Below are 46306 nucleotides of genomic sequence, written 5' to 3'. Positions count from 1 at the left end.
GGGGGGGGGCCCGGCGGGTTCGGGGTTGGGCACCCGGTGGGGTGTTTAACCGGGGGGGGGCGGGGGGGGGGGGCCCGCCCCCGGGGGGGCGGGGCCCCCCCCCCCCCCCCCCCCCCCCGGCCGGCTCCGTAACGTCCCCCGTTACGGGAGCCTGGGCCACTTACTTCACCCCGGCCGCACTCTGCAGCACCGGCAGGGTCACCGCGCCCGCGAAGACGCGGCCGTCGTCGGTGACCAGCACGTTGAGCACCTTGGTACTGATCAGCGAGCCGCCGGCGACCGGCTTGCCCAGCGACTTGACCAGGGCCAGCGGGTTCCGCGCGACGCCCTCGCCGGAGCCCCGGCCGTGGCCGGCCGGACCGTGCCCGCCCTTGCCGCGCGGGGCACCGCCCTCGGCCGGGACGAGGACGTCACCGGAGGGCAGCTTCGCGGAGAGCACGGCCGTCCAGCCCTCGCCGATCACGTTCAGGCCCTCGGCCGCCGCCCCGGCCCCCTCCGGCGTCACCTCGCCGTGCGGGGCCCCGGACACCTTCTGCTCCGTCACCTTGGCGCCCTTGGGCACGCTGAACTCGAAGGTCTTCGCGGCCGGCCGGGCGAAGGAGACCTGGGTGAAGTGGACGTCCAGCACCGTGTCGCCGTTCGTGCCCCTGACCACCACCGACAGCGGCACCCCGTTGTCGGCGGCCACCGCGATCCGCACCTCGCCGATCGTCGAGCCGGGCCGGGTGGGCTTCACGCTCAGCCGGTAGGCCTTCTGCCCGGCCACCGACGCGGTGCCGTCCACGGTGACCGCGGTGCTGTCCGCCCCGGCGGCCAGGAACTGCCGGGCCGCCTCCTGCGGGGTGGACGGCACCCCGGTCAGCGGCGCCGTGCCCCGGTGGCTGTCCGCCCCCGCGTCCGGCCGTGCCCCGGTCAGGTGCACCGCCTCGTTGGTGCTGCTGTCCCAGGCCCAGAGCTGGTCGCCGTTGCGGACCAGCTCGTACCCGGACAGCTGCTCCAGCAGGCCGATCCGCTGCCGGTCCGGCCCGTCCACCGCGACCCGCAGGGTGTGCTCGCCGCCCAGCAGACCGGTCAGCTTCGCGCTGGGGGCCGCGCCCGACGGCCCGTCGCCGCCGGGCCCCGCACCGCCGCCCGCCAGGCCGCCGGCCGCGGCGCCCAGCAGCTGGCTCGGCACGCCGAGGTCGGCCGAGACCGACACCGTGCCGGAGAGCGTCTGGGCCTGCGAGCCGAGGACCTTGGCCACCAGCTGCTCCGCCGTCAGCGCGGGCAGCTCCGGCGGAGAGGAGTCCGCCAGCGCCGGCACCAGCCCCACCCCGGCGGCGATCGCGGCCGTGATCGCCAGCGGCACGGCCACCCGCACCAGGGTGAGCCGGCGCGGCCGGTAGGGAGCCCCGCCCTGCCACGCGTCCGCCGGGCCCTCGCCCGCCGTCGCCCTGTCGTCCGTCATCCGTCCAACCCCTCCGTCGGTCAACGACTGTCCCTGGGTGTCCATTAGACGGTCCCGGGGCGCTCCCGTCATCGCCCTGCAGGGTGGGTTCCGGGTAGGTCTCCCGGTGCAGCCGACCCTGAGGCCCCCTCAGGGTCGGCTCCTCCGAACGCACGAGGAAGGTACGTGGACTGGCGTAGGGTCGCGGCATGGACGCAACCAACATCCCGACCGCGAACGCGATGCGGCGCGCCCTGCGCCGGGCCCGGGACGGCGTCGCGCTGGACGCGACCGAGGCGGCGGTGCTGCTCCGGGCCAGGGGCGACGACCTGCGCGATCTCTGCGCGAGCGCCGCCCGGGTCCGCGACGCCGGTCTCGACGCGGCCGGGCGGCCCGGCGTCATCACCTACTCCAGGAGCGTGTTCATCCCGCTCACCCGGCTCTGCCGGGACACGTGCCACTACTGCACCTTCGTCACCGTCCCGGGCAAGCTGCGCCGGGAGGGCCACGGGATGTTCATGTCCCCGGACGAGGTGCTGGCGGTCGCCCGCCGGGGCGCGGAGCTGGGCTGCAAGGAAGCGCTCATCACCCTCGGCGACAAGCCCGAGGACCGCTGGCCGGAGGCCCGCGAGTGGCTGGACGCGCACGGCTACGACGACACCATCGCCTATGTGCGCGCCATGTCGATCCGCATCCTGGAGGAGACCGGGCTGCTCCCGCACCTCAACCCCGGGGTGCTGAGCTGGACGGACTTCCAGCGGCTCAAGCCGGTCTCCGCCTCGATGGGCATGATGCTGGAGACCACCGCCACCCGGCTGTGGAGCGAGCCCGGCGGCCCGCACTACGGCTCGCCCGACAAGGAGCCGGCCGTCCGGCTGCGGGTGCTGGAGGACGCCGGCCGCAGCTCGGTGCCGTTCACCAGCGGCCTGCTGATCGGCATCGGCGAGACCTACGAGGAGCGCGCCGAGTCGCTGTTCGCGCTGCGCCGGGTCTCCCGGGCCTACCACGGCATCCAGGAGCTGATCCTGCAGAACTTCCGCGCCAAGCCGGACACCGCGATGCGCGGCATGCCGGACGCGGAGCTGGACGAGCTGGTCGCCACGGTCGCGGTGGCCCGGCACATCATGGGCCCGTCCGCCTGTCTGCAGGCGCCGCCGAACCTGGTGGACGGCGCGTACGAGCGGCTGATCGCGGCCGGCATCGACGACTGGGGCGGCGTCTCCCCGCTGACCCCCGACCACGTCAACCCCGAGCGCCCCTGGCCGCAGATCGAGAAGCTGGCCGAGCGCTCGGCCGCGGCCGGCTTCGAGCTGCGCGAGCGCCTGGCCGTCTACCCCGAGTACGTCCGGCACGGCGAGCCATGGCTGGACCCGCGGGTGCTGCCGCACGTCCGGGCGCTGGCCGACCCGCTGACCGGCCTGGCCCGCCCCGACGCGGTGGTCACCGGGCACCCCTGGCAGGAGCCGGAGGACCTGCCGGACGCGTACGGCCGCACCGACCTGCACCGCACCATTGACACCGAGGGGCGGACCGGCGACCGGCGGGCCGACTTCGAGGACGTCTACGGCGACTGGGAGGTGCTGCGCGAGCAGGCGGCCTCGGCCGTCACCGTCCCGGCCGGGGCGCCGGAGCGCCTGGACGCCGAGGTCCGGGCCGCCCTTGCGGTGGCCGCCGACGACCCCGCCCGGCTGACCGACGCGCAGGCCCTGGCGCTGTTCCAGGCGGACGGCCCGGCGCTGGACGCGCTCTGCCGGATCGCCGACGCGGTGCGCCGGGACGCGGTCGGCGAGGAGGTCACCTACTGCGTCACCCGGAACATCAACTTCACCAACGTCTGCTACACCGGCTGCCGGTTCTGCGCCTTCGCCCAGCGCCGCACCGACGCGGACGCCTACAGCCTCTCGCTGGAGCAGGTCGCCGACCGGGCCGCGCAGGCCTGGGAGGTCGGCGCCACCGAGGTCTGCATGCAGGGCGGCATCCACCCCGACCTGCCCGGCACCGCCTACTTCGACATCGCCCGCGCGGTGAAGGAGCGGGTGCCCGGCATCCATGTGCACGCCTTCTCGCCGATGGAGGTGGTCAACGGCGCCACCCGGACCGGGCTGCCGGTCCGGGAGTGGCTGCTGCGCGCCCGGGAGTCCGGCCTGGACTCCATCCCCGGCACCGCCGCCGAGATCCTCGACGACGAGGTCCGCTGGGTGCTCACCAAGGGCAAGCTGCCGGCCGCGACCTGGGTGGAGGTCGTCACCACCGCGCACGAGCTCGGCATCCGCTCCTCCTCCACGATGATGTACGGGCACGTGGACACCCCGAAGCACTGGGTGGGCCACCTGCGGCTGCTCGCGGAGATCCAGCAGCGCACCGGCGGCTTCACCGAGTTCGTGACGCTGCCGTTCATCCACACCAACGCCCCGGTCTACCTGGCCGGGATCGCCCGGCCCGGCCCGACCGCGCGGGACAACCGGGCGGTGGTCGCGATGGCCCGGCTGCTGCTCCACCCGCACATCCGCAACATCCAGACCAGCTGGGTGAAGCTGGGTGCCGAGGGCGCCGCCGAGATGCTCCGCTCGGGCGCCAACGACCTGGGCGGCACGCTGATGGAGGAGACCATCTCGCGGATGGCCGGATCGGCGTACGGGAGCTACAAGTCGGTCCGGGAGCTGCAGGCGATCGCCGAGGCGGCCGGGCGTCCGCACCGGCAGCGCACCACCACCTACGGCGAGGTGCCGGCCGAGCGGCTGGCCGCCGCACTGGCCTCGGACGGCCACCTGCCGGAGCTGCTGCCGCTGGTGGACTGAGCCCGCGCCCGGTGGACCGGGCCCGCGCCGCCCTCCCCGGGGCGCTCCGGCCCGGGAACCCTGCCGCCCCGTTCGGGCATTCGAATACAGTGCGAGGGCGCGCGACCCGCCGTGCGTCGCGCGACCCCGCCCGAACCCGGACGAAAGGCGCCCGTCGTGATGCCACTGTGGTCACGCGCCCAGCAGCAGGACTTCCGCAGCCGGGTGCGGGGGTGCCTGCTGGGCGGGGCGGTCGGGGACGCCCTCGGCGCGGGCATCGAGTTCGAGTCGCTGGAGAAGATCCGTGCCGTGCACGGCCCGCTCGGCGTCACCGGGTACGTCCCGGCCTACGGGCGGCTCGGCGCCGTCACCGACGACACGCAGATGGTGCTGTTCACCCTGGACGGGCTGATCCGCGCGCACATCCGCCGGGACACCGGCAGCTGGCACCCGCCCACCGACGTCCACCGCGCCTATCTGCGCTGGGCCGCCACCCAGCGGGACTGGGGCCCGGACGAGCGGCGCGCGGACCTCGGCTGGCTGGGCCGCGAGGAGTGGCTGTACGCCCAGCGCGCGCCGGGCCAGGCCTGCCTCTCCGGCCTCTCCGGTCCGGACGCCGAGCGGCTGGGCACCCTGGAGGTGCCGAAGAACCCGCACTCCAAGGGCTGCGGCACGGTGATGCGGGCGGCGCCGTTCGGACTGCTGACCACCTGGGAGCCGGGCCTGGTGTTCCAGCTGGCGGTGGAGTGCTCGGTGCTGACCCACGGCCACCCCAGCGGCTACCTCTCGGCCGGCGCGCTGGCGGTGATCGTCCAGACCGCGGCCCGCGGCGGCACCCTGGAGGAGGGCGTGCACCTGGCGCTGGCGCTGCTCTCCGAGCGGCCGGCGCACGAGGAGACCACGGCGGCGCTGCGGGCGGCGCTGGACGCGGTGCGGGCGGGGGAGCCGTCCGCCGAGCGGGTGGAGGCGCTGGGGGAGGGCTGGGTCGCCGAGGAGGCGCTGGCGATCGGGGTGTACTGCGCGTTGGTCGCGCACGACGTGCGCTCCGGGCTGCTGCTGGCGGTGAACCACTCCGGGGACAGCGACTCCACCGGCGCGGTCTGCGGCAACCTGCTCGGGGTGCTGCACGGCGACACCGCGCTGCCGCCCGGCCTGGTGGCGGGGCTGGAGGGCCGCGCGACGCTGCTGGAACTGGCGGACGACTTCGTCCTGGAGCTGATGCACGGGCCCGAGCTGCACAGCGTCGACACCCCGGAGGGCGCCGCCTGGGCGGCCCGCTACCCGGTGCTGGGCTGAGGCGCCGCCCCGCCGCCCGGGTTCCCTTGACGGGGCCATGCCCCTGGACGCCAAGATGCCCGTAGCGGTGTCCGCCGCCCGGGGAGGGCGGTGAACACCGCTACGGGCACCTGGCCGAGAAGCGGTACGGAGCGGATCAGAACCCGCCGAACACCCCGGCCCCCGCGTCGGCGGTGAACGCGTTCCAGGCCTCGGCGGAGAAGCGCAGTTGCGGACCCTGCGGGTCCTTGGAGTCGCGGACCGCCACCAGGTCGGTGGCCGGCACGCGGATCTCCACACAGGCGCCGTTGCCGCCGCTGTGACTGCTCTTGCGCCAGTTCGTCCCGTTCTCGAAGGTGGTGCTCATCGGTGGTATCCCTCTTCAATGTCGGCTATCAGTGTCCGGGTCTCGGCCACCCCGAGCGCGGCCGCCCGCAGGTGGTCGTAGAGACTGGTATAGCGGCGCACGTCGGCCTCCTTCTCCAGGTAGAGATCGCTCGTCACCCCTTCGAAGTAGACAACTGTGGAATCGGCTGACTCCGGGAACTCCAGCAGGGAGAATGTCCCGGTCATGCCGGGGTGGGCGCCGTGCGAGAACGGGATGACCTGGATGGTGATGTTGGGGCGCTGGCTCAGCTCCAGCATGTGCTTCAGCTGGTGGGCCATCACCTCCTTGCTGCCGACCTCGCGGCGGAGCACCGCCTCGTCTATCACGGTCCACAGGCTGCCCAGCTGATTGTCGCCGTTGACCCGGTCCTGACGCTTCATCCGGACCTGGACGCGGCGCTGGACGGCGAGCGCGTCGGTGTCCGGCTGGGTGCCCTCGACCACGGCCTGCGCGTACTGCTCGGTCTGCAGCAGGCCGGGCACGAAGGAGGACTCGTACGCGCGGATCGAGGAGGCCTCGGCCTCCAGGCCGATGTACACGCTGTAGGGCGTGGGCATGTCGTTGAAGTCGTGCCACCAGCCGCGCTGCCGGGACTCCCGGGCCATCTCCATCAGACTGGCGCGCATCGCTTCGTCGGAGACGTTGTAGACGTCGCAGAGGTCCCGGACGTCCCGCTGGCTGATGCTGCGGCGGCCGTTCTCCAGCCGGCTGATCTTCGACTGGGAGACCATCAGCCGGCCGGCCACCTCCTCGGCGGTCATCCCGGCCTGGTCCCGGAGCTTGCGCAGTTCCGCGCCGAGGCGCCGGCGGCGCACGGTGGGATTGATGTTCGCGGACACGTCGGCCTCCGGTCGGACCTCTGGTGATCGTTGGAACGGAAGTCCTCGGAACACGGTGGAAATCTGGATCAACCCCCTGATGGTGAGCAGCATGTCACCCCGGATCAGGTCGGCGCCGGGAAATCACGGGAGCGCAGTAGAACAGATCATCGGAAAAGCGCTTCGGCGAGACAACGGGCACCCCGGAGTGGTAGGGGTGCCACGGCCCGGTCCGGTGGTGGTGCGGCGGCATGACGGACGTGGTGCGGGTGCGGCCCCGGGGCCGCGCAGGTGCTGGTGGCACGTGCGGGGGCGGTATGCGGCCGGGGTTCCGGGTGGGGGCCGGACCGGCTGGGGGGACGGCGGAGGGGGGGGGGGGGGGGGGGGGGGGGGGGCGGGGGGGGGGGCGCGGGGCGTGGGGGGGGGGGCCCCCCGCCCCTTCTCACTGCCGGGTGGTGCCGGGTGCTCGGCGCCGCCGTAGGGCGCGAGCGGTACGTCGTGCGCTGTTGTGCGCGCCGGTCCGCTCCCGGCGCGCGGGAACGGTTCGTCCGGCGCCGGGCACGGCCCCGGGGGCCTCCGGCCCCGTGGCCGGCCCCGTGGCCGTGGAGGCGTCAGCGGACTCCGACGCGGGACGCCGCGACCCGTCCGCCGCCGCTGCCGCGCCCGGCCGCCGCGCGCTGGCCGGCCCGGCCGCCCGGGGCCGGCGAGGCCGCTCCGGCCTGGGCGGAACGGTTCTGCTGGCCCGGCAGGCCGTTCTGCACGTCCATCACGGCGTGCGCGACCATCCCGCCCAGCGGGTCGTACCGGATCAGATCGCGCAGCCGGGAGCGCGAGGAACGGCCCTCGTTGCCCGGGTAGAGGTGCTTGCCCAGCCCGACCGAGTGCGCCAGCGCGGCGAGCGCCGCCGTCCGCGGGTCCGGCGGCACGCCGGTGCGGATCGCGGTGTCCAGCCGCTGTTTGATCGCGGCGTTGGTGCAGTCGTCGGACGCCTGGTACCGCGTCGTCGGCAGCACCCCGCACACCTGGCCGGGCACGGCGGTGACCATGCCGCACCGCTCCAGGTGCGCCAGGTAGGTCTGCCGCAGCCCCAGCCGGGGCCCGCCGATCCAGTGCGCCGCGCGGACCGGGCTGCCGCGTCGTCGCAGCAGTTCCAGCGCGTGGTCGAGTGTCGGGTCGCCGGTCGGCCGTGGCAGCACCACGGCGATCCGGTCGCCCTCCGGAATGATCCGTCCGGCCAGGGTCAGCTCGACGAGCTGGGCCCCGGCGAGTCCGAGGTCGAGGGTCTGCGGCTGCGCCGTGGTGCCCGTGGCCGGGTCCAAAGCGAGCAGCAAGAGCTCCTCGGGAACAGTTCTGCGGCTCTTGCCCATCCAAGCCTCCCCGCGTGGATGGGAAACAGCGTGACGCCTCTCACACGGGCTTGTCGAGTACGCCTCCGAATCGTGACCTTGCGATCGGGCGGGGGAACCGGCCGTGGCGGGCCGGGCGTCTGACCGTTGAACAGGCCGCGGTGCGGCCGTGCCGCGGGCAATAACCGCCGGTCGGGCGGGGTGTGGGCGACCCGATTCGGTCGCCGGTGGCGGAGACTGTACAGGTACACGGGGCGGGGTGCCGGCTTCCCGAAATACGGGCTTGCCGGCGCCCCGCCGGGCGTTGAGGAGGCTGGGTTACGTGGGCGAGTCCCCCGACAGGGTGCTGCGGGACGGCGAGCGGGCGCGGGAGCGGGACGGCGAACGGGCCGCCGCCGCGCCCGAGGAGACGGCCGCGCCGGGGGCGGACCCGGCGGCGGAGTCCGGGGCCGCCGCCGGTGCCACGGGCGGGGACCCGGCCGGCCGCGCGAGCGCGGACTCCGACGGTGTGGACGCGGAGACGGACGCGGAGACGGACGCGGACGCGGAGACGGACGCCGGTGCCGACGCGGACGCCGGCCCCAGCCCCAGCCCCGACGCGGACGCGGATGCCGACCCCGACCCCGACGCCGGGCCGGCTGCACCGTCGGCCCGGCCCGGGCCGACGGTGCAGCTGCGGGTCCGGGATGCGGACACCCGGACCACCTCGCTGCGGCTGCCCGCCGAGCAGGCGACCACGGCCCTGCGGCTGCCCGCCGACAACGCCACCACCGCCCTGCGCCTGCCCGAAGACCGGGACGACGCCGTCGCCGAGGCTGCGGCCGGCACCCCGGACCGCCCGTCCGGCACCGACCCCCGTCTCGCCATCCGGACCGCTCCGGCGGCCGGCGAGGACGACGGCCCGGCCGGCCCCGAAGCCCCGGCGGAGGAGACCGGGCCGCCCGCGCGGGCCGAGAAGTTCGAGAAGCGGGAGAACGCCGAACGGACCCGCGTCCTGCGGCTCCCCGCCACCGCCACCGCCACCGCCGCCGACACCGCCGACACCGCCGACACGGACACCGACACCGACACCGACACCGTCCCGGAGCCGGTCCCCGAGCCGCACCCGGAGCCGAAGCCGCTGCCCGAACCGGAGCCGGTCCCCGGCCCCGCGCCGCTGCCCGCGCCCGGGCCGTCCCCGAAGCCGGAACCGGAGCCCGCTCCCGCCCCGCGGCCGCTGCCGGCCCCCGAGCCGCTGCCCGCTCCCGGACCGCCTCCGGTACCCGCGCCGGAGCCCGCGCCCTTCCCGGAGTCGACCTCCGAGGCGATGGAGGTGCTGGCCGCGCTCAACGGCCGGCCGGTCTCGCCGCTGCGCCGCGCGCTCAAGCGGATCACCGTCTGGACGCTCTTCCTCGCCGTCGTCCTCGGCGCCGTGGTCACCGCGCAGCTGCTGCGCCCGCTGCCGGACGGCGAGGTGCGGATGACCGCCGCGGGCGGCTTCGGCTTCGCCGGCGACCCGCTCGACCTGGCCTGGCCCGCCAAGGGGCAGTCCGCCGCCGAGGTGGTCGGCATCGGCAGCCTCGGCAGCTCCGGTCCGGAGACGCCGGCCTCGATCGCCAGCGTCACCAAGGTCATGAACGCCCACCTCATCCTGCAGGCGCACCCGCTGAAGAAGGGCGAGGCCGGTCCGAAGATCACCGTCGACAAGCAGGCCGCCCAGGAGTCCGGCAACGTCGACGAGTCCCGGGTCACCCTGACCGAGGGCCAGCAGATCAGCCAGTACCAGGCGCTGGAGCTGCTGATGCTGCCCTCCGCCAACAACGTCGCCCGGCTGCTGGCCCGCTGGGACGCCGGGTCGGAGGAGGCGTTCGTCAAGAAGATGAACGACACCGCCGCCAGGCTCGGCATGGCCAACACCACCTACACCGACCCGGCCGGCTTCAACCCGGAGACCAGGAGCACCGCCAAGGACCAGCTCAAGCTGGCCGAGCAGGTGATGCAGGACGAGGTGTTCCGGCAGATCGTCTCCACCCCGGACACCACCTTCAACAACCAGAAGATCTCCAACACCAACACCCTGATCTCCCCGAAGAACGGCATCATCGGCGTCAAGACCGGCTCCAGCACCCCGGCCGGCGGCTGTCTGATGTGGGCCGCCTACAAGGAGATCGCCGGGGTGCGGCGGCTGATCCTCGGCGTCACCCTGGGCCAGCCGGCGACCACCGCCGAGCCGAGCATCCTCAAGGCGGTGATGAACGCCAGCGCCAAGCAGATCCAGGCCGCGCAGAACGGGGTCACCGGGCAGACCCTGGCCAAGCAGGGCGACGTGGTCGGCCGGATCGACGACGGCCTCGGCGGCTCCGTCCCGGTGGTCGCCGCCCAGGACCTCACGGTGGCCGGCTTCCCCGGCATCACCGGCACCCTCGTCCTGGACCCGCTGAAGATCGGTCACCAGGCGGCGGCCGGCACCAAGGTCGGCGTGCTGCGCACGGGTGAGGGCGACACCCGGGTGGAGGTGCCGGTCGTGCTCCAGTCCGACCTCGCCCCGCCGTCCATCCTCTCCCGGCTGACCCGCGCCCTGTGAGGCGCTCCGGCTGAACCGCCCCGGGCGGCCCGCGTCAGAACCGCGGGCCGCCCCACTGCCCCGGTGCGGTGCGCGAGCCCAGCAGCCGGGAGACCGCCTCCTCCTCGGCCACCACCCGGCCCAGCGCGATCGCCAGGGTCATCCCGGTGAACACCACGATCAGCCAGGACAGGCCGGTGAACACCACGCCGAACGGGCCGAACTGGCCGATGCTGCGGCTCATCGCCCCCGGCAGGTAGATCCGCGAGGCCACCCCGATGCCGACCACGGCCACGCCGCAGAGCACCGCCCCCGGCAGCAGCGGCAGCCAGCGCACCCGGGCGCCCAGCAGCAGGTGCTGGGTCCACCACCACATCGCCGTCGCCAGCAGGAAGGTCAGCGGCACTCCCAGCCAGGCGCCCAGGCCGAAGCCGTCCTTGACCGGGGTCTGGAACGCCAGGCAGAGCAGCCAGACCACCAGCCAGACCAGCCATCGCCAGGCCGCCACCCTGGTCCCCGCCTTGGGCAGCTCCCAGCAGCGTTCGCAGACCCGCTGCATCGCCCGGCTCAGCGCCGTCGCCGACAACAGGGTCACCAGCGCGCCGACCACCCCGAAACCGGTCTCCTGCTCGTGGCCCGTCCCGAGCATCTGCTGCACCGACTGCGCCGCCGGGCCCTCCAGGCCCAGTTCCGTGCGGAGCGAGTGCACCACGCCGTCGCGGATCGCCGCCGGGGTGAAGACCGCCACCACGAACAGCGCGGGCAGGGCGCTCAGGAAGGCCTGCGCGGCCAGCCGGGTCGCGGAGTCCAGCAGGTTCACCCGGAGCAGCTGGCGCAGCGCCCGGCCCACCATCGGGACCTGGTCGGGCAGTCCGCGGGCGGATCCGGCCAGGACCGCCGAACGGTGCCGCCACCGGCCGCTCCGCCGTCCGTCCCGGTCCTCCGTCCCGTCCCGGCCGCCCCAGTCTTCCCGGTCGTCCTGGCCGTTCCGGTCACCGCGGCCGTCGTGGCCGCCCCGGCCGGCCGGCTGCCCGTTCGGCTGCTCGCTCACCCGCCGTCCTCCCGGCCGTGGTCGCTGTGCTCCATGGTCGCGCGGCCCCGGGTGCGGCGCACCCGGGCCGGTCGCGCCGGGGAGGAGGGGGAGCGAGGGGGGAGAAGGGGAGGGGAGGGGTTCAGTGCCCGGCGCGGGTCCCGCCCAGCAGGGCGAGCGTCATCCCGCCCAGCGGCGTCACCTGCTCCGGCGTCCCGAACCGGGTCCGCAGCGCCTCCGCCTGGTCGGCGGGCAGCTCGGTCAGCGGGTCGGGGGTGTTGCCCAGCACGACCAGCCAGACCCGGCTCCCCGGACCGGTGCACTCGGCCGGGCGCGGGCAGGGCACCGGGAAGAGGTCCTCGGCCTGGACCGCCCCGGTCGCCTCGAACAGGGGGTACGGCCGCACGTCGTCCGGCAGGTAGTAGGAGACACCCGGGCCGATCATCGACCAGGCCTGGTTGCCGAGCGGCGTGGCCAGCCCGTCACCCGGCCGGTAGCCGGCCGCGATCAGCCGGGCCACCGCCCGGTAGGGCTCCTTCGACTGCGCGTGCGAGCCCGCGTAGCGCACCAGGGACTGGGTCGGCAGGGCCGTCACCCCGGCCACCGCCACCACGCCGACCGCGAGCAGCAGGCCCGCCGTGCGCACCTCCGGGCGGGTCCGGCCGGGCCGGGCCGCCGCCGTCACCGCCGCGTAGCCCGCCCCGATCCCGCAGCCGGCCAGCGCGGCCCAGGCGGGCACCGTGAACAGCAGGTACCGGTCGAGGAAGTAGGAGGTCGGGCCGAAGGAGAACGCCCAGACCGCCAGCACCGGCAGCACCGCGAGCAGCAGCAGCCGCAGCGCCGGACCGCGCCGCCCGGGCAGCACCAGGGCCAACAGCGCCAGCACCAGGAAGACGTGGAACACCCGGGCCGAGCCGAACAGCGGCTCGCCGAAGTGCCAGAGCTGGTCCAGGGTGGGCCGGCCGAGCCAGCCCAGCTGCCGCGCGGACTGCCGGCGGCCCAGCAGCGCCACCGGCAGCACCACCGCCACCAGGGCGGCGAGCACCAGGGCGAGGCCGGCGAGCAGCCGCCGCCGCGCCGGGCCGGAGGTCCGCCACAGGTAGGGCGCGACCAGCGCCGCCTGGCCGGCCAGGGCGCTCAACGAGACCAGGTGCGCCGCGCCGGCCACCGCCATCGCCAGGCCGTACGGCACCCACCGGCGCAACGTCGGCCGCTCCAGCGCGCGCAGCAGGAACCAGGTCGCGGCCGCGACGGCGCAGGTGACCAGCGCGTAGGAGCGGGCCTCCTGGGCGTACCGGGAGATCAGCGGCACCATCGCGAACAGCAGTCCTGCGCAGACGCCCGCGACCCGGCCGCCGAACAACTGCTCGGCGGCCAGCGCGGTGAACGCGGCCGCGCCCGCCATCGCCAGGACGGAGGGCAGCCGCAACGCGATCTCCGAGTCGCCGAACAGCGCCGTCCAGCCGTGCAGCAGGACGTAGTAGGCGCCGTTGCTGGCGTCCACGTGCTGCAGCATCCGCAGCAGGTCCGCGATCGGCCGGGTGGCCGAGACCCAGCTCGCCACCTCGTCCCGCCAGAGCGTGGGCGTCCCCAGCCGGTACGCGCCCACCACCAGCATGACGAGCGCGGGGGCGAGCCACACCACCGGCCCGGCCGCCTTCCGCGCGAGGCGGCCGGGGCCGCGCTCCCACCGGTCACCCGATGCCATCTGCCGCTCCGTTCCTTCCCCCCGCCGGAGGGCCCCGGTTCCGCGTTCCACGGGTCCGTTCCCCCAGGCTAGCCGCCCCTTTGCCGCCGGGCCGCGCCGCCCGGCGGCCTGACCCGCCGTCGACCGCCCGCCCCCCACGGTCCGTCCCGCCCACCGCTGTGCCACCGATCCGCTAGGCTGTCTGCGGTCGTCCCCGCCTCAGTAGCTCAGGGGATAGAGCACGGCTCTCCTAAAGCCGGTGTCGCAGGTTCGAATCCTGCCTGGGGCACAGCGCCGGTCACGGCGGATGACGTGAGTACGGGCCCCCTCGGTTGCTTCCGAGGGGGCCCGTTTCCTTGTCGCGGCTGGGGCGGGGTGAGGGAGGGTCAGCGCAGGAGGCCGTCGGGGTGGTCGACGGGGGTGTCCCGGGGCGGGCGGGCGGGGGAGACGAGGACGCGTTGGACGCGGGGCCTGGTGCGCCAGTTCATCCGGCGGAAGTCGCGGGCGAGGGCGCCGGGGCGGGAGAGTTCGACGAGGACGGTGACGCTGCCGAGCACGATGCCGGCGGCGAGCCAGCCGCCCACGACGTCACTCGGCCAGTGGACGCCGAGGAAGACGCGGGAGGCACCGATGCCCACGGTGATCAGCGCGGCGACGGAACAGGCGGCGATCCGGCCGGCCCGGCCGACCCGGGGCCAGAGCAGGCCGACCAGGACGGCGCAGGTGATCGCGGAGGCCATCGCGTGGCCGGAGGGGAGCGCGGGGCCGCCGGCGTGGGAGACGGGGTCGGAGAAGGTGGGGCGCTGGCGGCCGAAGGAGAGCTTCAGGAGCCATTGGGCGGCCCAGCCGGCCAGGGTCTGGGCCGCGACCCAGCCGCCGAGCGTCCGGGCGCCGATCAGCCAGAGCCAGAGGGCGGCGGCGCCGAGCACCGAGCGCATGGTGACCGTCCCGCCGATGTCGGAGAACAGTTGCACCGAGGCGGTCCATGCGGTGTGGCCGGCCGCGAAGCGGTGCAGGTCGTCGATCGGTCGGTGGTCGAACCGGGACAGCGGCCGCCAGCCGGTCTGCACCAGGGCTGCGAGGACGGCGAACAGCACGGCGCAGCCGACCGCGAGAGCCGCGTGCCGGAGCAGGTGGCGATCACGCGGGGTGATGGAGGGCGAGCTGTTGGTCAGGTGCATGGCTGACACCTTCCCAGCCGCCCGTGCCGAGCGTGCGCTGCGGCGATAGCGATTTGGCATCTTTTGTGCGGAGGAGCTGCGTGCGCGGGGGTGTGGGCGGGCCCTTCGGGGGAACGCGCCCGGTGCCCGAGGGGTTGCGAGAGGGGAGGGTGCGAGCGCGGCGGGCCGGGGGAGCACACGGGGTGCCGGTCCGGTCACCCTGGGTCCGGATCGCGGGCGGAATCGGGCAGGATACTGCATCTCCGGAAGAATCTGAGCGACTTGGGAATGTTGTCCGGATTCTGTTCGTTGGATCGTTACGTGTGAGCCCCGCGGGGCCCGCACTTCTTGCCCTCTCCGGGCAGGCAGCCAGACCGCGGCAACACCAGCAAAGGGAGCAAGCATGGCCACCCGTGCCGTCGTTCGCGACAGGGCCGACCGGACTCGCGCGGCCCGCCCGACCAACCTTGAGGCCGACCGTGACCTGGTCGGCATGTACCTCGACGAGATCGCCAGGACGCCCCTGCTCGATGCCGCCGAGGAGGTCGAGCTCTCGCTGCGGATCGAGGCCGGCGTCTACGCCCAGCACCTGCTGGACGAGGACGAGCTTCCCAAGGGCGTGCGGCGCGAGGAGCTGGAGGCGATAGCCGAGGACGCCGAGCGCGCCAAGGACGTCTTCATCCGTTCCAACCTCCGCCTCGTGGTCGCCGTCGCCCGCCGTTACCCGCGCAGCGGCCTGCCGCTGCTCGACCTCATCCAGGAGGGCAACGCCGGCCTGGTCCGCGCGGTGGAGAAGTTCGACTACGCCAAGGGCTTCAAGTTCTCCACGTACGCGACGTGGTGGATCCGCCAGGCGATCACCCGCTCGATCGCCGACCAGTCGCGCACCATCCGGCTGCCCGTCCACCTGGTCGAGGAGCTGGGCCGGATCCGCCGGGTGCAGCGGGAGAAGTCGAAGGAGCTGGGCCGGGAGGCCGAGCCCGCCGAGATCGCGGCCGAGCTGGACACCACCGAGGCCCGGATCAAGGACGTGCTGGACTGGGCGCGGGACCCGGTCAGCCTGAACATGTCGGTCGACGACGAGGGCGAGACCCAGTTCGGCGACCTGGTCGAGGACACCGGGGCGACGTCCCCGGAGGACGCCGTGATGGTCATGCTGCGCCGCGAGGAACTGGACGGCCTGATCGGGCGGCTGGACGATCGGACGGCCTCGATCATCCGGTCGCGGTACGGCATGGAGGACGGCCGCGAGCGCACCCTGACCGAGGTGGGCAAGCAGCACGGACTGACCCGTGAGCGGATCCGCCAGATCGAGAAGCACGCGCTGGCGGAGCTGAAGAAGATCGCCGACCATGCGGGCTTCGAAGCGGCCTGACGGGGCTGGACGGGCCGCGGGCGCGAGGGGTGACGGCGGCCGGGGGGGGCGGGGGGGGGGGGGGCGCGGCCCGGGGGGGGGGGGGGGCGGGGCCGCCGGGGGGGGGGGGGGCGGGGGGGGGCCCCCCCCCCCCCGGGCCCCCGCCGGCATGCCGGGAGCCTTCTAGGCTGGTGGCAGCGGGCGGGGACGTCGGCGGGGGAAGGACGAGAGCGGTGGAGGAGAAGGTGGCGGACGAGAAGGCGGACGAGAAGGTGAACGGGGAGACGGCGGCGGACCGGTCGCGGAGGGCGGCGAAGGCCCGGCTGGTCTTCGGCGACCCGCTGGAGCGGCAGTCCCGGGACGACACCGACGCGGGCTGGGGCGACCGCCCCGGCGCCGGGCAGAGCGGTGGCCGGGGCCTGGACTGGTACCTGAGCCAGCGCCCGCCGCACCACGGGGACTGACCGCCGGCCCGCCGGACCGGTCCGGCCCGGCCTCAGCCGGTCCGGGTGACCAGGGCGTCGCGGATCTCGGTGAGCAGCAGCACCTCCTTGGCCTCGGCCTCCGCCTGGACCTCGGCCAGCGTCTTGCGCCGGGCGGTGAACCTGGTCATCGGCAGGATCAGGCAGAAGTAGACGACGGCCGCGGTGATCAGGAACTGGAGCGCCGCGCTCAGCACATTGCCCCAGAGGATGAGGATTCCGGTCGTGACCTCGCCGGTGGCCGACACCTCGCAGGGGCCCTTGATGCAGGAGCTGTAGGACGCGAGGTCCTTGGCTCCGAACGCCCCGACGATCGGGTTGATCACGCCCTTGACGAAGGCGTTGACGATGTTGGTGAAGGCCGCGCCGATGACCACGGCGACCGCCAGTTCGACGACGTTTCCGCGCAGCAGGAATTCCTTGAAGCCTTTCATGCCGCGTGAACGACGGAGTCGTCGGCCGGTCACGGGTGATTTTCTCCCGCCTCCGACGGACAACCCGTTCGGACCACCGGCGGCGCCGTCCCCGGTGCCGGCGGGCCCGTCCGGGCGGGGCCGAGGGTGAGCGCGGCCGCCACCGCGAACAGCAGCACCAGCGGGACCGGGGCGCGGTAGCGCAGCACTCGCCGGAGCCGGCAGCGCGGGCCCGCCCGGCCGCCGATCGGCGGGAACGGCGGCACCGGCTGCCGGGGCGGGACGCTCGGCGCGGGCAGCGGCGGGACCGGCAGCGGACGGGGGGACAGGGCGGGCGAACCGGTGCGCACGGGCACCTCCAGGGTCGGCTTCGGGGTTCCGGTGACCGCCACTCTGGGCGGCCCGCGCCCGGGCCGGTAGCCGCTTTCCCCGGCCTGTGGAAAACCCGGGGCTGTGGATGACGGCTGTCACCCCGACGAGTGAGGAAACGCCCCCGGAGACGACGAACGGCCCGCCGCACCCGCTCGGAAGCGGGAGACGGCGGGCCGTTCGGGACGCTGTGGCCGGTGCCCGGCCGGGGTCAGCCGGCCGCCGGAGCGGCGCTCGCGGCGGGGGCCGAGGAGCTCGACGACGAGCCCGACGACGAGGACGAGGCGGCCGGCGTCGACGAGGACGAGGACGAACCCCCGCCCACCGAGCTGCTGGAGGAGGAGCGGCTGTCGGTCCGGTAGAAGCCGGAGCCCTTGAAGACCACGCCCACCGCCGAGAAGATCTTGCGGAGCCGTCCCTGGCAGTCGGGGCACGTGGTCAGCGGCTCGTCGGTGAACTTCTGCACCGCCTCCAGGCCGTTGCCGCACTCGGTGCACTGGTACTGGTACGTGGGCACTTGTCTTCCTCCTGGCACTCTCGCCTGATGAGTGCTAACGATGGTCAATGATGCGGCATTCCGGTGGATCAGTCCAGCGACTCGAATGTGAGATGAGTCCGGGCGGGTGCCCGCCCCGGCCGCCGCCTCAGCCCTCGGTCGCGCCCACCAGCCGCCCCGGCGCACCGCGCTCCGCGGAGCCCGCGGCCACCGCGCCCCGCCCGCCGCGCGGGACCAGTAGCCCCCGCAGCGTCACCAGCGCGACCAGGCCCAGCCCGGCCCCGGTCACCGGCACCAGGAACCCGGCCGACGGACCGTGCGCGTCGATCAGCTGCCCGGCGGCCGTCGAGCCGGTCGCCAGGCCCAGGCCGATGGCGCCGGTCAGCCAGGTGAAGGCCTCGGTCTTGGCGCCGTCCTCGACCAGCGTCTCGACCAGGGTGTAGCCGCTGATCAGGGTCGGCGCGATGGCCAGGCCGCAGACCAGCCCGGCGACCGAGAGCGCGACCAGGTTCGGCATCGCCCACAGGGTCGAGCAGCCCAGCACCAGCAGGGCGTAGCCGAGGATCATCCGCTGCTGGACGGAGCGCCGCCAGGCGATCACGCCGTACAGCACGCCGGCGACCATCGAGCCGCCGGCGAAGACGCCGTAGACGGTGCCGGCCGCGCCGTGCTGTCCGACCGAGTCGGCGAAGGCGTTCACCGAGACCTGCATGCCGCCGAAGACGGTGCCCACGCCGAGGAAGGTGCCGGCCAGCAGCCGGACGCCGGGCGAGGCGAGCGCGGAGGCCTGCCGGACGCCCGGCTCGCGCACCACCCGGGCGGGCGCGGTGCGCCGCTGGGCGGCGAAGGCCAGGCCGCCGGCCAGGGTCAGCGCGGCCTCGGCGGCGAGCCCGGCCGCGGGGCTGACCGAGGTGGCGACGGCGGCGGCCAGGATCGGGCCGATCACGAAGGTGAACTCGTCCGTCACGGACTCGAAGGCGAAGGCGGTGCTCACCTTGGGGGCGGCGGCCGCGCCCTCGGCGGAGAAGGTGGAGATCCAGCGGGCCCGGACCATGGCGCCGATCTGCGGGACGCTCGCCCCGGCGGGGGCGGCGGCCAGGAAGAGGCTCCAGGCCGGCGCGTGCCCGAGCGCGAGTGCGATCAGCGCGCCGACCGAGAGGGCGTGCACCACGACGGTCGGGACGAGCACCGGGGCCTGGCCGTAGCGGTCGGCGAGCCGTCCGGTCTGCGGGCCGACCAGCGCCTGGGCGACGGCGGCCACCGCCGCGACGGTGCTGGCGGTGCCGTAGGAGCCGTGGGTGTCCTTGACGAGCAGCAGGATGCCCATGCCGAGCATCGCGTAGGGCAGCCGCGCGACGAGCGCGGGGACGAGGAACGTCCAGACGCCGGGCGTGCGCAGCAGCGCCCCGTAGCCGACCCGGGCGGGCACGGCGGCGGCGTGCTCCGGGCTGCTCTCCGTGCTGCTCCGCGGGGGCGCGGTGTCCCGGGCGTCCTCGACGCTCTCGACCGTTCGGCGGGCCGTCACGGTCGGTCCTTCCTGCTGCCTGGTAGCGCGGCAGGGCATGGGGTGGCCCCGACGGCGCCGAGAGTCGTCCTCTCGCGCGTCGACCGGGGTAGATACCGGGCCGGTCCGGCGGTGGGCCGGGGCCGGGCCGCGGCCGCCGAGCGGTCGCGCCAACTCTGCTTCAGGCAGGTGCTGGGGTTCGGTGTCTCCACCGATAGCGAAATTTACGCGCGTAGAAGCGCGCTCACCCCGACTCTACAGGACCGGTCCAAACGTGTCCCGTGACGCCGGGGTGAACACCCGGTGAGGCCTCAGCCGCCGCGCCCGTTGAGCCAGTCGGCCAGCTTGCCGCCCTTGTCCACGGCCCGCAGCCGCCGCTCGGCGGCCTCGCCGACCTCGTCGGTGGTCACCACCAGCAGCTCGTCCCCGCCGCGCAGCACGGTGGTCCGGTCCGGCACGAAGCTGTTCCCCTCGCGCACCACCAGGGTCACCGCCGCGCCGGCCGGCAGCCGCAGCTCGCCGACCTCCACGCCGGACATCTTCGAGCCGGGCGCCAGCGCGACCGACAGCAGGTGCCCGTGCAGCTTCTCCAGCGGCGCGGACTCGATGTCGAGGTCCTGGCCCATCGAGCCCTCGCCGATCCGCAGGGCCCGGGCGACCCAGGGCAGGGTGGGGCCCTGGAGCAGGGTGAAGACCACGACCAGGATGAAGACGATGTTGAAGACGTCCTGCGCCAGCGGCGCGCCGGAGACCAGCGGGATGGTGGCCAGCACGATCGGCACCGCGCCGCGCAGTCCGGCCCAGCTGAGCAGGGCCTGCTCGCGGGCCGGCAGCTTGAACGGGGTGAGGGTCAGCACCACCGAGAGCGGCCGGGCGAGGAAGACCAGGACCGCGCCGATCACCAGCGCGGGCACCACGGCCGAGCCCATCGACTCGGGGGTGCAGAGCAGGCCGAGCAGCACGAACATGCCGATCTGCCCGATCCAGGCCAGGCCGTCGGCGAAGCCGCGCACGGCGGGGCCGTGCGGCAGCTTGGCGTTGCCGAGGACCACCGCACTGACGTAGACGGCGAGGAAGCCGGAGCCGTGCAGCAGCGCGCCGCCGGCGTAGGCGAGCACGGTGAGCGCCATGACGGCGATCGGGTAGAGGCCGGAGGACGGCAGCGCGACGTGCTTGACGCCGTACGCGCCGAGCTTGCCGACCACGAGGCCGATGGCCAGGCCCACCGCCAGCTCGGCGACGATCGTGCCGAGCAGCACGTACCAGGAGTCGTGCGCGCCGACGGTGGCGAAGGCGACGACCAGGATGACCACGGGTGCGTCGTTGAAGCCGGACTCGGCCTCCAGCAGGCCGGTCAGCCGGCGGGGCAGCGGCACCGTCCGCAGGACGGAGAAGACGGCGGCGGCGTCGGTGGAGGAGACGATCGCGCCGAGCAGCAGGGAGGTCCGCCAGTCCAGGCCGACCAGGTAGTGGGCGCCGGCCGCGGTGACGGCGACGCTGATCCCGACGCCGACGGTGGCGAGCACGGTGGCGGCCGGCATCACCGGTCTGGCCTCGCGCCAGTTGGTCTTGAGGCCGCCCTCGGCCAGGATCACCACCAGCGCCGCGTACCCGAGCACCTGGGTGAGCTCGGCGTTGTTGAAGGAGATGCCCAGGCCGTTCTGGCCGAGCGCGACGCCGATGCCGAGGTAGATCAGCAGACTGGGCAGGCCGGATTTCGTGGACACCCGCACGGCGACCACCGCGACCAGCAGGATCACGGAGAATTCGAGGAGCAGCTGGTTCAGGTGGTCGACATTCACGCAGGGGCACCTCGGACGTGGCAGCGGGCGGACGGGGTACCGACAGGGGCGGAGGCCGGAAGCGGCGATTGCTCCCCTTGCGGATCGTTACTCAGTCTAACATTTTGCCATATCTTTAAGTTCACCGTTCACCCACTCCCTCACCTCCCGTCTCCCGCCTCGCCCGATCCCACCGTGAGCGTCCCCCGTGCACGGCCGCCAGCCGGGGCGGCCTAATGTGGTGCACTGTCACGGCCACGTGCTCTTGACATGTCCGCCCGCCCCCCAGTGAGGACCGCAAGGACCCAGATGCCCCGCTCCAAGAAGTTCCGGCGCGCCCGTCTGATCGTGATCGTGCTGGTCGTCCTGCTGGTGGCCGGCGCCGGCTACGGCGGCTACCGGGGGGTGGCCGCGGTCCGGGCGTCCTTCCCGGAGGTCGACGGCAGCGTCAAGCTGGCGGGCCTGAGCGCGCCGGTCGACGTCAAGCGCGACGCCAACGGCATCCCGCAGCTCTACGCCGACACCTCCGAGGACCTCTTCCGGGCCCAGGGGTATGTCCAGGCCCAGGACCGCTTCTGGGAGATGGACGTCCGGCGGCACATCACCGCGGGCCGGCTCTCCGAGATGTTCGGCGACAGCCAGGTCGAGACCGACTCCATGATCCGCACCATGGGCTGGCGCAGGATCGCGCAGGAGGAGTTCGACACCGTCCTGACCCCCGACACCAAGAAGAACCTCCAGGCCTACGCGGACGGCGTCAACGCCTGGCTCGCCGAGCACCCGGGCGGTTCCTCGGCCTCGCTGGAGTACGGCCTGCTCGGCGTCGTCAACGGCGACTACGAGCCCGAGCAGTGGACCCCGGTCGACTCGGTCTCCTGGCTCAAGGCGATGGCCTGGGACCTCTCCGGGAACCTCCAGGAGGAGATCGACCGCTCGCTGCTCGCCCAGGACTTCAGCCCCGAGAAGATCGAGGAGCTGTACCCGGAGTACCCGTACGCCCGCAACGGCACGATCGTGAAGACCGGCACCGTCAACGGCTCCGCGTACAAGCCCGCCGACGGCACCGCCCCGGCCGCCGGTTCCGGCACGGCCGGCTCCGGCACCGCCCCGGGCACCACCCAGGGCTCGGCCGCCACGAAGGCGCTGCTCAAGGACGTCACCGACCGGATCGACGCGCTGCCCGAGCTGCTCGGCCGCAACGGCCAGGGCATCGGCTCCAACTCCTGGGTGGTCGCCGGCAGCCACACCACCACCGGCAAGCCGCTGCTCGCCAACGACCCGCACCTCGGCCCGGGCCTGCCCTCGGTCTGGTACCAGATGGGCCTGCACTGCCGGGCCGTCTCGCCGACCTGCCAGTACGACGTCTCCGGCTTCACCTTCGCCGGGATGCCCGGGGTGGTCATCGGCCACAACAAGGACATCGCCTGGGGCCTCACCAACCTCGGCGCCGACGTCACCGACCTCTTCCTGGAGAAGGTGACCGGCCCGGAGACCTACCTGGTGGACGGCAAGGAGGAGAGGTTCGAGCTCCGCAAGGAGACCATCAAGGTCGCCGGGGGCGAGGACCGCACCATCACGGTGCGCACCACGAAGACCGGCGCCCCGCTGATCTCCGACCCGAGCACCGAGCAGCAGAACGTCGGCAAGTACGCGCCCAACGGCGCCTCCGCCCCGGACCGCGGCACCGGCGGCTACGGCGTCGCCCTGCAGTGGACCGCGCTGATCCCCGGCAAGACCATGGACGCGGTCTTCGCGCTCGACCGCGCCAAGGGCTGGGAGGACTTCCAGAAGGCCGCCGCCGACTTCGCCGTCCCGGCCCAGAACCTCATCTACGCCGACGCCAAGAACATCGGCTACCAGGCCCCCGGCCACATCCCGGTGCGCGGCAAGGGCAACGGGCGCTACCCGGCGCCGGGCTGGGACTCCGCCTACCAGTGGAAGAAGGACCCGGTCCCGTTCAGCGCCCTGCCGTGGAGCCTCAACCCGGCGAGCGGCTACATCGTCACCGCCAACCAGGCCGTCGTCGACGCCTCGTACAAGCCCTCGCTGACCACCGACTGGGAGTACGGCACCCGGGCCAAGGAGATCACCGACCAGATCGAGGCCCGGCTGAAGAACAACGGCAAGATCTCGCCGGACGACATGCAGGAGATGCAGCTCGACAACACCAGCGTCCTGGCCAAGACGCTGGTCCCGATGCTGCTCAAGGTCGAGATCGACGACCCCTACGTGCGCGAGGCCCAGGACCTGCTGAAGGACTGGAACTACCACCAGGACGCCGACTCGGCCGCCGCCGCCTACTACAACGGCGTCTGGCGCCAGCTGCTCACCCTGGCCTTCGGCCAGAAGTTCCCGGCCGACCTGCGGGCGGAGGACAACTGCCTGCTGGTCCGCGAGCAGGCCGACCCGACCAAGCCCGACAGCAAGTCGAGGATCGTCACCGAGTGCGGCACCCGCGACCCGGGCCGGGCCCAGCCGGACGGCGGCGACCGCTGGACCGAGGTGGTGCGCCAGCAGCTGGAGAAGCCCGACAGCGGCTGGTGGACGTACATCGACTCCCAGCACAAGGAGCAGAAGGGCCTGGACAACCTGCTGCGCGAGGCGATGACCAACGCCCGCCAGGAGCTCACCTCGCTGCTCACCAAGGACATCACCACCTGGAGCTGGGGCCGGCTGCACAAGCTGGAGCTCCGTGAGCGCACCCTCGGCTCGGACGACTCCTCGATCGCCTCGGGCGCCGTCCACAAGCTGCTCAACCGCGGCCCGTACCGCCTCTCCGGCGGTTCGGCGGCGGTCGACGCGGCGGGCTGGAACGCGGCCGCCGGGTACCAGGTCGACTGGATCCCGTCGATGCGCATGGTGATCGACCTGAACGACCTCGACGCCTCCCGCTGGATCAACGTCGGCGGCGCCTCGGGGCACGCGTTCCACGAGAACTACAACGACCAGACCGATCTCTGGCTCAAGGGCAAACTGCTGACCTGGGCCTACTCGCCCGACGCGGTCGACAAGGCGGCCAAGCACCGCCTGACGCTGACCAACGGCTGACGCCGCGGCCGGTCCCGACGGCCCCGCCCCCGGATCCCCGGGGCGGGGCCGTCGGCGTGCGGTCCCCGCCCGCTCACCCCAGCCGGTGGGTGCCCGAGGGCGTCAGGGCGAGGTGCACCGGCCGGTCGTGCGGTTCCGCCGGCACCCGTTCCAGCAGCTCGTGCTCGTACAGCAGCACCGCCAGCACCGGCCGCGCCCCGGAGCGCTCCAGCCGGGCCAGCACCCGGTCGTAGGAGCCGCCGCCGCGCCCCAGCCGCAGCCCCCGGCGGTCCACCGCGAGACCCGGCAGCAGCACCAGGCCCGCCTCGGTCACCGCCTGCGGGCCGAGCCGCCCGCCGACCGGCTCCAGCAGCCCGCGCCCGGCCGGGGCCAGTGCCTGCGGGCCCTCGTAGGGGGCCCAGTCCAGGTCGTTGTCCGCCATCAGCACCGGCAGCAGCACCCGCACCCCGCGCGCCCGCAGCGCGTCCAGCAGCGGCCGGGTGCCCGGCTCGGCGCCCACCGACACGTACGCCGCCACCGTGGCCGCGGCGGCCGCCAGCTCGCCGGCGTGCCCGGCCAGCGCCTCGGCGGCCCGTTCCCGGTCCCCGGGAGCCAGCGCCCGCCGTTCGGACAGCAGCCGTGTCCTCAGCGCGCTCTTCTCGTTGTGCATGGGATGGTCCACCGCTCCTCCACCGCTCGACCCCGACCGTTCCGACCTCGACCGCTCCGGACCCCCGGCCTCCGTGCGACCGGGACGCCCAGAGCCTGACACGCGGAAGGCACCCCCTCGATGTCCACCCCGCTGCTGGTGCAGGCCCTCGCCGCGGTGAGCGCCCCCGCGCTGGCCGGCGCCACCGTCCTCGGCAGCCGGCTGCGGCGCGGCTCGGCCCGGGCGGCGCGGTGCGAGGCCGCGCTGCGCGAGCGCCTCGCCGCGCTGGAGTCCCGCTGCGCCGAGCTGGAGCGCACCGCCTCCTGCGACCCGGTCACCGGCGTCTGGAACTACCGGCACCTCCAGCTCACCCTGGACCGGGAGATCGACCGGGCCCGCCGGGCCGAGCAGCACGAGCAGCAGGACGGACCGCGCCCGCTGGCCGTCCTGCTGCTGGAGATCAGCGGGTTCGACGCGGTGGTCGCCGAGCACGGCCGGGCCCGGGCCGGGACGGTGCTGCGCGACCTCGCCCAGCGGCTCGGCATGGAGATCCGCCGCTCCGATACCCTGGGCCGCTGCAGCGGCGAGGAGTTCCTCGTGGTGCTGCCGGACACCGGCGCCGAGGGCGCGGCCCAGGTCGCCGACCGGCTGGTCTGGTCGGTCCGCCGCCACCTGCTGCTGGACTGGTCCTCCGGGGACCGGGAGGGCCGCCGCCCCCACGGCAACGGCCTCACCGCCGCGGCCGGGCTGGCGGTGCTGCCCGGGGACGGCGCCCACGCCGCGGTGCTGCTGCGGGCCGCCGACCGGGCCCTCGCGGCGGCCCGCGCGGCCGGCGGGGACTGCTGGCGGCCGGCCGGTTCCGGGGCCTGTCCGGCGGGCGCCCCGGGGGCCGCTCAAAGGGGCGCTCAGGGGGCCGCTCAAGGGGGCGCTCCGGGGGCCGCGAAGACGGCTGTTCCGCTACGGCCGGAAGGAGTCTTCGCAGCCGAACGTGACCGTTCGGAAAAGGCGGGTAGTCTGTCGCCCTGTGTCGGAGGGGACCCCCTCGCCCCGTCCGCCACGACCCCTATGCCTGCCATCGCGGCCGGGTCCGGCGACGTGCTGCCCAAGCATCGGTCAACTGCGCCCGGTCAGGCGAAATACGTGCCTTAGTAAGGTAAACGCATGACGACGACGAACTCCCGTCCCCCGGTCACCAAGGCAGTGGTCCCCGCGGCCGGTCTGGGGACCCGATTCCTGCCGGCCACCAAGGCGACTCCGAAGGAGATGCTGCCCGTCGTCGACAAGCCGGCGATCCAGTACGTCGTCGAGGAGGCGGCCTCGGCCGGCCTGTCCGACATACTGATGGTCACCGGCCGCAACAAGCGCGCCCTTGAGGACCACTTCGACCGGGCCTACGAGCTGGAGGAGCTGCTCGCCCGCAAGGGCGACGAGGACCGGCTGCGCCGGGTGCGCGAGTCCGTCGAGCTCGCCAACATGCACTACGTCCGCCAGGGCGACCCGAAGGGCCTCGGCCACGCCGTCTCGGTCGCCGAGCAGCACGTCGCCGGCCAGCCCTTCGCCGTCCTCCTCGGCGACGACCTGATCGACCCGCGCGACCCGCTGCTGGCCCGCATGATCGAGGTCCAGCAGGAGCTCGGCGGCTCGGTCGTCGCGCTGATGGAGGTCGACCCCTCCCAGATCCACCTCTACGGCTGCGCCGCGGTCAAGCCGAACGGTTTCGGCGAGGACGTGTTCCAGGTCACCGACCTGGTCGAGAAGCCGGACACCGCCGACGCGCCGTCGAACTACGCCGTCATCGGCCGCTACGTCCTCGACCCGTCGGTCTTCGACGTGCTGCGCGAGACCCAGCCGGGCCGCGGCGGCGAGATCCAGCTCACCGACGCCCTGCGCGAGCTGACCAACCGTTCCGCCGAGACCGGCGGCCAGGTGCACGGCGTGCTCTTCAAGGGCCGCCGCTACGACACCGGCGACCGCGCGGACTACCTGCGCGCCATCGTCCGGCTGGCCTCCGAGCGCGAGGACCTCGGCCCGGACTTCCGCAGCTGGCTGCGCGAGTTCGTCGCCTCCGAGCTGCAGGACTGACACACCGACAGAGAGCGAGTGCGCCGATGACCGGGTCCACGGAGAGCGGTACCACCCCCGCAGCCTGCTGCGACGACTCCGCGGACCCGGCGGCCCGCTCCGCCTCCGCCGCCCGTCCGGACGGTCTGTGGACCGTGGACGAGCACCTCGCCGACGTCCTGGCCGCCGTCGGCCCGCTGCCCGCGATCGAGCTCCAGCTGCTCGACGCCCAGGGCTGCCGGCTGGCCGAGGACGTCCACGCCGACGGGGACCTGCCGCCCTTCGACAACAGCTCGATGGACGGCTACGCCCTGCGCACCGCCGACACCGTGGGCGCGAGCGACGCCTACCCCTCGGTGCTCACGGTGGTCGGCGACATCGCCGCCGGCGCCGGCGACCTCCCCCGGGTCGGCCCCGGCCAGGCCGCCCGGATCATGACCGGCGCACCCGTCCCGCCCGGCGCCCAGGCCGTCGCCCCGGTCGAGTGGACCGACGGCGGCACCGGCACCGGCCGCCCCGCCGACGCGATGACCGCCGCGTCCGGCGGCGAGGAGGTCCGGGTGCTGCGCCCGGTCGCCGAGGGCGCCCATATCCGCCGCCGCGGCAGCGACGTGGAGGCCGGCAGCCGGGTGCTGGCCGCCGGCACCCGGCTCGGCCCCGCCCAGCTCGGCCTGCTCGCCGCGGTCGGCCGGGCCACCGCCACCGTCCGCCCGCGCCCGCGGGTGGTGGTGCTCTCCACCGGCAGCGAGCTGGTCCAGCCCGGCGAGCCGGTCGGCCCCGGACGGATCACCGACTCCAACAGCTTCACCCTCACCGCCGCCGCCCTGGACGCCGGCGCGATCGCCTACCGGGTCGGCGGCGTCCCCGACGACGCGGCCCGGCTGCGCGCCGTGCTGGAGGACCAGCTCGGCCGGGCCGACCTGATCGTCACCAGCGGCGGCGTCAGCGTCGGCGCCCACGACGTGGTCAAGGAGGTCTTCGCCGAGTACGGCGGGGTCGACTTCCGGCGGCTTCGGATGCAGCCCGGCAAGCCGCAGGGCTTCGGCCGGATCGGCCCCGGGGCGGGCGTGCCGCTGATGGCGCTGCCCGGCAATCCGGTCAGCGCGTACATCTCCTTCGAGCTGTTCGTGCGCCCCGTGATCCGCACGATGCTCGGCGCCGAGGACGTCCACCGCCCGGTGGTCCGGGCGCACTGCCCGGTGGCGCTGCGCTCGCCCGCCGGGCGCCGGCAGTTCCTGCGCGGCCGGTACTCGGCGCGCGACGGCCTGGTCGAGCCGGTCGGCGGCGCGGGTTCGCACCTGGTCGGCGCGCTGGCCAGGGCGGACTGCCTGATCACCGTGCCCGAGGACGTCACCGGGCTGCCCGCCGGCAGCGAGGTCGACGTGGTGCTGCTCGGCGGCTGAGCACCGGGCCGTCCGGGTGAACTCCCCTCCGGGGCGGGCCGTCTCACCGACGCGGCCCGTCCCACGCCCCGGCCGGGGCGGGCGGTACGGTAGCGCGGTATTCGACCTGCGCGCCCCTGGAGCCACCCGTGACCACCTCACCCCCCGGCGACCGCCTCACCCACGTCGACGAGCAGGGCGCGGCCCGGATGGTCGACGTCACCGGCAAGGCCGTGACCGCCCGGACCGCCGTCGCGGCCGGCCGGGTCAGGGTCTCCCCGCGCGTGGTGGAGCTGCTGCGCGGCGAGGGCCTGCCGAAGGGCGACGCGCTGGCCGTGGCCCGGATCGCCGGGATCATGGGTGCCAAGAAGACCCCCGAGCTGATCCCGCTCTGCCACCCGATCGCGGTCTCCGGCGTCGAGGTCGAGCTGACCGTCGCCGACGACGCGGTGGAGATCACCGCGACCGTGCGGACCGCCGACCGGACCGGCGTCGAGATGGAGGCGCTGACCGCCGTCGCGGTGGCCGGGCTGACCGTGATCGACATGGTCAAGGCGGTCGACAAGGGCGCCGCCGTGGAGTCCGTCCGGGTGCTCGCCAAGACCGGCGGCAAGAGCGGCGACTGGACCGCCCCGGAGGCCTCCGCATGAGGGCGCTGGCGGTCACCGTCTCCAACCGCGCCGCGGCCGGCGTCTACGCCGACAAGGGCGGCCCGCTGCTGGCCGAGGGCCTGCGCGCGATGGGCTTCACGGTCGACGGCCCCCGGGTCGTCCCGGACGGCGAACCGGTCGAGGCGGTGCTGCGCGAGGCCGTGGCGGCCGGCTACGACGTGGTGCTGACCACCGGCGGGACCGGGATCTCGCCGACCGACCTCACCCCCGAGATGACCGCCCGGGTCCTGGAGCGCGAGATCCCCGGCATCCCCGAGGCGATCCGCGCGTACGGCCGGGAGAAGGTTCCCGCCGCCGCGCTCTCCCGGGGGCTGGCCGGGGCCGCCGGACGTACCCTGGTCGTCAACCTGCCGGGCTCGACCGGCGGCGTCCGGGACGGGCTGGCCGTCCTGGCCCCGCTGCTCGCCCACGCCGTCGACCAGCTCGGCGGCGGGGACCACCCCCGGCCCGACGCACCAGCTTCCGGGAGCGCGCACTGAACGCCGGCTGGCCGGTAGAGCTCCACGAGGGGGACGTCGTGCTGCGCCCGATCCGGGCCCGCGACCAGCGCGAGTGGCAGGAGGTCAGCCGCCGCAACCGGGACTGGCTGCGGCGCTGGGAGGCCACCGTGCCGCCCGGACCGGCCGGCCTCGCGGCGGGCCCGCGCCCGACCTACCGGCAGATGGTGCGCTACCTGCGCGGCGAGGCCTCGGCCGGCCGGATGCTGCCCTTCGTGGTGCTCCACCGCGGCCGGCTGGTCGGGCAGTTGACCGTCGGCGGGATCACCTGGGGCTCGATGTGCTCGGCCAACGTCGGCTACTGGATCGACGAGGGGGTGGCCGGCCGGGGGATCATGCCGACCGCCGTGGCGCTTTCGGTGGACCACTGTTTCCGCACCCTGGGACTGCACCGAATCGAGGTGTGCATCCGGCCGGAGAACGGCCCGAGCCGGCGGGTGGTGGAAAAGCTCGGCTTCCGTCCGGAGGGAATGCGGCCGCGCTATCTGCACATCGACGGCGACTGGCGGGACCACCTGGTGTTCGCACTCACCGCCGAGGAGGTCCCGGAGGGGATGCTGGAACGCTGGCGCTCCCTCAGCTCGGGTCGGCGTCCGGGAAATTGAATGTATGTTCGAATGAAATATCGATATGGCATCGGCGCGGCGACGGACGGGCACAAATACCGGCAAAATAGTCGGAGAATCAGCTTGATCACACGACACGCCGTGCCAAATTGCTACCGGCCCTTCCTCCACGCCCGTACGGTGTGAATCGTGAGCAGTAGCGGCCTTATCTACGCCGTCATCGTAGGGGCCTGGGCCGCCTATCTGGTGCCCATGTGGCTCCGCAGGCAGGACGAGCTCAACGAGGCGCGCCCGACGGAACGCTTCAGCACCGCCATCCGCCTGCTGGCCGGGCGTTCGGCGCTGGAGCGGCGGGCGTCCCGGGCCCTGGGCGACGAACCGCGTGACGACGAGCAGAGCGAGGACGGCCCCCCCGAGCGGGACGCGGCCGCCCCCGGCGACCCCGCGGCCGCCCCCGGCAGCCCGGCGGACGAACCGGCGCCCCCCCGCCCGGCGGGCCGGGCCGAGGCGCGTCCGGGGCCCGCGGAGGGCGGCGAGCGCCGGGCGCGGCTGCTGGCCCGCCGGCGCCGCATGGTGACCGTCCTCTTCCTGGCCTTCGCGCTGGGCGCGGTGGTCGCGGCGGTGGCCGGACTGGCCTTCCTCTGGGTGCCCGCGCTCCCGGCCGTCCTGCTCACCCTCTACATCGGCCACCTGCGCCGGCTGGAGCGCCAGCGGTACGCGGTGAAGCTGGACCGGGTCCGCGCGGCCCAGGCCGCCGAGCGGCTGCGCAAGCGCGAGCAGCAGCGCGCCGAGGCCGGCCGGGAGAAGGCCGCCGGCCCCGGACCGGCCCCGGAGTCCGCCGCGCCGGCGGCGGAGGCGCCCGCCGGGCGCGGCCGCCCGCACCTGCGGCTCGCCACCGAGGCCGACGCGGCCCGCGCGGCCTCCGAGGGCGCCGCGGCCGGCTCGGCCTCGGCCGTGGCGGAGGCCACCGAGCACGAGGAGTGGGTCGACGGCATGCGGGAGCGCGGCGCGGCCGGCCCGGACTCCTGGGAGCCGGTGCCCGTCCCGCTGCCGACCTACGTGACCGCCCCGGTGGCCCCCCGGGTCAACCGCGGGCTCGACCTGTCGGCCCCCGGCACCTGGACCGCCGGCCGCCCGGCCGAGTCCCGGAAGACCCCGCTGTTCGACCAGTACGCCGAGCCCCCCGCGCCGGAGCCCCGGCCCCGCGCCGCCAACGAGTAGCTTCGAGGCCCCCTCCCCGGGGGCCTCCTCGCTTTCCCGGGGCCGCCCCCACGGCCCCCACCAGGGGGGTGGTCACGGACCCCCTCCGAAAGGTGCTAGAGTTTCTTCTCGTTGGGGCTGTGGCGCAGTCCGGTAGCGCACCTCGTTCGCATCGAGGGGGTCAGGGGTTCGAATCCCCTCAGCTCCACCCAACGGAAGTCCCGCCCGATCGGTTGATCGGGCGGGACTTCTGCGTTGTGGGGGTGCGTCGGCCGACGGGGGGTCAGTCCGGGCGGCGCGCAGGCTTCTCAAGGGGGGCTGTGAGGGGGATCACGGGCGGGAACGGCGGAGGGCCGGCCCGGGGGATCCGGACCGGCCCTCGGCGGAGGCGGACGGGTCAGGGCTGGCCGGAGCCCGCGTACGGGCCGGGCTGGGGGGCGCCGGACTGGGGCGGGACCGCGCCGTAGCGGGCCGGACGGCGGCCGCGCGGGTGCCGGGTGAGGGTGTAGCCCGCGACACCGGCCAGAGCGGCCAGGGCGCCGCCGGCCAGGGTCCAGAACCAGCGGCTGTTCCAGCCGGAGAACCAGCCGGTGTACCAGTGCTCCTCGGGCTCCTCGGGGGCCGCCGCCCTGGCGGTCGCGGCGCCGCCGCCGGCCGGCGGGACCAGCGGGGCCTTCAGCTCGCCGCCCTCGGGCTGGGCGTTGTCCTCGTCGCCCTTGGCGGCCACGTGGAGCCGCACCGAGGCGGGCAGGCCGAGGTCGGGCTGCGGGGCCTCGGGGACCGAGAGCCGGACGTAGTAGCTGCCCGGCAGCGGGTCGCCGGACCACGGCTCGGCCCAGGAGCGGATCTCGCGCAGGGTGCAGCTGAGCGCCAGCGAACCGGTGGCCTTCCCGGCGGTCGCGGTCTGGACGCCGTCGGTGCACGCCTGCCGGCGGCGCAGCCCGTCGAACACCTCGACGCTCCAGGTCTGCGGCTCGTCGTGCCGGTCGGCGGACGGGGCGAGGGTGATCGTGAGGTCCACCCGGGCGGTCTGGCCCTCGGCGGCGCCGAACGCCCAGTAGAGGTAGTCACCGGTGGAGACGGAGACCGCGGCGTCCTGGCCGGGGGCCAGGTTGACCGCGGTCAGGAACGAGGTGCCGGCCTTGTTCGCCGGGGCCGGGCTGCCGCTCGCGCTCGGCGAGGGCGAGGCGGCCGTGGCGGCCGGGGCCGTCAGGGCGAGCGCCGGCAGCAGGGCCAGTGCGGCCGCGGCGGTGCGGAGGAAGGACGTACGCATGGTCAGTTCTCCTGCCAGACAGCGATGCGCCAGCGTGCGATCCAGCCGAACAGCAGGCCGGTCACCAGGCCGGCCAGGGTGAGCACGAGCAGCAGGATCCAGCCCCGGCCCAGGCCCATCGCCGGGCCGTCGGGGGCGGGGGAGGCGGCGGTCAGGTCGACCGTCAGCTCCAGCGGCAGGCCGGGGTCGGCCGCGACACCGGGCTGCGGGGCCAGCGAGTTGGAGACCACCAGGCAGACGGTGGTCTCCGGCTTGCCGCTCGGCGAGGCGGACGCGGTGGCGGTGGCGGTGGCGTAGCCCTTGGAGTCGGCGGGGGACCAGCGCAGGCCGGTGGAGACGACGTCGGTGCGGCCGCTTCCGGCGTCGGTGCCGCGGACCAGCTCCTGGCCGGCGGCGCTGGTGGCCTGCAGCAGGACGCCGTAGTCCCGGGCCACCGCGCGGTCCAGCGCCACGCTGACCGAGGCGCGCAGCTCCTGGCCGGACTTCACCGGCACGCGGTAGACGCGGTGCTCGGAGAACTTCTCGCGGTCGCTGTAGACGCCGGGGGCGAGGACCGGCGCGGACTCGCAGGTGTCGGTGCCGGCGGTCTTGACCGGGGCGACCGCGTAGGTGTCGTTGGAGCGGTCGACCAGCTGCTTCACCTTCTCGGTGAGCTGCTCCTGGGTGCGCACGTCGGTGTAGGTGCCGCCGGTGGCGTTGGCGATGCAGAGCAGCTGCTGGCGGGTCTTGTCGTCGTGCGCCAGGCCCAGGGTGTCGACCACCAGGTGGATGCCCTGGGAGGCCAGCTCACGGGCCACGTCGCAGGGGTCGGGCGGGGTGCAGGTGTCCTCGCCGTCGGTGATCAGCACCACCCGGCGGGTGGTCTCGCCCTTGCCGAGGTCCTCGGCGGCGCCGCGCAGCGCCAGGCCGATCGGGGTGAAGCCGGTCGGCCGCAGGGTCGCGACCGCGGTCTTGGCCTCGGTCTTGTTGGTCTTCCCGACCGGGAAGAGCTGCTTGGTGTCCAGGCAGCCCTTCGCCTTGTCGAGGCCGTCGTAGGTGGCGCCCAGCGTGCGGATCCCGAACTCGGTCTCGGACGGCAGGGCGTCGATGACGTCGTTCAGGGACTGCTGGGCCACCGAGATGCGGGTCTTGCCCTGGATGTCGGCCTCGCGCATGGAGCCGCTGACGTCCAGGACGAGGTCGACCCGGGGGGCTTCCCGGCCGGCGGCGCCGGTTGAGGGTTCGTCGGCATGGGCGGGCAGGCCGCTGAGCAGCGCCCCGCCCGCTATCGCCAGGGCGGCCAGCAGGCTGCCGAGCCTGGGCTTCGGTCGTCGTAGTCCGGTGTTCACCCGCCGATCCTAGGGATCATCAGTTCGCCGTGGCCAACGTGCGGCGGTGCGCGAACGGGCAGCCCCTCCGGCGCGAACTCGCGGGCGCCGGTGGGCGATCGGGGGCGGGGAGGCGCCGGGGTGCGCCGGTCGCGCGGCCCGCTGCCGACGGAGCGTCGGGCAATGCGGGACACACCGGGTGAAAAGTCGATTGATAGGGATTTGCTCGTTAGGGTGACGAGCGGGGAGAGGGCGCCGCACCGGCACCCGCCCCGGCAGACACGTCCGCTTCAGGGGAAGGACCCGTCCGTGAGCAACCTCTTCGCGATCGCCTATCCGGATCTGGCCACCGCCCGGGCGGTGCGCGACGAAGCGGTCGCCCTGCAGAAGCAGCGGCTGATCGAGCTGGAGGACGCGGTCGTCGTCGAGCGCCGCGAGGACGGGAAGATCAAGCTGCACCAGCAGGTCAGCACCACCGGCGCCGGGGCCGCCTCGGGCGCCGTCTGGGGCGGGGTGATCGGTCTGCTGTTCTTCATGCCGCTGCTCGGCGCCGCGGTCGGCGGGGCGGCCGGGGCCGCGGTCGGCGCCACCACCGACATCGGGGTGGACGACGACTTCATGCGCCAGGTCGGGCAGCACCTCCAGCCGGGCACCGCCGCGGTGTTCCTGCTGGTCCGCACGGCCACCGCGGACAAGGTCGTCCCGGCGCTGGCCCGCCACGGCGGCCGGATCATCCAGACCTCGCTCTCCGCCGAGGCCGAGGCCGACCTGAGGGCGACCGTCGAGGCCTCCCGGACGCAGGCCCCGGCCTCCGCCTGACCCGCCCGCGACCCGTCGGTCCGCCCGACCCCGGATCCCGCCGGAACAGCCGCTCACACCGGGGCGGACGGGCCCGCGCCCGTCCGCCCCGGTGACGCCCCGGCCCCCGTCCCGACGCCCCGCAGCCCCCGACTTCCTGGACGGTCCGTGGCGACACCCCCCGCCGTGACCGGAACCGCCGGCCGATCGCGCCGGAGCGTGCCGGCCCGGCGCAACACCGAACTCGCGCTGGTCCTGGCCGCCGTGCTGACCGCGGTGCTCGGCCACGCCGCGGTGGGCCTGACCGTCGACGGCGCGGTGCCCGCCGACGCGGGCCGGTACGGGGCCGCGCTCGGGGTGCTCGCGCTGCTGGCGCACGGCACGGTCCGCTGGAGGGCGCCGTACGCGGACCCGCTGCCGTTACCGATCGCGCTGCTGCTGAACGGCCTCGGACTGGTCGTCATCCACCGGCTGGACCGGGCCGCCCCGGGCGACGCGGCACCCGCCCAACTGCTCTGGTCCGCCCTCGGGGTGGGGCTGTTCGTCCTGGTGCTGCTCCTGCTGCGGGACCACAAGCGGCTGCGGCGCTACGCCTACCTCGGGGCGCTGGCGGCCCTCGTCCTGCTGGTGCTGCCGGTCTTCTTCCCCCCGGTGTACGGCTCGCGGATCTGGATCACCGCCGGTCCGTTCTCGCTCCAGCCGGGGGAGTTCGCGAAGGTCCTGCTGGCGGTGTTCTTCGCCGCCTACCTGGCGGTGCACCGGGACGCGCTGGCGCTCACCGGGCGGCGGGTGTGGCGGTTCCGGCTGCCGCCCGGGCGGGTGCTGGCGCCGGTCCTGGTGATCTGGGCGGCCTTCGTCGGGGTGCTGGTGGCGGAGACCGACCTCGGCACCTCGCTGCTCTTCTTCGGCCTCTTCGTGGTGATGCTCTACGTGGCCACCGCGCGCACCGGCTGGATCGTCATCGGGCTCTTCCTGGCCGCCGTGGCGGCGGTCGGGGTGGGGTGGCTCTCGCCGCACGTGCACAGCCGGGTCGGCGACTGGCTGGACCCGCTCGGCCCGATCGCCGAGGGGCACGGCGCCAACCAGATCGCCCAGTCCCTGTTCGCCTTCGCCTGGGGCGGCGAGCTGGGCGCCGGGCTGGGCAACGGGCACTCGGCGCTGATCGGCTTCGCCGCCAGGTCCGACTTCATCCTCGCCACCATCGGCGAGGAGCTTGGGCTGACCGGGCTGATCGCGGTGCTCCTGCTGTACGCGGTGTTGGTCTCGCGCGGCTTCCGGACCGGGATCGCGCTGCGCGACCCGTTCGGGCGGCTGCTGGCGATCGGGCTGGCGGCGCTGGTCGGCCTCCAGGTGTTCGTGGTGGCGGGCGGAGTGCTGGACCTCATCCCGCTGACCGGGATGACCCTGCCGTTCGTCGCCCAGGGGGGCTCCTCGGTGGTGACCAACTGGATCATCGTCGCGCTGCTGGTGCGGATGAGCGACGCCGCGCGGCGGCCGGTCCCCGTCCCCGTCCCCGTCCCCGGGGAGCAGGGGTGAGCCGGCGGCGCGGGGGCGGGCGACCGGGCGCCGGGCCGCCGGGGCGCCAGGGCCTGCCGGGGATCGCCGTCACCGGGCGCCGGGCCGGCACCTTCTGCCTGCTGCTGATCGTGGCGCTCTGCGCCCAGGCCACCCGGGTGCAGGTGTTCCGGGCCGAGGAGCTCAACCACAACAGCGCCAACCAGCGGCCGGTCATCGAGCGGTACGCGCAGCCGCGCGGCAACCTCCGGGTGGGCGCCGACAGCGTCACCGGCTCCGAGGCCACCGGCGGGCGGTTCGACTTCAAGCGCACGTACACCGACGGCCCGCTGTTCGCCGCGGTCACCGGCTACGCCTCGCAGACCTACGGCAACAGCCAGCTGGAGGGCACCGAGGACGCGCTGCTCTCCGGCACCGACCCCCGGCTGTCCGGCTGGGCGGTGTGGGACGCGGTCGCCCGGCGGCGCAACCCCGGCGGGGACGTCCGCACCACCGTCGACCGGGCCGCCCAGGAGGCGGCGGTGCACGGGCTCGGCGGGCGGAAGGGCGCGGTCGCCGCCATCGAGCCGGCCACCGGGCGGATCCTGGCGCTGGCCTCCGCCCCGTCCTACGACCCCGGGAGCTTCGCCGGCGCCTCGGCCGGCGACCAGGTGGCCTGGAACCGGCTGCAGAGCGACCCCGACCAGCCGATGCTCAACCGGGCGCTGCGCCGGACCTACCCGCCCGGGTCGGCCTTCACGGTGGTCACCGCGGCGGCGGCGCTGGAGAGCGGGGTGGTCACCGACATCGAGGCGCCGACCGGCGCGCCGTCCCCCTCGGTCCTGCCGGGCACCACGACGCCGTCGGCCACCGGCGCCCGGGCCTGCGAGGAGCCCGGCCAGTCGCTGGAGACCGCGATGACGCTCGGCTGCGACAGCGTGCTCGGCCACCTCGGCGTGCGGGTCGGCCCGGAGCGGATGGCCGCGACGGCGGAGGCGTTCGGCTTCAACGAGCCCCGGCTGGACATCCCGGTGCGGGCGGCCCGCTCCGTCTTCGGCACCCGGACGGACGAGGCGCAGCTGGCGCTCTCCTCGATCGGCCGGGACGACACCGCCGCCACCCCGCTGGTGATGGCGATGGTCGCCGCCGGGGTGGCCAACAACGGCACCGTGATGCGTCCACAGCTCGTGGACGCACTGACCAGGAGCGACGGCACCACGGTGCGGCTGATGCGGCCCGCCGTGTACCGCCAGGCGGTCGGCCCGGGCACGGCCGGGCAGGTGCGGCGGCTGATGACCGACGCGGTGGAGAACGGCACCGGGCGCACCGCCCGGATCCCCGGCGCGGTGGTGGGCGGGACGTCCGGCACCGCCGGGCCCGGGGCGGACGACGGCGGGACGCCGTACGCCTGGTTCATCGCCTGGGCCGCCCCGGCCGGCTCGGCCGCGGTGCCGCCGGTGGCGGTCGCCGTGGTGATCGCGGACGGCGGGGCGGCGGAGGGGACGGGCGGCGGGCTCGCGGCCCCGGTCGCCCGCGCGGTGATGCAGGCGGTGCTGGCCGGGTGAGCTCCTTACGGGCCGTTCCGGCCTGCCGCGGTAGCCGGTCGGAGGGAGATCCGCCGTCTGCGAAGTGTCCGGTTTGTGCCTGCTGGTGCGACGGTTCGTACAATGCGCGCGACGGGACTGTTCGTTTGCGACACTGGTGCTTTCGCGGGGAACTACCCATCTTTGTTCGGTTGGTCCCCCGATGACACCTTCGGTGTGTCGGGTGACCGGCCGCTCCCACCCTCCCCTGCCCAGAAAGACCCTCCGTTTTGGCCAGCAACACGCTCGGCGCCCGCCTGCTGAGGCGCAAGCCCGTCATCACCCTGATCGCCGAGAGCGAGGGCCGCGAGGGCCTGCCCGCCGGTGCGCCCGAGGAGGGCGGACGTTCCGGCATCCACCTGCGCCGCTCGATCGGACTCTGGCAGCTGTCCGCGATCGGCATCGGCGCCACCATCGGCACCGGCATCTTCTTCGTGCTGACCAGCGCCGTGCCCTCGGCCGGTCCGGCCGTCATCCTGTCGTTCGTGATCGCCGCGGTCACCGCCGGCCTCACCGCGCTCTGCTACGCCGAGATGGCCTCCGCCATCCCGGTCTCCGGGTCGTCCTACTCCTACGCCTACGCGACCCTCGGCGAGGGCGTCGCCTTCGCCGTCGGCATCTGCCTGCTGATGGAGTACGGCGTCTCGGCGTCCGCCATCGCGGTCAGCTGGGCGGAGTACCTCAACAAGTTCTTCGACCTGGCCTTCGGCTTCCAGCTGCCCGAGGTGCTCACCGGCGCGCCCGACGACACCCACTGGTTCAACCTGCCGGCGCTGCTGCTGGTCGCCATGGTCTGCTTCCTGCTGATCCGCGGCGTCAGCGAGTCGGTCAGGGTCAACGCGGCCATGGTGGCCGTCAAGCTGCTCATCCTGCTGCTCTTCGTCTGCGTCGCGCTGACCGGCTTCCACTCCGGCAACCTGACCCCGTTCATGCCGCTGGGCATCGGCGGCGTGCAGGTCGCCGCCTCCAGCATCTTCTTCTCCTTCATCGGCCTGGACGCCGTGTCCACGGCCGGCGAGGAGGTCAAGAACCCCCGGCGCACGCTGCCGATGGCGATCATCATCTCGCTGGTGGTGGTCACCCTGCTCTACATCCTGGTGGCCCTGGCCGGCATCGGCGCCCAGCCCTGGCAGAAGTTCAAGGGCCAGGAGGCGGGCCTGGCGCAGATCCTCCAGGACATCACCGGGCAGAGCTGGCCGGCCATGCTCTTCGCGGTCGGCGCGATCGTCTCGATCTTCTCGATCACCCTGGTGGTCATCTACGGCCAGACCCGCATCCTGTACTCGATGGGCCGCGACGGCATGCTGCCCAAGCGCTTCGCCGAGCTCTCGCCGCGCTCCGGCACCCCGGTCTGGAACACCATCGTGGTCGGCCTCGGGGTCGGTGCGCTGGCGGCCTTCGTCCCGCTGCGGGTGCTCGCCGACATCACCAGCCTGGGCACCCTGATCGCCTTCTCGGTGGTGTCGATCGGCGTGATCGTGCTCCGTCGCACCCAGCCCGACCTGCCGCGCGGCTTCAAGGTGCCGGGCTACCCGGTCGTCCCGGTGCTCAGCGTCGGCTTCTGCGCCTACCTGATCAGGGGCCTGCACGCGGACACCTTCGCGGCCGGCGGGATCGCCCTGGTGCTCGCGGTGGCGGTGTACTTCGGCTACAGCATCAAGCACTCCAAGCTGGAGCGGGCGGACCGGCCGGCCGAGACCGACAGCAGGGTCGGCTGAGCGCGGTGCGCCGCCGAGGGGGCCGCCCGGGGGACCGCACCCCCGGGCGGCCCCGTTCGTACCGGCCCACACCGACTGCGCCGACATGGCGACAGGGCACCGCCCCCGGCCATAACCTTCCACCATGGTGAGCACCCGCCCGCCCGGCCACTCCCGCCCGCGCGGCCGCTTCACCGGCCGGGGCGCGACCCCGACGACCCCGGCCCAGGCCGTTCCCTCCTCCGGCTCCCCCGCCGCTCCCGCCACCGCTCCCGCCGCCCGGCGCGGCCGGCTGCGCGGTGACCCGGCCCGCCGCCCGTTCCCCCACCAGCGGGGCGAGAACGGGCCGCCGCCCCCGCGCGTCCGGCCGGACCCGGCCGGACTCGCCGCGCACCGCGGCGTGCAGCTGCTCGGCTGCCTGGTCGCCGCCGGCTGGGCGGCCGGCTTCCCGCTCGTCTCCGACCTGCCCAACCAGCGGCTGTGGGGCACCCTCGCCGCCCCCGCCTACCTGCTCGCCGGGCTGCTCTGCGTGGTGCTGCCGCGGCGCCTCGCCGCCCGGGCCGCGGCCGCGTCCGCCCTGCTGGGCGCCGTGCTGGTGCCGCTGGTGGTCCTGGTGCTGCAGGGCCGCCACCAGTCCGAGGTGATGGTGGTCGAGCGCTCCGCGCACCTGCTGTTCAGCACCGGCAGCCCGTACCTGCCGCACCCGGTGGTGGTCACCGACTACAACCCGTACCTGCCGGCGATGTCGCTGTTCGGGGTGCCGCACACCGTGCTCGGCGAGGGCAGCGTCCTGGCGCGGCTGGCCGGGGACGCCCGGATCTGGTTCGCGCTGGCCTTCGTCGTCTGCCTGCTGGCGAGCTGGCGGCTGCTGCGGCCCACCCGGGACCGCGCGCCGCTGCTGCCGATGGCCGTGCTCACCGCCTCGCCGCTGGTCGCGCTGGCGCTGGTCGGCGGCGGGGTGGACCTGCCGCTGATCGGGCTCTGCTGTCTGGCCATGGCGCTGGCCGAGCGGGACCGGACGATCGCCGCCGGGCTGGTGCTGGCCCTGGCCGGGACCCTCAAGTGGACGGTCTGGCCGGCGCTGCCGGTGGCCGTGCTGCTGCTCTGGCGGCTCTACGGGCGGCGCCCGGCCGCCCGGGCGGGGCTGACCGCGCTCGGCGCGGCGTCCGCCGTCCTGGTGCCGTACACCCTGGCGCGGGCCGAGGAACTGCGCGAGCAGGTGGTGCGTTTCCCGCTCGGGCTGACCGCGGTGCAGACGCCGGCCGGCAGCCCGCTGCCCGGCAAGGTGCTGGCCGGGTTCGGACCCACCGGGCACATCGCCTCACTGGTGCTGCTGACGGTCGGCGGGCTCGGGGTGACGGTCTGGCTGCTGGCCCGCCCGCCGGTCTCCGCGATCGCCGCCGCCGACCTGCTGGCCGCCGGGCTGGCGATCGCCTTCATGCTGGCGCCGGCCGGGCGGTTCGGGTACCTGGCGCTGCCGGCCGTGCTGGTGATCTGGCCCCGGCTGGCCGCCCGGCGGTGGAGCGCCCGTCCCTCCGCGCCGCCGTCCTGCCTGCTGACGCGCCCCGGGCCCGCCCTGCCGGCGAGGCGGTAGGACGGGCCCGGGGCGCGGTCGTGCCGGGGGCGTCAGCGGTTGCCGGCGGCCTTGATGATCGAGGCGACGGCGGGACCGGCGGCGTCCACACCGTGGCCTCCGCCCTCGACCTCGGCGGCGACCGCGAGGTTGCCCCGGTAGGCGGTGAACCAGCTGTTGGTGGTGGCGATGCCGGTGGCCTCGGCGGAACCGGTCTTGGCGCCCGCGTTGTCGGAGATCCCGGCCATCACGTCCTTGGCGGTGCCGCCGGTGGCGGTGGCCGCCATCATCTGGCGCAGCTTGCCGGCGACGTCGGGGGTCATGTCCCGGGCGGCCTTCTGCTGCGGCAGCTCGGCGACCAGGACCGGCTGCTTGAAGGTGCCGCTCTGCACGGTGGCCGTGATCGAGGCGATGGCCAGCGGGTTCATCTGGACCTTGCCCTGGCCGATCGACTGCATGGCCTGCTCGTCCTTGTTGGTGCCGGCGTCCGGCACCACGGCGTCGAAGCTGGGCAGGCCGGTCTGCCAGTTCAGGCCGATGCCGTAGACGTCCTTGGCGGTGGCGGTCAGCGCGCCCGGCTTGAGGCTGGCCAGGCCCTGGTCGATGAAGGCCGTGTTGCAGGAGATCATGAAGTCCTGCTGCAGCGTGTTGTTCGGGTACGCGTCGGGGAACGAGTTCGGGATCTTCTTCGGGTTGCTGCTCAGGACCGGGCAGGGCACCGGGGTGTCCGGGTTGATCCCGGCCTCCAGCAGGGCGGTGGAGGTGAGGATCTTCAGCGTGGAACCCGGGGCGAGCTGGCCCTGGAAGGCCCGGTTCAGACCGGTGACCGGTGCGTTGGCGAAGGCCAGGACCTGACCGGTGCTCGGCTCGATGGCGACGATCGAGCCCTTCTTGCCGCCCAGGTCGGTCATCGCCTTCTCGGCGGCGGCCTGCAGCGTGGCGTCGAGGGTCAGCTTGAACGGCTTCGGGGGCTTGGGGTCGACGATGGTGAACAGCCGGTCGGGCGCGGCGTTCTGGTCGGCCTGGTTGGTGATCACCACGCCGGTGCCGTTGTCGCTCTGGTCCTTGTTCTGGTCCGCGAGCAGCTTGGCGACCTTGGCCTGCGCGGTGGCGATCAGCGGGGTGACCGAGGGGCTGTTCAGCGGCTTGTTGTTGCGGTCCACCACGTTGCCCGCCAGCGGGGGCAGCGGCTGCACCGAGATCGTCTCGCCGGCGGCCAGGTGCGGGTGGATCACCGACGGGGCCCAGTGCACGGCCGGGGTGTTGTCGCTCATCTTCACGACGCCGAGGAAGCCGTTGTAGTCCCAGACCCGGTTGGTGCCCTCGAACTCGGCGCGCGCCTTGAAGGTCATCAGCGTCCCGGTCGGGGCGGGCGGCGTGGTGGCGGCCGCGGGGTCGGTGGCGGTGGCGTCGCCCGGGGCGGCCGGGGTGGCGGCGGGGGCGGTGCTCTTGGCGGGGGAGGGGGTGCCGGTCGCCGAGGCGAAGGCCGCCGGGGTGGCCGGGCCGGCCGGCGCCAGGGTCAGCGCGCTCGGCTTCACCTGGTCCCGGAACGCGGTCAGCGCGGCGGTCGCGGCCGTCGGGTCGTCGGTCAGCGCCGCCGCCTTGGCGAGGTCGCCGGCCGCCCAGGCGTCCAGGAAGTCCTTGAGCCCGGCGGCGGCCTGCTCGGCGGTCGGAGGCTCGGCGACCACGGTGCGCTGCTTCTTGGCGGGTGCCTCGCCCTTGTCGTCCGAGCCGCCGACGAGGCTGTACGCCCCGTAGCCGCCGGCGGCGAGCATGGCGACGGCCACGCCGGTGATGAGGCCGGTCTTCGCGCCATTGCGCATGGTGATGTTCCCCCAAGGGTCAGGCGATCGGGCCGCAGCCGGACGGAGGCCGGATGCGCGTTCGGAGCCCAGCCTAGGCAGCCGGGCTCCGTGCACCGACGAAGGGACCTGGTCTTGTGACGGTTCTGGTACGTGCCGCACACCACTCCGGTACAGTGCGCCGCCCCTGGCGGCGGGCCGTGCGCCGCCCCGGTGGCCGGGGCGGCGGCGCGGCCGTCAGATCCAGGTGGTGAACCACATCCGCCGGCGCCAGTCCTCCATCGGGATCGTCTCGCCGGTGTACAGGGGGTGGAAGAAGAGGAAGTTCCACATGATCAGCAGGACCACCAGCCCGCCCGCCGCGGCGCCGATGATCCGCCGGTCCCGGGAGGCCCCGGGGGGACCGAGGACGGCGCCCACCAGCATGGTCACGGCGAGCACCAGGAACGGCACGAAGCAGACCGCGTAGAAGAGGAAGATCGTCCGCTGCTGGTAGGCGAACCAGGGCAGGTAGCCGGCGGCCAGGCCGCAGAGCACCGCGCCGGCCCGCCAGTCGCGCCGGGCCGCCCACCGCCACAGGCAGTAGACCAGGGCGATCACGCCGGTCCACCAGAGCAGCGGGGTGCCGATGCCCAGCACCTCGCGGGCGCACTCGTTCACCGTGCAGCCGGCCGCCCCCTGCTTCGGGGACTCGTAGAAGAAGGAGACCGGCCGGCCGAGCACCAGCCAGCTCCACGGGTTGGACTGGTAGGTGTGCGGGTCGCTCAGGTGGGTGTGGAAGTCGTAGACCGTCGAGTGGTAGTGCCAGAGCGCGCGCAGGCCCTCGGGGATCCACGGGTAGTCGGTGGAGCGGCCGACCGCCCAGTCGCGGCCGTAGCCGCCCTGGTTCGGCACGTTGCTGCTGGCGAACCAGCCCCACCAGGAGGTGATGTAGACGACCACCGAGGTCACCACGACCGAGACGAAGGCGGGCACCGCGTCCCGGGCCAGCGTCCACAGGTAGGGGCGGTCGGCGCCGGCCAGCCGGCGCGAGCCCACGTCCCACAGCACGGTCAGCAGGCCGAAGGCGGCCGCCACGTACAGGCCGCTCCACTTGGTCGCGCAGGTCAGGCCGACGCAGACGCCGGCCGCGATCCGGTACGGGCGCCAGCCCAGGTTCATCCGGCGGGCGAGCGCCCCGTCCGGCCCGCCGTCGCCGTGCGCCGCGAGACGGGCGGCGATCCGGGCCCGGGTGTGGTCGCGGTCCAGCAGCAGGCAGCCGAAGGCGGCGAGGATCCAGAACATCACCACCAGGTCCAGCAGCGCGGACCGGCTCATCACGAAGTGCAGGCCGTCCACCGAGAGCAGCAGGCCCGCCACGCAGCCCAGCAGGGTCGAGCGGAACAGCCGGCGGGCGATCCGGGCCACCATCAGCACCGAGAGGGTGCCGAGCAGCGCCACCGCGAAGCGCCAGCCGAAGGGGTTCATCCCGAACAGCTGGATCCCGGCGCCGATGATCCACTTGCCGACCGGCGGGTGCACCACGTACGAGGGGTTCGTCCGGTAGGGGACCGGGTCGCCGGCCATGATCCGCTCGTTGGCGCCGTCCGGCCAGCTGATCTCGTAGCCGCCGTGCCAGAGCGCGTAGGCGTCCTTGGCGTAGTACGTCTCGTCGAAGATGATCGCGTTCGGCGAGCCGAGGTCGCCGAACCGCAGGACCCCGGCGAACAGCGCCACCGCGAGCGGGCCGAGCCAGCCGGACCAGCGGACCAGCCAGGACCACAGCGGCTCCGGCAGGGACAGGCCCAGCCGGAGCAGCAGCGGGGAGGGCGGCACCCGCTCCGGGGTGACGCCCGGGCCGTCCGGCATCGGCGGGACCAGGCGCTCGGCCAGGGGGACGGCCGGTGCCGGCGCGTAGCCGAAGCGGGTCAGGCCGCGCAGCCAGGCGGAGCGCGGCGGGGGTATGGAGCCGTCGTCGGGCTCGCGGGGCTCGCCGGGCCCGGCGCCGGGCCCGGCGGGGCCGTCGGGGCCGCCGCCGCCGTCCGGGTCGCGGGGGCCGGGCAGGGCGGGTGACGGCTGGTCCGTCAGGACCGGCACGCCGACGTCACCCCGCGCGGTGTGGTCTGTACCAGTGGGCGTCTGCGCCGCCGTGTCGCCGTTCATCCGCCACATCGTAGGGGCGCATCGTGAGCCTGCGGAGGGTCCCTCCGAAGCTGCCCGAATCGTCACCAAAAGCGCCCGGCGGCCGGTTGCTGGAAGGATGGGGCCCGTGACAGGAGTACTGGTACTGGCAGGCACCCCCATCGGCGACGTCGCGGACGCCCCGCCCCGGCTGCTCACCGAGCTGGCCACCGCGGACGTCATCGCGGCGGAGGACACCCGGCGGCTGCGCCGGCTCACCCAGGCGCTCGGGGTGACCCCGGCCGGGCGGGTGGTCTCCTACTTCGAGGGCAACGAGGTCGGGCGTACCCCCGAACTGGTCGAGGCGCTGCTCGGCGGCGCCCGGGTGCTGCTGGTGACCGACGCCGGGATGCCGTCGGTCTCCGACCCCGGCTACCGGCTGGTGGCCGCCGCGGTCGCCGCCGGGATCAAGGTGACGGCGGTGCCCGGCCCGTCCGCGGTGCTGACCGCGCTGGCGCTGTCCGGGCTGCCGGTCGACCGGTTCACCTTCGAGGGCTTCCTGCCGCGCAAGAGCGGCGACCGGTCCCGGCAGCTGGCCTCGATCGCCGCCGAGCCGCGCACCATGGTCTTCTTCGAGGCCCCGCACCGGATCGCCGAGGCACTGGCCGCGATGGCGCAGGCGTTCGGCCCCGAGCGGCCCGCCGCCGTCTGCCGCGAGCTGACCAAGACCTACGAGGAGGTCCGGCGCGGACCGCTCGGCGAACTGGCGGCCTGGGCGGCCGAGGGCGTCAAGGGCGAGATCACCGTGGTCGTGGCGGGTGCTCCGCCGGCCGCGCCGCAGGAGCTGACGCCGGCCGAGCTGGCCCGGCTGGTGGCCGTCCGGGAGGAGGCCGGCGAACGGCGCAAGGAGGCGATCGCGGCGGTCGCGTCCGAACTGTCGCTGCCCAAGCGGGAGGTGTTCGACGCGGTCGTCGCGGTCAAGAACGCGGCCGCCGCCGGACCGGGAAGGGTGGTCGGCGAACCCTCCTGAAGTGCCCGCGTCAAGCCGCTGAGCTGCGGGTACGCACCGTTCGCCGACGATGTGCCGCCGGGCTCGCGGGCGCGTACCGTGGAGAGAAGGCCCCGGGGTAAACACCCGTCGAGCTGAAGCTTCGGTCGAGGTTCCCGGACAGGACCCACCCTTTCGTATAGGGATTCCCAACCTGCCTCCAAGTCTTCACAAGACGGGCATCCCCCGGGGTGTTCCGGGCATTTCCTGGGATGGAAAGACCCAGCCGGGCGAGCGCCCGGCGGGCGCTGGGAGACGGCTATGAGCGAGACGATCGGTAGCCCCCGCGGTGGCAACGCCCTGAGCGACCCCGGCCCGAGCGGCACCGGCCCGAGCGGCCGGACGCACACTCCCGTCGAGACCGTCCGGGAGGCCTACTCCTTCGCGTGCCTGAGCTGCGGGTACGGCTGGGAGCAGGCGTACGACATCGAGCACCACGTGGCCCGGGACGGGCACGTGGTCGTCGAGTACCACGCCAACGGAGTCCGGGTGCCGTCGCCGCTGCTGAAGCCGACCTGCCCGGGCTGCGGCGGCCACACCGTGCGGATCATGCGCGAGGGCCGGGTGGGCGCCGCCGACCAGCCCTGGCAGCACGCCCCCGGGTACGCCGCGCACGCCGAGCCGGGCGGGGGGGGGGGGGGCGGGGCGGGGGGGGGGGGGGGCCCCCCGGGCGGGGGCGGGGGGGGGGCCCCCCCCGGGGGGGGGCGGGGGGGGGGCCGGGCCGCGCGGC

General features: G+C 74.6%; 36 protein-coding genes and 2 tRNA genes. 21 read left to right on the top strand and 17 right to left on the bottom strand.

The window, feature by feature from the left end:
* Positions 1-160: 160 nt before the first annotated feature.
* Positions 161-1447 carry an outer membrane lipoprotein carrier protein LolA gene (locus ACF1AK_RS05320; RefSeq protein ID WP_391497433.1) on the bottom strand — a complete coding sequence of 429 codons (1287 nt, stop codon included), beginning with the start codon at positions 1445-1447 and terminating at the stop codon, positions 161-163.
* Between the two features lie 188 nt (positions 1448-1635).
* Between ACF1AK_RS05320 and ACF1AK_RS05315 the strand changes: the two genes are divergently transcribed.
* Together ACF1AK_RS05315 and ACF1AK_RS05310 are read left to right on the top strand one after the other, a co-directional pair.
* Complete coding sequence (locus ACF1AK_RS05315; RefSeq protein WP_391497432.1) at positions 1636-4224, top strand: bifunctional FO biosynthesis protein CofGH; 2589 nt, start codon at positions 1636-1638, stop codon at positions 4222-4224.
* Positions 4225-4383: 159 nt separating this feature from the next.
* Positions 4384-5499, top strand: a complete 1116-nt coding sequence (locus tag ACF1AK_RS05310; RefSeq protein ID WP_391497431.1) for an ADP-ribosylglycohydrolase family protein — start codon at positions 4384-4386, stop codon at positions 5497-5499.
* Positions 5500-5635: 136 nt separating this feature from the next.
* Here ACF1AK_RS05310 and ACF1AK_RS05305 read toward each other — a convergent pair whose 3' ends face one another.
* From ACF1AK_RS05305 to ACF1AK_RS05295, 3 genes are all read right to left on the bottom strand, one after another.
* Entirely contained in the window at positions 5636-5845 is a 210-nt protein-coding gene (locus tag ACF1AK_RS05305; RefSeq protein WP_391497430.1) for a DUF397 domain-containing protein, read from the bottom strand.
* Positions 5842-6705: a helix-turn-helix domain-containing protein gene (locus tag ACF1AK_RS05300; RefSeq protein ID WP_380286991.1), complete on the bottom strand. Its 864-nt coding sequence runs from the start codon at positions 6703-6705 to the stop codon at positions 5842-5844. The genes ACF1AK_RS05305 and ACF1AK_RS05300 overlap by 4 nt, the downstream gene beginning before the upstream one ends.
* 590 nt (positions 6706-7295) lie before the next feature.
* Positions 7296-8051: a GPP34 family phosphoprotein gene (locus tag ACF1AK_RS05295; RefSeq protein WP_391497429.1), complete on the bottom strand. Its 756-nt coding sequence runs from the start codon at positions 8049-8051 to the stop codon at positions 7296-7298.
* 301 nt (positions 8052-8352) lie between these two features.
* Between ACF1AK_RS05295 and ACF1AK_RS05290 the strand changes: the two genes are divergently transcribed.
* Positions 8353-10593, top strand: coding sequence for a D-alanyl-D-alanine carboxypeptidase (locus ACF1AK_RS05290; protein ID WP_391497428.1), 2241 nt, complete (start codon positions 8353-8355; stop codon positions 10591-10593).
* A gap of 34 nt (positions 10594-10627) precedes the next feature.
* Here the strand turns inward: ACF1AK_RS05290 and ACF1AK_RS05285 are convergent, their stop codons facing one another.
* Together ACF1AK_RS05285 and ACF1AK_RS05280 are read right to left on the bottom strand one after the other, a co-directional pair.
* Positions 10628-11623, bottom strand: a complete 996-nt coding sequence (locus ACF1AK_RS05285) for a YhjD/YihY/BrkB family envelope integrity protein (RefSeq protein ID WP_391497427.1) — start codon at positions 11621-11623, stop codon at positions 10628-10630.
* Between the two features lie 121 nt (positions 11624-11744).
* On the bottom strand, positions 11745-13310 hold the full coding sequence (locus tag ACF1AK_RS05280) for a glycosyltransferase family 39 protein (protein WP_391497426.1): 1566 nt from the start codon (positions 13308-13310) through the stop codon (positions 11745-11747).
* Positions 13311-13505: 195 nt separating this feature from the next.
* Here ACF1AK_RS05280 and ACF1AK_RS05275 point away from each other — a divergent pair.
* A tRNA-Arg gene (locus tag ACF1AK_RS05275) sits at positions 13506-13578 on the top strand.
* Positions 13579-13675: 97 nt separating this feature from the next.
* Here the strand turns inward: ACF1AK_RS05275 and ACF1AK_RS05270 are convergent.
* Positions 13676-14470, bottom strand: coding sequence for a phosphatase PAP2 family protein (locus ACF1AK_RS05270; protein ID WP_391497425.1), 795 nt, complete (start codon positions 14468-14470; stop codon positions 13676-13678).
* 382 nt (positions 14471-14852) lie between these two features.
* On the opposite strand from ACF1AK_RS05270, the gene ACF1AK_RS05265 reads away from it, so the two are divergent.
* Together ACF1AK_RS05265 and ACF1AK_RS05260 are read left to right on the top strand one after the other, a co-directional pair.
* Entirely contained in the window at positions 14853-15824 is a 972-nt protein-coding gene (locus ACF1AK_RS05265; protein WP_391497424.1) for a sigma-70 family RNA polymerase sigma factor, read from the top strand.
* A 212-nt stretch (positions 15825-16036) separates the two neighbouring features.
* The gene (locus ACF1AK_RS05260; protein ID WP_391497423.1) at positions 16037-16267 is read left to right on the top strand and encodes a hypothetical protein; all 231 of its coding nucleotides are present in this window, start codon (positions 16037-16039) and stop codon (positions 16265-16267) included.
* Positions 16268-16299: 32 nt separating this feature from the next.
* Here ACF1AK_RS05260 and mscL read toward each other — a convergent pair whose 3' ends face one another.
* The 5 genes from mscL to ACF1AK_RS05235 form a co-directional block, all read right to left on the bottom strand.
* Positions 16300-16719, bottom strand: a complete 420-nt coding sequence (mscL, locus tag ACF1AK_RS05255; protein ID WP_391497422.1) for a large conductance mechanosensitive channel protein MscL — start codon at positions 16717-16719, stop codon at positions 16300-16302.
* A gap of 29 nt (positions 16720-16748) precedes the next feature.
* The gene (locus ACF1AK_RS05250) at positions 16749-17090 is read right to left on the bottom strand and encodes a hypothetical protein (protein ID WP_391497421.1); all 342 of its coding nucleotides are present in this window, start codon (positions 17088-17090) and stop codon (positions 16749-16751) included.
* Positions 17091-17278: 188 nt separating this feature from the next.
* A complete protein-coding gene (locus tag ACF1AK_RS05245; RefSeq protein WP_391497420.1) occupies positions 17279-17584 on the bottom strand; it encodes an FmdB family zinc ribbon protein in 306 nt (101 codons plus the stop codon).
* Between the two features lie 127 nt (positions 17585-17711).
* Positions 17712-18992 carry an MFS transporter gene (locus tag ACF1AK_RS05240; protein WP_391498019.1) on the bottom strand — a complete coding sequence of 427 codons (1281 nt, stop codon included), beginning with the start codon at positions 18990-18992 and terminating at the stop codon, positions 17712-17714.
* A 386-nt stretch (positions 18993-19378) separates the two neighbouring features.
* Positions 19379-20869 carry a potassium/proton antiporter gene (locus tag ACF1AK_RS05235; protein ID WP_391497419.1) on the bottom strand — a complete coding sequence of 497 codons (1491 nt, stop codon included), beginning with the start codon at positions 20867-20869 and terminating at the stop codon, positions 19379-19381.
* A gap of 288 nt (positions 20870-21157) precedes the next feature.
* On the opposite strand from ACF1AK_RS05235, the gene ACF1AK_RS05230 reads away from it, so the two are divergent.
* Positions 21158-23896 carry a penicillin acylase family protein gene (locus ACF1AK_RS05230; protein ID WP_391497418.1) on the top strand — a complete coding sequence of 913 codons (2739 nt, stop codon included), beginning with the start codon at positions 21158-21160 and terminating at the stop codon, positions 23894-23896.
* A 73-nt stretch (positions 23897-23969) separates the two neighbouring features.
* Here the strand turns inward: ACF1AK_RS05230 and ACF1AK_RS05225 are convergent, their stop codons facing one another.
* Positions 23970-24545, bottom strand: coding sequence for a 5-formyltetrahydrofolate cyclo-ligase (locus ACF1AK_RS05225; protein ID WP_391498018.1), 576 nt, complete (start codon positions 24543-24545; stop codon positions 23970-23972).
* Between the two features lie 120 nt (positions 24546-24665).
* Here ACF1AK_RS05225 and ACF1AK_RS05220 point away from each other — a divergent pair, with 120 nt between their 5' ends.
* The 8 genes from ACF1AK_RS05220 to ACF1AK_RS05185 all read left to right on the top strand — a co-directional run bounded on the left by ACF1AK_RS05220 (position 24666) and on the right by ACF1AK_RS05185 (position 31109).
* Complete coding sequence (locus ACF1AK_RS05220; RefSeq protein WP_391497417.1) at positions 24666-25673, top strand: GGDEF domain-containing protein; 1008 nt, start codon at positions 24666-24668, stop codon at positions 25671-25673.
* Between the two features lie 12 nt (positions 25674-25685).
* Positions 25686-26606: a UTP--glucose-1-phosphate uridylyltransferase GalU gene (gene galU / locus ACF1AK_RS05215; RefSeq protein WP_380295080.1), complete on the top strand. Its 921-nt coding sequence runs from the start codon at positions 25686-25688 to the stop codon at positions 26604-26606.
* Between the two features lie 26 nt (positions 26607-26632).
* Entirely contained in the window at positions 26633-27988 is a 1356-nt protein-coding gene (glp, locus tag ACF1AK_RS05210; RefSeq protein ID WP_391497416.1) for a gephyrin-like molybdotransferase Glp, read from the top strand.
* Positions 27989-28176: 188 nt separating this feature from the next.
* Entirely contained in the window at positions 28177-28617 is a 441-nt protein-coding gene (gene moaC, locus ACF1AK_RS05205) for a cyclic pyranopterin monophosphate synthase MoaC (protein WP_380295104.1), read from the top strand.
* Positions 28614-29117 carry a molybdenum cofactor biosynthesis protein B gene (locus tag ACF1AK_RS05200; protein ID WP_391497415.1) on the top strand — a complete coding sequence of 168 codons (504 nt, stop codon included), beginning with the start codon at positions 28614-28616 and terminating at the stop codon, positions 29115-29117. Before moaC ends, ACF1AK_RS05200 begins: the two co-directional genes overlap by 4 nt.
* Positions 29114-29740, top strand: a complete 627-nt coding sequence (locus ACF1AK_RS05195) for a GNAT family N-acetyltransferase (RefSeq protein ID WP_391498017.1) — start codon at positions 29114-29116, stop codon at positions 29738-29740. The genes ACF1AK_RS05200 and ACF1AK_RS05195 overlap by 4 nt, the downstream gene beginning before the upstream one ends.
* Before the next feature lie 150 nt (positions 29741-29890).
* Positions 29891-30922 (top strand): hypothetical protein, encoded by a 1032-nt coding sequence (locus ACF1AK_RS05190; RefSeq protein WP_391497414.1) that lies wholly within the window; start codon positions 29891-29893, stop codon positions 30920-30922.
* A 113-nt stretch (positions 30923-31035) separates the two neighbouring features.
* Positions 31036-31109, top strand: a tRNA-Ala gene (locus ACF1AK_RS05185).
* 189 nt (positions 31110-31298) lie between these two features.
* On the opposite strand, the gene ACF1AK_RS05180 is transcribed toward ACF1AK_RS05185, so the two are convergent.
* Positions 31299-32174, bottom strand: a complete 876-nt coding sequence (locus ACF1AK_RS05180) for a peptidase (RefSeq protein ID WP_391497413.1) — start codon at positions 32172-32174, stop codon at positions 31299-31301.
* 2 nt (positions 32175-32176) lie between these two features.
* Positions 32177-33502 (bottom strand): VWA domain-containing protein, encoded by a 1326-nt coding sequence (locus ACF1AK_RS05175; RefSeq protein WP_391497412.1) that lies wholly within the window; start codon positions 33500-33502, stop codon positions 32177-32179.
* Between the two features lie 288 nt (positions 33503-33790).
* Here ACF1AK_RS05175 and ACF1AK_RS05170 point away from each other — a divergent pair, with 288 nt between their 5' ends.
* The 5 genes from ACF1AK_RS05170 to ACF1AK_RS05150 all read left to right on the top strand — a co-directional run bounded on the left by ACF1AK_RS05170 (position 33791) and on the right by ACF1AK_RS05150 (position 40647).
* Positions 33791-34300, top strand: coding sequence for a DUF1269 domain-containing protein (locus tag ACF1AK_RS05170; protein WP_391497411.1), 510 nt, complete (start codon positions 33791-33793; stop codon positions 34298-34300).
* 165 nt (positions 34301-34465) lie between these two features.
* On the top strand, positions 34466-35815 hold the full coding sequence (locus ACF1AK_RS05165; RefSeq protein ID WP_391497410.1) for an FtsW/RodA/SpoVE family cell cycle protein: 1350 nt from the start codon (positions 34466-34468) through the stop codon (positions 35813-35815).
* Between the two features lie 62 nt (positions 35816-35877).
* A complete protein-coding gene (locus tag ACF1AK_RS05160; protein WP_391498016.1) occupies positions 35878-37338 on the top strand; it encodes a penicillin-binding transpeptidase domain-containing protein in 1461 nt (486 codons plus the stop codon).
* Between the two features lie 248 nt (positions 37339-37586).
* Positions 37587-39074 (top strand): amino acid permease, encoded by a 1488-nt coding sequence (locus ACF1AK_RS05155; RefSeq protein ID WP_391497409.1) that lies wholly within the window; start codon positions 37587-37589, stop codon positions 39072-39074.
* A 124-nt stretch (positions 39075-39198) separates the two neighbouring features.
* Positions 39199-40647 (top strand): glycosyltransferase 87 family protein, encoded by a 1449-nt coding sequence (locus ACF1AK_RS05150; RefSeq protein ID WP_391497408.1) that lies wholly within the window; start codon positions 39199-39201, stop codon positions 40645-40647.
* Between the two features lie 32 nt (positions 40648-40679).
* Here the strand turns inward: ACF1AK_RS05150 and ACF1AK_RS05145 are convergent, their stop codons facing one another.
* Both ACF1AK_RS05145 and ACF1AK_RS05140 read right to left on the bottom strand, forming a co-directional pair.
* Complete coding sequence (locus tag ACF1AK_RS05145; RefSeq protein WP_391497407.1) at positions 40680-42449, bottom strand: penicillin-binding transpeptidase domain-containing protein; 1770 nt, start codon at positions 42447-42449, stop codon at positions 40680-40682.
* A gap of 216 nt (positions 42450-42665) precedes the next feature.
* A complete protein-coding gene (locus tag ACF1AK_RS05140) occupies positions 42666-44570 on the bottom strand; it encodes a dolichyl-phosphate-mannose--protein mannosyltransferase (RefSeq protein WP_391497406.1) in 1905 nt (634 codons plus the stop codon).
* Between the two features lie 106 nt (positions 44571-44676).
* On the opposite strand from ACF1AK_RS05140, the gene rsmI reads away from it, so the two are divergent.
* Positions 44677-45558 carry a 16S rRNA (cytidine(1402)-2'-O)-methyltransferase gene (rsmI, locus tag ACF1AK_RS05135; protein ID WP_391497405.1) on the top strand — a complete coding sequence of 294 codons (882 nt, stop codon included), beginning with the start codon at positions 44677-44679 and terminating at the stop codon, positions 45556-45558.
* Positions 45559-46306 lie beyond the last annotated feature (748 nt).

The organism is Kitasatospora sp. NPDC015120, from assembly GCF_043080305.1.
GTDB lineage: Bacteria > Actinomycetota > Actinomycetes > Streptomycetales > Streptomycetaceae > Kitasatospora.
Note: the sequence above shows the minus strand (reverse complement) of the source record. Positions and strands in the feature narration are given on the sequence as shown.

Bases quoted from the DNA above. Each gene is read 5' to 3' on its own strand.
- ACF1AK_RS05320 (WP_391497433.1), bottom strand. From the start codon at position 1,447: ATGACGGACGACAGGGCGACGGCGGGCGAGGGCCCGGCGGACGCGTGG.
- ACF1AK_RS05315 (WP_391497432.1), top strand. From the start codon at position 1,636: ATGGACGCAACCAACATCCCGACCGCGAACGCGATGCGGCGCGCCCTG.
- ACF1AK_RS05310 (WP_391497431.1), top strand. From the start codon at position 4,384: ATGCCACTGTGGTCACGCGCCCAGCAGCAGGACTTCCGCAGCCGGGTG.
- ACF1AK_RS05305 (WP_391497430.1), bottom strand. From the start codon at position 5,845: ATGAGCACCACCTTCGAGAACGGGACGAACTGGCGCAAGAGCAGTCAC.
- ACF1AK_RS05295 (WP_391497429.1), bottom strand. From the start codon at position 8,051: ATGGGCAAGAGCCGCAGAACTGTTCCCGAGGAGCTCTTGCTGCTCGCT.
- ACF1AK_RS05280 (WP_391497426.1), bottom strand. From the start codon at position 13,310: ATGGCATCGGGTGACCGGTGGGAGCGCGGCCCCGGCCGCCTCGCGCGG.
- ACF1AK_RS05270 (WP_391497425.1), bottom strand. From the start codon at position 14,470: ATGCACCTGACCAACAGCTCGCCCTCCATCACCCCGCGTGATCGCCAC.
- ACF1AK_RS05265 (WP_391497424.1), top strand. From the start codon at position 14,853: ATGGCCACCCGTGCCGTCGTTCGCGACAGGGCCGACCGGACTCGCGCG.
- mscL (WP_391497422.1), bottom strand. From the start codon at position 16,719: ATGAAAGGCTTCAAGGAATTCCTGCTGCGCGGAAACGTCGTCGAACTG.
- ACF1AK_RS05230 (WP_391497418.1), top strand. From the start codon at position 21,158: ATGCCCCGCTCCAAGAAGTTCCGGCGCGCCCGTCTGATCGTGATCGTG.
- ACF1AK_RS05225 (WP_391498018.1), bottom strand. From the start codon at position 24,545: ATGCACAACGAGAAGAGCGCGCTGAGGACACGGCTGCTGTCCGAACGG.
- ACF1AK_RS05220 (WP_391497417.1), top strand. From the start codon at position 24,666: ATGTCCACCCCGCTGCTGGTGCAGGCCCTCGCCGCGGTGAGCGCCCCC.
- galU (WP_380295080.1), top strand. From the start codon at position 25,686: ATGACGACGACGAACTCCCGTCCCCCGGTCACCAAGGCAGTGGTCCCC.
- glp (WP_391497416.1), top strand. From the start codon at position 26,633: ATGACCGGGTCCACGGAGAGCGGTACCACCCCCGCAGCCTGCTGCGAC.
- moaC (WP_380295104.1), top strand. From the start codon at position 28,177: ATGGTCGACGTCACCGGCAAGGCCGTGACCGCCCGGACCGCCGTCGCG.
- ACF1AK_RS05200 (WP_391497415.1), top strand. From the start codon at position 28,614: ATGAGGGCGCTGGCGGTCACCGTCTCCAACCGCGCCGCGGCCGGCGTC.
- ACF1AK_RS05180 (WP_391497413.1), bottom strand. From the start codon at position 32,174: ATGCGTACGTCCTTCCTCCGCACCGCCGCGGCCGCACTGGCCCTGCTG.
- ACF1AK_RS05150 (WP_391497408.1), top strand. From the start codon at position 39,199: ATGGTGAGCACCCGCCCGCCCGGCCACTCCCGCCCGCGCGGCCGCTTC.
- ACF1AK_RS05145 (WP_391497407.1), bottom strand. From the start codon at position 42,449: ATGCGCAATGGCGCGAAGACCGGCCTCATCACCGGCGTGGCCGTCGCC.
- ACF1AK_RS05140 (WP_391497406.1), bottom strand. From the start codon at position 44,570: ATGAACGGCGACACGGCGGCGCAGACGCCCACTGGTACAGACCACACC.